Source organism: Providencia sp. PROV141, from assembly GCF_028481645.1.
Lineage (GTDB): Bacteria > Pseudomonadota > Gammaproteobacteria > Enterobacterales > Enterobacteriaceae > Providencia > Providencia rettgeri.
The window spans coordinates 1-57,671 of record NZ_JAMPPR010000015.1 but is presented as its reverse complement, the minus strand read 5'-3'; the positions used below and the strand labels follow the sequence as shown (position 1 = coordinate 57,671).

The 57,671-nt window shown below is 39.6% G+C and carries 45 protein-coding genes and 1 pseudogene (1 of these 46 running past the window's edge); 23 read left to right on the top strand and 23 right to left on the bottom strand.

What is annotated here, in order from left to right; translation table 11 throughout:
* The 3 genes from PSF09_RS10870 to pyrG form a co-directional block, all read right to left on the bottom strand.
* Positions 1 to 1,112: the 5' portion of a DASS family sodium-coupled anion symporter gene (locus PSF09_RS10870; RefSeq protein WP_004913667.1), read on the bottom strand. It extends 274 nt beyond the left edge of the window; the window shows 1,112 of its 1,386 coding nt (coding positions 1–1,112); it begins with the start codon at positions 1,110 to 1,112; its stop codon lies beyond the left edge, outside the window.
* Positions 1,113 to 1,598: 486 nt separating this feature from the next.
* A complete protein-coding gene (eno, locus tag PSF09_RS10865) occupies positions 1,599 to 2,900 on the bottom strand; it encodes a phosphopyruvate hydratase (protein ID WP_004260453.1) in 1,302 nt (433 codons plus the stop codon).
* Positions 2,901 to 2,965: 65 nt separating this feature from the next.
* A complete protein-coding gene (pyrG, locus tag PSF09_RS10860; protein ID WP_210836118.1) occupies positions 2,966 to 4,603 on the bottom strand; it encodes a glutamine hydrolyzing CTP synthase in 1,638 nt (545 codons plus the stop codon).
* Between the two features lie 542 nt (positions 4,604 to 5,145).
* On the opposite strand from pyrG, the pseudogene PSF09_RS10855 reads away from it, so the two are divergent.
* Positions 5,146 to 6,046: pseudogene (locus PSF09_RS10855) on the top strand (Rpn family recombination-promoting nuclease/putative transposase).
* A 118-nt stretch (positions 6,047 to 6,164) separates the two neighbouring features.
* On the opposite strand, the gene mazG reads toward PSF09_RS10855, so the two are convergent.
* The 4 genes from mazG to dgt form a co-directional block, all read right to left on the bottom strand.
* Positions 6,165 to 6,959, bottom strand: a complete 795-nt coding sequence (mazG, locus tag PSF09_RS10850) for a nucleoside triphosphate pyrophosphohydrolase (RefSeq protein ID WP_272683885.1) — start codon at positions 6,957 to 6,959, stop codon at positions 6,165 to 6,167.
* Positions 6,960 to 7,271: 312 nt separating this feature from the next.
* A complete protein-coding gene (relA, locus tag PSF09_RS10845) occupies positions 7,272 to 9,503 on the bottom strand; it encodes a GTP diphosphokinase (protein ID WP_272665700.1) in 2,232 nt (743 codons plus the stop codon).
* 16 nt (positions 9,504 to 9,519) lie between these two features.
* Positions 9,520 to 10,851, bottom strand: a complete 1,332-nt coding sequence (gene rlmD / locus PSF09_RS10840) for a 23S rRNA (uracil(1939)-C(5))-methyltransferase RlmD (protein ID WP_272683884.1) — start codon at positions 10,849 to 10,851, stop codon at positions 9,520 to 9,522.
* 173 nt (positions 10,852 to 11,024) lie between these two features.
* A complete protein-coding gene (dgt, locus tag PSF09_RS10835) occupies positions 11,025 to 12,551 on the bottom strand; it encodes a dGTPase (RefSeq protein ID WP_272665698.1) in 1,527 nt (508 codons plus the stop codon).
* Between the two features lie 246 nt (positions 12,552 to 12,797).
* Here dgt and mtnN point away from each other — a divergent pair, with 246 nt between their 5' ends.
* Together mtnN and btuF are read left to right on the top strand one after the other, a co-directional pair.
* Positions 12,798 to 13,490, top strand: a complete 693-nt coding sequence (gene mtnN, locus PSF09_RS10830; RefSeq protein WP_272665697.1) for a 5'-methylthioadenosine/S-adenosylhomocysteine nucleosidase — start codon at positions 12,798 to 12,800, stop codon at positions 13,488 to 13,490.
* A 64-nt stretch (positions 13,491 to 13,554) separates the two neighbouring features.
* Positions 13,555 to 14,385 (top strand): vitamin B12 ABC transporter substrate-binding protein BtuF, encoded by an 831-nt coding sequence (gene btuF / locus PSF09_RS10825; RefSeq protein ID WP_272665696.1) that lies wholly within the window; start codon positions 13,555 to 13,557, stop codon positions 14,383 to 14,385.
* A 177-nt stretch (positions 14,386 to 14,562) separates the two neighbouring features.
* On the opposite strand, the gene erpA is transcribed toward btuF, so the two are convergent.
* Positions 14,563 to 14,907 (bottom strand): iron-sulfur cluster insertion protein ErpA, encoded by a 345-nt coding sequence (erpA, locus tag PSF09_RS10820; RefSeq protein ID WP_004260480.1) that lies wholly within the window; start codon positions 14,905 to 14,907, stop codon positions 14,563 to 14,565.
* Between the two features lie 214 nt (positions 14,908 to 15,121).
* On the opposite strand from erpA, the gene hemL reads away from it, so the two are divergent.
* Positions 15,122 to 16,411: a glutamate-1-semialdehyde 2,1-aminomutase gene (gene hemL, locus PSF09_RS10815; RefSeq protein ID WP_272575462.1), complete on the top strand. Its 1,290-nt coding sequence runs from the start codon at positions 15,122 to 15,124 to the stop codon at positions 16,409 to 16,411.
* A 269-nt stretch (positions 16,412 to 16,680) separates the two neighbouring features.
* Here hemL and mrcB read toward each other — a convergent pair whose 3' ends face one another.
* Both mrcB and hrpB read right to left on the bottom strand, forming a co-directional pair.
* The gene (mrcB, locus tag PSF09_RS10810; RefSeq protein WP_272665695.1) at positions 16,681 to 19,203 is read right to left on the bottom strand and encodes a bifunctional glycosyl transferase/transpeptidase; all 2,523 of its coding nucleotides are present in this window, start codon (positions 19,201 to 19,203) and stop codon (positions 16,681 to 16,683) included.
* Between the two features lie 181 nt (positions 19,204 to 19,384).
* A complete protein-coding gene (gene hrpB / locus PSF09_RS10805; protein ID WP_272683883.1) occupies positions 19,385 to 21,844 on the bottom strand; it encodes an ATP-dependent helicase HrpB in 2,460 nt (819 codons plus the stop codon).
* Between the two features lie 100 nt (positions 21,845 to 21,944).
* Between hrpB and sfsA the strand changes: the two genes are divergently transcribed.
* The 7 genes from sfsA (at position 21,945) to panD (ending at position 28,228) form a co-directional block, all read left to right on the top strand.
* A complete protein-coding gene (sfsA, locus tag PSF09_RS10800; protein ID WP_272665693.1) occupies positions 21,945 to 22,655 on the top strand; it encodes a DNA/RNA nuclease SfsA in 711 nt (236 codons plus the stop codon).
* 195 nt (positions 22,656 to 22,850) lie between these two features.
* Positions 22,851 to 23,306 carry an RNA polymerase-binding protein DksA gene (gene dksA, locus PSF09_RS10795; RefSeq protein ID WP_004260494.1) on the top strand — a complete coding sequence of 152 codons (456 nt, stop codon included), beginning with the start codon at positions 22,851 to 22,853 and terminating at the stop codon, positions 23,304 to 23,306.
* A gap of 728 nt (positions 23,307 to 24,034) precedes the next feature.
* Positions 24,035 to 25,381 (top strand): polynucleotide adenylyltransferase PcnB, encoded by a 1,347-nt coding sequence (gene pcnB / locus PSF09_RS10790; protein WP_210836166.1) that lies wholly within the window; start codon positions 24,035 to 24,037, stop codon positions 25,379 to 25,381.
* Between the two features lie 17 nt (positions 25,382 to 25,398).
* Positions 25,399 to 25,890, top strand: coding sequence for a 2-amino-4-hydroxy-6-hydroxymethyldihydropteridine diphosphokinase (gene folK / locus PSF09_RS10785; RefSeq protein ID WP_210836140.1), 492 nt, complete (start codon positions 25,399 to 25,401; stop codon positions 25,888 to 25,890).
* 58 nt (positions 25,891 to 25,948) lie between these two features.
* Positions 25,949 to 26,740, top strand: a complete 792-nt coding sequence (gene panB, locus PSF09_RS10780) for a 3-methyl-2-oxobutanoate hydroxymethyltransferase (protein ID WP_272683882.1) — start codon at positions 25,949 to 25,951, stop codon at positions 26,738 to 26,740.
* A 30-nt stretch (positions 26,741 to 26,770) separates the two neighbouring features.
* Entirely contained in the window at positions 26,771 to 27,634 is an 864-nt protein-coding gene (panC, locus tag PSF09_RS10775) for a pantoate--beta-alanine ligase (protein WP_272683881.1), read from the top strand.
* A 213-nt stretch (positions 27,635 to 27,847) separates the two neighbouring features.
* Positions 27,848 to 28,228, top strand: coding sequence for an aspartate 1-decarboxylase (panD, locus tag PSF09_RS10770; protein ID WP_272665843.1), 381 nt, complete (start codon positions 27,848 to 27,850; stop codon positions 28,226 to 28,228).
* Positions 28,229 to 28,354: 126 nt separating this feature from the next.
* Here the strand turns inward: panD and PSF09_RS10765 are convergent, their stop codons facing one another.
* Both PSF09_RS10765 and PSF09_RS10760 read right to left on the bottom strand, forming a co-directional pair.
* On the bottom strand, positions 28,355 to 29,125 hold the full coding sequence (locus PSF09_RS10765) for an ABC transporter permease (protein ID WP_272683880.1): 771 nt from the start codon (positions 29,123 to 29,125) through the stop codon (positions 28,355 to 28,357).
* Entirely contained in the window at positions 29,122 to 30,063 is a 942-nt protein-coding gene (locus PSF09_RS10760; RefSeq protein ID WP_004913716.1) for an ABC transporter ATP-binding protein, read from the bottom strand. Before PSF09_RS10760 ends, PSF09_RS10765 begins: the two co-directional genes overlap by 4 nt.
* Before the next feature lie 257 nt (positions 30,064 to 30,320).
* On the opposite strand from PSF09_RS10760, the gene can reads away from it, so the two are divergent.
* Both can and PSF09_RS10750 read left to right on the top strand, forming a co-directional pair.
* The gene (gene can / locus PSF09_RS10755; protein ID WP_042851647.1) at positions 30,321 to 30,974 is read left to right on the top strand and encodes a carbonate dehydratase; all 654 of its coding nucleotides are present in this window, start codon (positions 30,321 to 30,323) and stop codon (positions 30,972 to 30,974) included.
* 437 nt (positions 30,975 to 31,411) lie between these two features.
* Positions 31,412 to 35,563 carry a two-partner secretion domain-containing protein gene (locus PSF09_RS10750; protein ID WP_272683879.1) on the top strand — a complete coding sequence of 1,384 codons (4,152 nt, stop codon included), beginning with the start codon at positions 31,412 to 31,414 and terminating at the stop codon, positions 35,561 to 35,563.
* 72 nt (positions 35,564 to 35,635) lie between these two features.
* Here PSF09_RS10750 and hpt read toward each other — a convergent pair whose 3' ends face one another.
* On the bottom strand, positions 35,636 to 36,172 hold the full coding sequence (hpt, locus tag PSF09_RS10745; RefSeq protein ID WP_125891608.1) for a hypoxanthine phosphoribosyltransferase: 537 nt from the start codon (positions 36,170 to 36,172) through the stop codon (positions 35,636 to 35,638).
* Positions 36,173 to 36,298: 126 nt separating this feature from the next.
* Positions 36,299 to 37,930 carry a multicopper oxidase CueO gene (cueO, locus tag PSF09_RS10740; RefSeq protein WP_272665688.1) on the bottom strand — a complete coding sequence of 544 codons (1,632 nt, stop codon included), beginning with the start codon at positions 37,928 to 37,930 and terminating at the stop codon, positions 36,299 to 36,301.
* Positions 37,931 to 38,170: 240 nt separating this feature from the next.
* Between cueO and PSF09_RS10735 the strand changes: the two genes are divergently transcribed.
* The gene (locus PSF09_RS10735; protein WP_102139426.1) at positions 38,171 to 38,518 is read left to right on the top strand and encodes a YacC family pilotin-like protein; all 348 of its coding nucleotides are present in this window, start codon (positions 38,171 to 38,173) and stop codon (positions 38,516 to 38,518) included.
* 58 nt (positions 38,519 to 38,576) lie between these two features.
* Here the strand turns inward: PSF09_RS10735 and PSF09_RS10730 are convergent, their stop codons facing one another.
* Both PSF09_RS10730 and PSF09_RS10725 read right to left on the bottom strand, forming a co-directional pair.
* The gene (locus PSF09_RS10730) at positions 38,577 to 39,626 is read right to left on the bottom strand and encodes an AbrB family transcriptional regulator (RefSeq protein WP_272683878.1); all 1,050 of its coding nucleotides are present in this window, start codon (positions 39,624 to 39,626) and stop codon (positions 38,577 to 38,579) included.
* Between the two features lie 196 nt (positions 39,627 to 39,822).
* A complete protein-coding gene (locus tag PSF09_RS10725) occupies positions 39,823 to 40,455 on the bottom strand; it encodes a TetR/AcrR family transcriptional regulator (RefSeq protein ID WP_210836150.1) in 633 nt (210 codons plus the stop codon).
* A gap of 376 nt (positions 40,456 to 40,831) precedes the next feature.
* On the opposite strand from PSF09_RS10725, the gene PSF09_RS10720 reads away from it, so the two are divergent.
* Both PSF09_RS10720 and PSF09_RS10715 read left to right on the top strand, forming a co-directional pair.
* A complete protein-coding gene (locus tag PSF09_RS10720) occupies positions 40,832 to 42,049 on the top strand; it encodes a Tm-1-like ATP-binding domain-containing protein (RefSeq protein ID WP_272665687.1) in 1,218 nt (405 codons plus the stop codon).
* Between the two features lie 12 nt (positions 42,050 to 42,061).
* Positions 42,062 to 42,889: a phosphoenolpyruvate hydrolase family protein gene (locus PSF09_RS10715; RefSeq protein WP_004913739.1), complete on the top strand. Its 828-nt coding sequence runs from the start codon at positions 42,062 to 42,064 to the stop codon at positions 42,887 to 42,889.
* 53 nt (positions 42,890 to 42,942) lie between these two features.
* Here PSF09_RS10715 and PSF09_RS10710 read toward each other — a convergent pair whose 3' ends face one another.
* The 3 genes from PSF09_RS10710 to PSF09_RS10700 form a co-directional block, all read right to left on the bottom strand.
* The gene (locus tag PSF09_RS10710; protein ID WP_272665686.1) at positions 42,943 to 43,641 is read right to left on the bottom strand and encodes a hypothetical protein; all 699 of its coding nucleotides are present in this window, start codon (positions 43,639 to 43,641) and stop codon (positions 42,943 to 42,945) included.
* A gap of 5 nt (positions 43,642 to 43,646) precedes the next feature.
* On the bottom strand, positions 43,647 to 44,387 hold the full coding sequence (locus PSF09_RS10705; protein ID WP_272683877.1) for a hypothetical protein: 741 nt from the start codon (positions 44,385 to 44,387) through the stop codon (positions 43,647 to 43,649).
* A gap of 154 nt (positions 44,388 to 44,541) precedes the next feature.
* Complete coding sequence (locus PSF09_RS10700) at positions 44,542 to 45,438, bottom strand: diaminopimelate dehydrogenase (protein WP_210836155.1); 897 nt, start codon at positions 45,436 to 45,438, stop codon at positions 44,542 to 44,544.
* Between the two features lie 339 nt (positions 45,439 to 45,777).
* Between PSF09_RS10700 and PSF09_RS10695 the strand changes: the two genes are divergently transcribed.
* Positions 45,778 to 47,124 carry an MATE family efflux transporter gene (locus tag PSF09_RS10695; RefSeq protein WP_210836157.1) on the top strand — a complete coding sequence of 449 codons (1,347 nt, stop codon included), beginning with the start codon at positions 45,778 to 45,780 and terminating at the stop codon, positions 47,122 to 47,124.
* Positions 47,125 to 47,332: 208 nt separating this feature from the next.
* A complete protein-coding gene (locus PSF09_RS10690) occupies positions 47,333 to 48,655 on the top strand; it encodes an L-cysteine desulfidase family protein (RefSeq protein WP_272683876.1) in 1,323 nt (440 codons plus the stop codon).
* 124 nt (positions 48,656 to 48,779) lie between these two features.
* On the opposite strand, the gene yjiA is transcribed toward PSF09_RS10690, so the two are convergent.
* The 4 genes from yjiA to PSF09_RS10670 all read right to left on the bottom strand — a co-directional run bounded on the left by yjiA (position 48,780) and on the right by PSF09_RS10670 (position 53,113).
* Positions 48,780 to 49,748, bottom strand: coding sequence for a GTPase (gene yjiA, locus PSF09_RS10685; RefSeq protein ID WP_272683875.1), 969 nt, complete (start codon positions 49,746 to 49,748; stop codon positions 48,780 to 48,782).
* Between the two features lie 22 nt (positions 49,749 to 49,770).
* The gene (locus tag PSF09_RS10680; RefSeq protein ID WP_004260586.1) at positions 49,771 to 49,974 is read right to left on the bottom strand and encodes a YbdD/YjiX family protein; all 204 of its coding nucleotides are present in this window, start codon (positions 49,972 to 49,974) and stop codon (positions 49,771 to 49,773) included.
* Positions 49,975 to 50,075: 101 nt separating this feature from the next.
* Positions 50,076 to 52,229, bottom strand: a complete 2,154-nt coding sequence (locus tag PSF09_RS10675) for a carbon starvation CstA family protein (protein ID WP_004913760.1) — start codon at positions 52,227 to 52,229, stop codon at positions 50,076 to 50,078.
* A 431-nt stretch (positions 52,230 to 52,660) separates the two neighbouring features.
* A complete protein-coding gene (locus PSF09_RS10670; RefSeq protein WP_210836163.1) occupies positions 52,661 to 53,113 on the bottom strand; it encodes a WG repeat-containing protein in 453 nt (150 codons plus the stop codon).
* An 841-nt stretch (positions 53,114 to 53,954) separates the two neighbouring features.
* On the opposite strand from PSF09_RS10670, the gene PSF09_RS10665 reads away from it, so the two are divergent.
* From PSF09_RS10665 to PSF09_RS10645, 5 genes are all read left to right on the top strand, one after another.
* Entirely contained in the window at positions 53,955 to 54,509 is a 555-nt protein-coding gene (locus PSF09_RS10665) for a fimbrial protein (protein WP_272665681.1), read from the top strand.
* Between the two features lie 94 nt (positions 54,510 to 54,603).
* Positions 54,604 to 55,278 carry a fimbrial biogenesis chaperone gene (locus PSF09_RS10660; protein WP_272683874.1) on the top strand — a complete coding sequence of 225 codons (675 nt, stop codon included), beginning with the start codon at positions 54,604 to 54,606 and terminating at the stop codon, positions 55,276 to 55,278.
* Positions 55,279 to 55,619: 341 nt separating this feature from the next.
* Entirely contained in the window at positions 55,620 to 56,165 is a 546-nt protein-coding gene (locus tag PSF09_RS10655; RefSeq protein WP_272665679.1) for a fimbrial protein, read from the top strand.
* 20 nt (positions 56,166 to 56,185) lie between these two features.
* A complete protein-coding gene (locus PSF09_RS10650) occupies positions 56,186 to 56,902 on the top strand; it encodes a fimbrial biogenesis chaperone (RefSeq protein WP_210839631.1) in 717 nt (238 codons plus the stop codon).
* On the top strand, positions 56,899 to 57,648 hold the full coding sequence (locus PSF09_RS10645; protein WP_272665678.1) for a fimbrial biogenesis chaperone: 750 nt from the start codon (positions 56,899 to 56,901) through the stop codon (positions 57,646 to 57,648). Before PSF09_RS10650 ends, PSF09_RS10645 begins: the two co-directional genes overlap by 4 nt.
* Positions 57,649 to 57,671: the final 23 nt, after the last annotated feature.

The window sequence follows — 57,671 nt, the reverse complement described above, 5'->3', positions numbered from 1 at the left end:
AGGATAATAATAAAGGTTGTTACCGCTAAGATAATCACAAACCAATGACTTGTCCCAAATGTCATCTGCATCCAGTCAGCCATAATTTTACTTGCGCCTGAAGAACTTAAAATTGCACTGAGAGTCAATCCCCCACCGAACAGCATCAATACACCCCACTCGGTATTTTTTTGGATTTGTGACCAACTAGCAACCCCTGTTATACCAATCAAAATTGCAGCAATCATAGCAATAATGGTGTCGAGATCCTTCACACCACCAAGTGCTTCACTAATAAACGTACTGGTGATCCAGCAAACTACCGCAAACAGGAAAATCCCCATTGCTGTAATACGTTTGCCATTCCATTTAACGTGCTCTAATTCAATTTCAAAACGGTGCTTCAAATTCGGACGTAACATCATGTACATCAACACAAACATCATAGGCAGTAACACGACCATGATAGGAATACCGTATTTCATCCACGATAAGAAATCTAAACCTAACGCAGCAGCGGCAATCGCGTTTGGTGGGCTACCCACAATAGTTCCTAGACCACCAATACTGGCACTATAAGCAACACCTAATAAAACAAACACAAACGTATTACGTTCATGACGAACATCGAGGTTAGATAAAATACCTAATACAAGGGGTAACATCATTGCAGCAGTTGCTGTGTTACTAATCCACATTGATAGCAGCGCGGTAACACCAAACAACAGTAATACTGCGACTGATAAACGACCACGTGCAGCCATTAATAAGCGGTTAGCAATTAGACGGTCTAAGCCCTGAATATGCAAAGCCGTCGCTAAAGCAAAACCACCGAAGAATAGGAAAATAATTGGGTTTGCGAATGATTTAAGCGCTTCCCCAGTATTCATTAATCCAAGCCCAACCGCTAGGATAGGGATACAAAGTGCAGTAATAGTGACATGGATAGCTTCAGTTAGCCAAAGCACACCGATAAAAACCATCATTGCAAGGCCTGCATTTGCCTTGTCATCAAAAGGTAAATATTTTAAAAGTAAGATCAGAAGAACAATATCAACCGCTAAAATGATCCAACCCCGTTTATTGGATGGGGTCGGGCTGACCGCTGGTTGTAGGGATTCGGAAGCGTCCATGTAAACTCCATTAGCTCGGAAGCAAATTATTTTCGAGTATTATTGTTAATGTTTTTTTGCAAGAGCTGGAATATAAAGTTAATTGTATGAAATTAAAATGTGGAGGAAGTAAAAGTGCGATCTACACCGTATAATTTAATCGTTTTCCATATAAACTCCGAAAAACCTACCTATCCATTCGTAAAAAACGAAGAATTAAATACTAAAATAGTCACTATAAATTAGCATATTATTTCTAAAAATACGCATATCAATCATCTATCTAATAGATTGATTTTAAATTAATTATTAAATATAAGGTGGGGCAATAAAAGGCTAATCAATCATTAAGCTTACTAAAAATCCAACCAAATTTATTGCGATACATTAGAGGTAATCATAAATTACTGGGAATATATAGTAAAAATAGCGTCCTCAGCAAAGATTTCAGTCGAAAAAAAGGAAGCCATCGGCTTCCTTTAGTATAAATTTGTTAACGAACTAAAATTACGCTTGGCCTTTAACTTCTTTTAAGCCATTGAATGGTGCATTTTTACCTAATGCTTCTTCAATACGAATCAGTTGGTTATATTTAGCAACACGGTCAGAACGGCTCATTGAACCCGTTTTGATTTGGCCTGCAGCTGTACCGACTGCTAAATCTGCGATAGTTGCATCTTCAGTTTCGCCTGAACGGTGAGAGATAACAGCTGTATAGCCTGCATCTTTCGCCATTTTAATTGCAGCCAAAGTTTCAGTTAAAGAACCAATTTGGTTGAATTTGATCAGAATAGAGTTAGCAATGCCTTTATCGATACCTTCTTTCAAGATCTTAGTGTTCGTTACAAACAGGTCGTCACCAACCAGTTGGATTTTGTCACCAAGAACTTTAGTTTGGTATGCGAAACCATCCCAGTCAGACTCATTCAGACCATCTTCGATAGACACGATTGGGTACTGTTTAGTCAGTTCTTCTAAATAGTGGGTGAACTCTTGTGAAGTGAAGGTTTTGCCTTCGCCTTTCAGCTCATAATTGCCTGTTTCTGCGTTATAGAACTCAGATGCTGCACAGTCCATTGCCAGTGTTACGTCTTTACCTAACACATAACCTGCTTGCTCAACCGCTTCTTTAATTGCTGCTAATGCCGCTGCGTTTGACTCTAAGTTAGGTGCATAACCACCTTCATCGCCTACAGCTGTATTCATACCTTTAGATTTCAGTACTTTTGCTAAGTGATGGAAAATTTCAGAGCCCATACGAACAGCTTCTTTCAGCGTTGGTGCGCCAACAGGCTGGATCATGAATTCTTGGATATCAACGTTGTTATCTGCGTGCTCACCACCATTGATGATGTTCATCATAGGCAGAGGCATAGAGTATTGGCCGTGAGTACCATTCAGGTCAGAAATGTGCTCATACAGAGGCATACCTTTCGCTGCCGCAGCTGCTTTAGCATTTGCTAAAGATACAGCCAGAATTGCGTTTGCACCAAATTTAGATTTGTTCTCAGTGCCATCGAGATCAATCATGATTTTATCGATATTAGCTTGGTCTTTAGCATCTTTACCGATCAGTGCTTCTGCAATTGGACCATTAACAGCAGCAACTGCTTTCAGAACACCTTTACCCAGGAAACGTGCTTTATCACCGTCACGCAGTTCCAGAGCTTCACGAGAACCTGTTGACGCACCTGATGGTGCTGCAGCTAAACCAACAAAGCCACCTTCTAAATGAACTTCAGCTTCTACAGTTGGGTTACCACGAGAGTCAATGATTTCACGACCGATCACTTTAACAATTTTGGACATTAGGTTTTCCTCAGTACAAGTTAAATTTTGGGAAGTTGGTGCACCTGCGCCGACTTCCCCATATCTTATTTCAACTCACCTTTCTGGTACTTACCAGCGGCTTTAACAAAACCTGCAAACAACGGATGACCATCTCTTGGTGTAGAGGTGAACTCTGGGTGGAACTGACAAGCCACAAACCATGGATGATTTGGGTTTTCAATAATTTCCACCAGCTTGTTATCTACTGAACGGCCTGCAATTTTCAGGCCCGCATCTTCAATGCGTTTAAGCAGTAAGTTGTTCACTTCATAACGGTGACGGTGACGTTCAATAATGGTTTCTGAACCATACATCTCACGTACAAGACTACCATTCACTAGGTGGCATGGTTGGCTACCTACTCGCATTGTTCCACCAAGGTCGCTCTCTTCTGAACGCACTTCAAGGTTTCCTTCTTCGTCACGCCATTCTGTAATTAACGCAACAACAGGGAATTTACAATCCGCTTTAAATTCTGTTGAATTTGCATCTGCCATATTGGCCACATTACGTGCAAATTCAATCAAGGCAACTTGCATACCCAAACAAATCCCTAAGTAAGGAATCTTGTTTTCACGTGCATATTGAGCAGTCAGAATTTTACCTTCAACACCACGCTCACCAAAACCGCCTGGTACTAAAATAGCATCTAAATCTTTAAGTAACTCAACACCACGCGTTTCGATATCTTGTGAATCAATCAATTTGATGTTCACAGTTAAACGGTTTTTCAAGCCACCGTGTTTTAATGCTTCAATTACAGATTTATACGCATCTGGTAACTCAACATATTTACCAACCATTCCGATGGTGACTTCACCTGCAGGATTAGCTTCTTCGTAAATAACTTGTTCCCACTCAGATAAATTAGCTTCTGGCGCATCAATGCGGAAGCGGTTACAGATGTATTCATCCAAACCTTGTGATTTTAACAAGGCTGGAATTTTATAAATTGAATCAACGTCTTTGAGAGAAATAACCGCTTTCTCTGGCACATTACAGAATAATGCGATTTTTGCACGTTCATTTGCAGGGATCACTCTGTCTGAGCGACAGATTAACACGTCTGGCTGGATACCAATTGACAGCAATTCTTTCACAGAATGTTGAGTTGGCTTAGTTTTCACTTCACCAGCAGCTGCAAGGTAAGGCACTAATGTTAAGTGCAAATATAAAGTGCGCTCACGGCCGACTTCTGCAGCCATTTGACGAATCGCTTCAAGGAATGGCAATGATTCAATATCACCCACTGTACCACCAACTTCAACCAAAACAACGTCATGGCCTTCGCCACCACGGATGATACGGTCTTTAATTTCATTAGTGATATGAGGGATAACTTGAATTGTAGCGCCTAAGTAGTCGCCACGGCGCTCTTTACGCAGAACTTCAGAGTAAACACGCCCAGTCGTAAAGTTATTACGACGAGTCATTTTAGTACGGATGAAGCGCTCATAATGACCCAAATCTAAGTCAGTTTCAGCGCCGTCTTCTGTAACGAAAACTTCCCCGTGTTGGGTTGGGCTCATTGTGCCTGGATCTACGTTGATGTAGGGATCCAGTTTCATAATAGTCACGTTGAGTCCACGGGCTTCGAGTATAGCCGCCAAAGAGGCTGCGGCAATGCCTTTACCCAGAGAGGATACGACCCCGCCGGTCACAAAAATATAATTAGTTTTCATGCTGAACCTGAAAGTTTAGGTTTAAAAGATGATGGATATAACAGGACGGGAAAACAGTATACCCGAACCTTAATTTCGCTACAAATGTTCTAAGCATAATAAGGCTAAATTTCATCAATACTCTAATATTATCAGCAAGTTAAAAGCGAAAATTATTTATCGCTTCAAAATTAGTCATCTTTGTCTATTTTCATAGATTAACACAGTTCAAATGCAAAAGCTAAATCCTTTCAGCTCATTGTATAGTATAAAAAATGCGATTCTGCACTAACTTTGATTTTGAATAACTATTTACTCTTCAACCTAGCATTTAACATCCAAAAATGCTAGTTCACTCACTGTTTTTGAAGCTTTAATCTGAGTGTTTCTAAAAACGTATCAGCATAGATATCGCCTTGAAGCACTAATACCTAAGTAAAAAAACATCAGCCACTACAACATGTTACATTAAATACCACTTGTGTTTTTAGGATTAACTTTTTTATATTTACACTAATATTTAGTTAATATTGGGTCATTGGACAAATGGGAAAACTTTCAACATGACGAATGATTACCATAACACCCCACATGATTCAGTATTCAAAGGCTTCATGTCAAAAATTAGTAATGCACGAGATTTTTTTGATGTTCATTTGCCTGTAAATATTAAATAACTGTGTAATTTTGATACATTAGAATTAACTAACTCATCATTCATTGACCTTAAACTGCGCTCTCGCTTATCTGACGTCCTGTACTCTGTCGAGACTACTCATTTATGTTCTCGTCGAACATCAATCAGTGCCTGATAAACTGATGCCTTGGCGTCTTATGCACTATGCATTTCAGGCTATGAGCCAACATTTACAGCAAGGCCACAAAACACTACCTTTTGTCATTCCAATGCTATTTTATAATGGAAAAACCACACCTTACCCTTACTCTCAGTTATGGACAGACTGTTTCCAATATCCAGAACTTGCGAATAATTTTTATTTTAATTCTCTTCCCTTAATTGATGTGACCGTAATTGATGATAACGAACTGCTAAAGCACCGCAAAATTGCCGTGATGGAACTAGCCATGAAACATAAAAATTTGCGGGATGACGTTAACCAGATAATCGCCCATCTAGCCCAAGCAATAAATCAAGACTATAATGATGAAGATGACATAGACAAAATATTCTATTACTGGTTTTATACTATTGATTCGCATGATTTTGTTAGCATTGTAAAAGAGCTAACGAATCAAATTCATAGTCATCAAGGAGTTGTTATGAACATAGCAGAACGCTTGAAAGACCAAGGACGTATAGAAGGTCGAGAGGAAGGTAGGGAAGAAGGTCGTGAAGCAACTCAACTAGCAATTGCCTCTAAATTATTAAAGGCAGGTGTTCCTCTTGAGCTAATTATGGAAAGCACAAACCTAAGTAAAAATGAGATACTCGAATTACTATAACTATATCCTGACTAATTCGAGTTACAGCTTGGTGGCAAGTATGGCTATACTCTGGTAACTAGCTAAAACATAAGTAAGCTAACGTCACTAATAAGCCATGAGGGAAATATAACTACAGTCACTCTTGGCTCTTAATTTGCTGCCAAAGCGCCTCCATCTCCTCAAGTGTAGCACTTTCTGTAGACTTGCCACTTTCAGATAAACTTTTTTCTATTTGCCTAAAACGTCGTTCAAATTTACTGCATGCTTTTTGCAGGGCAATTTCGGGCTTGTGGCCTAAATGGCGAGATAAGTTAACCGTCGCAAACAGTAAATCACCAATTTCCTCTTCAAGACGCGCACCATCAATAACCACCTGAGTGGCTTCTTCCATCACTTCTTCAAGTTCTTCCTGGACTTTCCCAACCACTGGACCAAGGGTATCCCAATCAAAACCCACGGAAGCACAGCGCTTTTGAATTTTATAGGCTTTCATCAAGGCAGGTAATGAATTTGGAATATCATCTAATACCGAAAATTGGGCTTTTACAGCTCGTTCCTTCGACTTGCGCTTTTCCCAACCATCAATCACTTCAGCACTACTCAATGTATTATTGGCATCAAAAATATGAGCGTGGCGATATTCGAGCTTGTCACTCACCGCTTGGCAAATATCATTGAAATCAAACAATGAATTTTCATTCGCCATTTGCGCATAGAAAACGACTTGGAATAACAGGTCTCCCAACTCACCTTTTAAGTCGTCAAAATCTTCACGTTCTATCGCATCAAGCACTTCATAGGTTTCTTCAAGTGTATAAGGCGCAATCGTTTTAAACGTTTGCACTTTGTCCCATGGACAGCCTGTTTGCGGATCTCGAAGCTGCTTCATAATTGATAATAAACGTTCGATTTGAAGATTTGTCTGACTCATTGTATTAACCTTTAATTTTTTTGTTTCTAGTTGTCCTTTATCCCAAACTTATCAGAGTTGATGAGCAATCGACAAATTTTTCCCAAAAAAATAAATTTTTGCTAACTAACTCATGAAGAAACAGAAGTTGTATAGAAAAGAATAATTAAAAACATGAAGAGAGGGATTTTTAGAATATAAATATACCGATTTTCAAAATAGTTTGAATTGTAGGTAGGCGGCAAGCGAAGATATCTCGGGGAGCATACACAAGTATGTGACCCGAGTAACTAAGCGCAGCCAACACCCCTACAACTCAAAATATGAAGAAAATCACTGAGAATGACGTTTTGCTTCTATAACATCCGGCAACTGATTCAGCTTAGCTAACACCCGACTCAGCACCTCAATGTTATACAGCTCAATAGTCATATCTATCGTTGCCAATTGCTGTTTTACATCACTGCGGCTACTGACACCAAGCACATTGACTTTCTCATTTGCTAATATTGTCGTGATATCACGCAGCAAGCCGCTACGGTCATTAGCTATAACTCTAACCACGAGAGAATAACCACTCGAGTAGTTTTCTCCCCAGACTGCATCTATTACGCGTTCTGGTGCATGGCTTTGCAGCTCAGCTAATTGTTCGCAGTCTGCACTGTGAATAGAAATACCTCGTCCTTTCGTGATAAAACCGACAATTTCATCCCCTGGAATTGGCTGGCAGCAGCGTGCAATATGGTGCATTAGGTTACCAACCCCTTCAACCACCACTCGACCGCTACCATGAGATGGTGCTCTTGGGAGTGAAGACTTACTTTCTAATGTCTTCATTGCCGCACGGTCTTCTTCTTCGGCAGTGGCTTTATTAAATTTGCTTTGCAGGAAATTCACTAATTGGTTGATACGAATATCACCGCCGCCAATTCCAGCCAAAACCTCATCCAATGAATGAACATTGTAGCGTGCGATTAGTAGTTTTTCTGCTTCACGAAGGCTGATATCAAGCTGTGATAGTTCGCTATCTAAAATTTGACGCCCTGCAAGGATGTTTTTATCTCTATCTTGTTTGCGGAACCAATTTTGGATTTTAGCTCGCCCACGGCTGGTTGTGACATATCCTAAATTAGGGTTTAACCAGTCGCGGCTTGGATTTGGATGCTTTTGAGTAATAATTTCAATTTGATCGCCCATTTGTAATTGATAGCTAAATGGGACAATACGCCCACCTATTTTTGCACCAATACAACGGTGACCGACATCACTGTGAATATGATAAGCAAAATCAAGTGGTGTCGAGCCTGCTGGTAAATCCACCACATCCCCTTTTGGAGTAAAGACATACACTCTATCATCAAACACTTGGCTACGAACTTCATCTAGCATTTCGCCAGAATCTGCCATTTCTTCTTGCCATGCGATCAGCTTACGTAACCATGCAATGCGGTTTTCGTAACTACTGCCTTTGCCAATGCCAGTCGCGCCCTCTTTGTATTTCCAATGGGCCGCGACCCCCAGCTCTGCATCTTCATGCATTTGGCGGGTGCGAATTTGAATTTCAAGCGTTTTGCCGTTTGGCCCTAACACTACTGTATGAATAGATTGATAACCATTAGGTTTCGGGTTCGCCACATAGTCATCAAATTCATCAGGAAGATGGCGAAAATGGGTATGTACAATCCCTAACGCAGCATAACAATCTTGCAAACGTTCAACGACAATACGCACTGCTCGCACATCAAACAGTTCATCAAATGCCAATGATTTTTTCTGCATTTTACGCCAAATGCTATAAATATGCTTAGGCCGGCCGTAGATATCTGCTTGAATACTCTCTTTTAACATGTATTTACGTAAGGTTGTAACAAAAGTATCTATATACTCTTCACGGTCAATACGACGTTCATGGAGAAGCTTTGCGATTTTCTTATATTCATCGGGATGCAAATAACGGAAACAGAAGTCTTCTAACTCCCATTTCAATTGCCCAATTCCTAAGCGATTTGCTAGGGGGGCATAAATATTTGAGCACTCTTTAGCCGCTAAAACGCGCTCATCTTCAGTTGCATCTTTGACTTCACGTAAATGTGCAATTCGTTCCGCTAATTTAATGACAACGCAGCGGAAATCTTCCACCATCGACAATAGCATACGGCGAATATTATCGACTTGTGTCGAACTTGTTTCACTCGATTGCGTGGCTTTGAGTTGACGAATCGCATCCATTTCCAGCACGCCTTTAACGAGCTCATGAATGGATTGACCAAATTCATCAATAACTTCTTGCTCTTCCAACTTCCCCTCTTCCACTAAGGGAAAAAGTAAAGCTGCTTGTAAGCTGCCGATATCCATACTTAATGTCGATAGGATTTCGGTCATTTCAATACCGCGCCACAGCAACAGAGGGGCGATTTCTTGTCCGGCTAGTTTATCGTGACAATATTGCCAGGTATGGATGAGCTTTTCTTCTGATTGTTTATTGCTCAATCCCAGACCGTTAACCCACTTTTCTGGGGCAAACTCACCTGCTGGGGTAAGATGCGCACTTCTTACTGCAACCATATATTCTCCCTACCTATTAAACCTCTGGGCGACGGATAAATAACGCCATTGATTCTAAATGGCTAGTATGCGGAAACATGTCTAGCATCCGCAACTGTAATAACTGATAGCCCCCATCAAGTAAAACTTTGCTATCTCTTGCCAATGTTGTGGGGTTACATGAAACATAGACAATTTTTTCTGGCATCAGTTTAATTAAATGTTCCATAACACCAGCGGCTCCGGCTCTAGCTGGGTCTAATAATACTTTATTAAAGCCATGAGCCGCCCAAGGTTGTGTGTGTATCTGGGTTTCTAAGTTTTCATTATAGAATGTCGCATTACAAATAGTATTGAGCTGTGCGTTATTTCGTGCCTGTTTGACTAAATTTTCCACACCTTCAACACCCACAACGGATTTCACTAGCCGTGCGATAGGCAACGTAAAGTTACCCATTCCACAAAAAAGGTCTAATACCCTATCTTCACTGTTTAGATCTAACCATGCTAAAGCTTGTTCTACCATCAACTGGTTAACTTGCCCGTTCACTTGAATAAAATTTAATGGGTTAAATTTTAGTATCTCCCCAGCAACTTGATATTCAGGTTGTGGCGAATTTGGTGATAGAGCCTGTAAGTTTTCATCATTACCTGCTAACCAGATAGACACTCCATGCTGATTTTCAAAATCGCTTAACTTTTGAGTATCTGATAACGAAAGAGGCGTTAAATAACGAATCAATACAATTTTGCTATTGTCTGCATGAATAAGTTCTACGTGGCCCAGTTTTGCTTTATTACTGAGCTGGTTAATGCATTCAGAAAGTGGTTTTAATAAGATATCCAGATCAGGGGATAATATAGGGCAATTTTTTATATCAACTAATGTGTTAGATTGAGATTGACGAAACCCCATAACGACATTTTTATTTTTAGGCTGATATTGTAACCCCAACCGAGCTCTGCGACGGTAGCCATATGACTCACCATAAATCACCTCGGTACAGGATATATCTTGCGATGTTTCACGTCGCATCAGATAAGCTAAAGCATGAGCTTTGCTTTCTCTTTGTAGTGCAATGTCAACATGTTGCTGTTGGCACCCTCCACATTGGTTAAAATAACGACACCGTGGCTTGACTCTTTGGGGGCTCGTACTCAGGCGTTTAATCACCTTTCCTTTAGCAAAATGCCGTTTCTCTTCCGTCAATTCAATTTGGGCTTCTTCTCCAGGCAATAAGCCTGTTACAAAAATGGTTTTTCCTTCGATACGGGCAACACCTTGCCCTGCGGCATCAAGGCTATCAGCAACAACCGTGATTTGACGGCGTGGGGTGGTACGGCGATTAGGAGAGTAAAATTGAGCCATAAAGTAGTCACTACAGAGTATTAAGTTATAAAAATCATGATTGCCGAGTTTTCAATTTTAATGCGTTGTTTTTTTCGCTAATTAATCAAGGAAAATGGCTAGGCTATTATACCTGTTTTCCTATCATTTGATTGACTACTTTTCTATTTTTATTCCGCTCTTCAGTTATTGCATCAATTGCTAACCATAAATTTACGATATTCTTCATAGGCATAGTGGTCTGTCATACCGCTAATATAGTCTTGAATCAAACGAGCTCGATAATAAAACTCAAGGATAGATTTATCTGCTTCATTCGTTGCAGAAATTTTCTCAAGTGCTTCCGTGTAAGATAAGCGATGCTTATTAGATAACTTATGGAATAACCTCGTTTCAATGAAAAAATGCTTGTGGTAATTTTTGTCCACAAGGTCAGCAAAATCACCTCTATCCATCATCAATAGCGGACTATAAAAATCTAATAACCCACTGATAATTCGATAGCCTTGTAACTCTAACTCTTCAACTTCATGGTGATTAAATACATGTTTAAAAGCCACTGTTTTCAGTACTTTTAATAGCCTATGCTCTGGGCTCTTATCTTCTAACAAAGCACTGTTAAAAGTGCCGTTATAAATTTCAGGTAGATTCTTAATGAATTGTTGTGCGCTGTAATGAGACAATTTTCCTGTGATATTTACGCGCAAATACATAAAGAATTGATCTTGCTGAATGCGCCTTGTGTGGTTGTCACTGATATTATTGAAAGCTCGCATAATGGTTTGATCGAATAAATCATTTTGTTCAATATTTCCCCATTCTACTTTTAAATACTCAATCAACTGCTCAACAGTAAAAATTCCTTTTTCCGCAGCATCATCCAAATCAGCAATACAATATGAAATATCATCAGCCGCTTCCATAATATAGGACAACGGGAAACGGCAATATTTTGCCATATCGAGCTTTTTAGTTAGCTCACTAACAAAGTCCACTTCTGACCAATAATAGCCTGGTTTTTTCATCAAATAATCAAACTCAGGTGGAATTGGCGCCAAATCATAAGCTCCACGCGTATACTTTAAAATAGAACCCACTTGCGCATAGGTTAAATTTAATTTGAGTAAGCGATGCGCCATACGTAACCCTTGGGCATTACCTTCAAATGAGCATAAATCCTGCTTTAATTGACGACGGAATAAATCTTGCTTTTCATTTCCAGTTAACTGTAATGCAGGTATTTGGCATGGATCAGGGGAATTGGGGGTATATAAGTAACTTGGCGATAGTAATTTAGTAAACCACCGTTGAATTGCAGCCTCACCAAAGTGCCCAAATGGTGGATTGCCGATATCATGCATTAAGCACGCCATTTCGACTAAGCTCTCAAAAGCATCACACCGCTCATCTAGCCCATAAGGTTCAAGTAATTTTTTCTTTTTTAGTTCGCCTAAAACCGTTTTACTGATGTAACGGCCAACCTGCTGTACTTCTAATGAGTGAGTTAAGCGACTGCGCACTGCTGCATTTTGCTCTAAGGGAAAAACTTGTGTTTTTTGTTGTAAGCGGCGGATGGCAGCTGAATTAATAATTCGCCCACGGTCACTTTCAAATAAGCGATTCACCGCATCTTCATCTTTAGGTGAAATTTTTTGGTTTTTCGCACTGCTCATGTAGTTGCGCTGAAAGTTTAACTTCTTAACAAAATTAATCTCACCCACTCTGCCACCTTCCCTATCTCGATTGATGCTTCATTATATAGCCTAAATACAGGAAAAAAACTTCACGACTCACCTTTCAATGTTACACTTCGTGCATCTTTGTAATTTCGTTGTCTAAATCTGAGTTGTTGCAATTAAAATTGCGAACCCACTCGAAGAATACAGCAATAACACAATAAAACATTATCGTCCCTAGTCAAAATATTGACACTAATAGTGCAAATTGAGCAGGGAAAAGGAGACAAAATGAAAGTTGGAATAATTGGTGCCATGGAACAGGAAGTGGCAATTTTGCGCTCGCAAATAGAAAATTGCCAAACTATTAACCGTGCAGGTTGTGAAATTTATACAGGTCAAATTAATGGTGTTGACGTTGCGTTATTAAAATCAGGTATTGGTAAAGTTGCAGCCGCAATCGGTACAACGCTATTACTGGAGCATTGCCAACCAGATGTGGTGATTAATACTGGCTCTGCTGGTGGTTTAGACCCTCGTTTAAACGTCGGCGATATCGTCGTTTCTACTGAGGTTCGTTACCATGATGCAGATGTGACAGCATTCGGTTATGAACCTGGCCAAATGGCACAATGTCCACCCGCTTTCGTCGCAGATACTAAACTGATTGAAGTTGCTGAGCAGTGCATTCAGTTATTGGACATGAACGCTGTTCGTGGTTTAGTTTGTAGCGGTGATGCTTTTATTAATGGTGCTGAACCACTGGCTCGCATCAAGGCTATGTTCCCGCAAGTTGCGGCAGTAGAAATGGAAGCCACTGCGATTGGACAAGTGTGTCACCAATTTGGTATCCCGTTTGTCGTCGTCCGAGCCATTTCCGATGTGGCTGATAAGGAATCCCACACAAGCTTCGATGAATTCTTACCAGTTGCTGCCCGTCAATCGTCATTAATGATCACTGCAATTTTATCCAAACTCGCTTAATAATCCTCATAAAAAGTATAACTAATTGTTAGTTATACTTTTTAATGCCACGATGAATTTTGTTATGAAAAAAATAACACATTATTTCTCCCTTACTATTACTCTATTATGTGCTTTATTGGTGGCTTTTTCTGCTCTAGGAGCGGCAAAGCAACGCGTTATCAGCTTATCACCTGCCAATACTGAGCTTGCTTATGCAGCAGGACTTGGGGATAGCTTAATTGCGGTTAGTGCTTACTCCGATTACCCAGAACAAGCAAAAAACCTAGAGCAAGTATCTGATTGGCAAGGTTTAAATGTAGAGCGTATTATCGCACTTAGGCCTGATTTAATCCTCGCATGGCAAGGAGGCAACCCTCAACGCCCTCTTGATCAGCTTGCGAATCTCGGCATTCCAATTATTTATTTTGACCCTCAAACCATTGATGATGTCATCAATTCAGTCACTGAGTTGGCACAATACAGTCCAAACCCAGAGCTTGCACAACAAAATGTGGAAAGAATGCGCGCTGAGCTAGCTCCTTATCAAAATAAAAAAATTTCTAATAACAAACCAAAGAGAGTGTTTATCCAGCTCGGCACTCAGCCTTTATTTAGCGCGGGTAACCACACGCTGCAAAATGATGTCGTCGAATTTTGTGGGAGTGAAAATATTTTTGCTAATAGCTCAGTTCAATGGCCACAAGTCAGTCGTGAACAGGTACTCACTCGCAAACCAGATGTAATAATCATGACGGGCTCAGCAGAACAGGAAAAAGCAGTGAAAGAATTTTGGCACTCCCAGCTCAACGTCCCAGTTATTCGGTTAAACGAAGATTGGTTTCATCGAGCAGGCCCAAGGATTGTGAACGCGACCGAACAACTGTGCAAACAGTTAAACTCACTATCCAATTGATAATTGATAATTGATAATTAAGAATTAAGAATTAAGAATTAAGAATTACAGAAATTTTCTAAATAGTTCGAGGTGTGGCAAGGCTGCAAATGAAGGTATCTCGGGGAGCATACATAAGTATGTGACCCGAGTAGCTGAATGAAGCCAACACCGCCACAGCTCGAAATATGACGAAAATTAGACGCTGAAGGACGAACCACACCCACAAGTAGACTTAGCATTCGGGTTAGTCACAATAAAACGTGAACCTTCCAAACCTTCGGTATAATCAACACTTCCGCCGACTAAATATTGTAGGCTCATTGGGTCTACGACAAGAGCAACACCTTGCTTTTCAATTGTCATATCGCCTTCGTTGATTTGGTCATCAAATGTGAAACCATATTGGAAACCGCTGCATCCGCCACCAGTGATATAAACACGCAGACGCAGATTTGGGTTGTCCTCATCAGAGACTAGATCTTTAACTTTAATTGCTGCCGCATCAGTAAATTGCAAAGGCAGAGCTGCATCATCACTCATTTTTTTACTCCAAACCGGTGACCGGTAAATTCATGCGTAGGCTAAAACCTACTCAGATCAATTAACCTAATTATCCGCCACTTGACTAAATGGTTCAAGTGTTGTTACGCAATTAGACACATTGTGCATATCTTCGTATCAATATTTGGTTTAATTGGTGTGGTGCTTTAGAATGAGAGCAATTTTTTTCTTAGCCTCTTTCTGGAGCCCTGCGATGTCACAATCTGAAAAACTTTACGCACAAGCAAAAGAACAAATCCCTGGTGGTGTAAACTCCCCTGTTCGTGCTTTTAATGGTGTTGGTGGAACCCCATTATTTATTGAAAAAGCGGATGGCGCTTATATTTATGACGTTGATGGTAAAGCCTATGTGGATTACGTTGGCTCATGGGGACCGATGGTATTAGGCCATAACCACCCTGAGATCCGAGATGCTGTGATTAAAGCGGTCCATAAAGGGTTAAGTTTTGGTGCACCGACTGCCGCCGAAGTTGAAATGGCTGAATTAGTTTGTGAGTTAGTGCCATCTATGGATATGGTACGCATGGTGAATTCAGGTACTGAGGCAACCATGAGTGCAATTCGTCTGGCTCGAGGTTACACTGGCCGCGACAAAATCATCAAATTTGAAGGCTGCTACCATGGCCATGCAGATTGCTTATTAGTCAAAGCAGGTTCTGGGGCGCTTACGATGGGTGAACCAAACTCTCCGGGCGTCCCCGAAGATTTTGTAAAACACACATTAACTTGTACCTATAATGACCTAGCTTCAGTTCGCCAAGCATTTGAAAATTATCCAGAAGACATTGCCTGTGTGATTGTTGAACCTGTTGCTGGAAATATGAATTGCGTACCACCAACGGATGAGTTCTTACCGGGTTTACGTGCATTATGTGATGAATTCAATGCCGTACTCATCATTGATGAAGTTATGACTGGCTTTCGCGTCGCATTAGGTGGTGCACAAGATTACTATGATGTTCAACCTGATTTAACCTGTTTAGGTAAAATCATCGGTGGTGGTATGCCTGTGGGTGCCTTTGGTGGCCGCCTTGAAATTATGGAAAAACTAGCCCCAATTGGGCCAGTTTACCAAGCAGGAACCTTATCTGGTAATCCTGTCGCGATGGCGGCGGGTCTTGCTTGTTTAAAAGAAGTCTCTCAACCGGGAGTTCACTCACGTTTAAATGAATTAACAGAAAAGTTAGCTCGTGGTTTAAAACGTGTTTCCCAAGAACAGGGTATCCCGATGGTTATCAATCACGTCGGTGGTATGTTTGGTATTTTCTTCACCGACGCACCAACAGTGACTTGCTACCAAGACGTGATGCAATGCGACGTTGAGCGCTTTAAGAAATTTTTCCACTACATGTTAGAGCAAGGCATTTACCTCGCACCTTCTGCTTTTGAAGCGGGTTTTATGTCTATCGCCCACAGTGATGAAGATATTGAGAAAACAGTTAAAGCGGCAGAAACAGCGCTGCTGAAAATCAAAAAGAATTAATTCATATTGAAATTACGGAGGTGAAATGTTACCTACTTTCACCTCTATTCTTTTACATCGGTAACGAAAGATTGGATAGCCACCAGTTGCAGCCTTACACCACAATTTTCTAACTCATTAATTCTCTCATTCTCTAGCCCATTAATTCTCTAAATAATTCAGCCTGTAGCTAGGCGGTCAGCGAGCTAGAGCCTAGGAGCATACAATAGTATGTGACTAGGTCTAGTGAGTGCAACCAACAACGCTACAGGTTGAAGTATGACGAGAATTTAGGGATTATTGCCAAACATATCCTTCACCCAATCCGGTGCATCATCTTGCTGCTCGCCATTATTACCATTTAAATCCCAAACTGGGGCTTCGTTTTCAGACGCTTGGCATAACCCTTCTGGGTTATCTGTCCAAATCGGTAACATTCTGCCTCCACCAAAGTTTGAGCAACTTAATTGGCCGTCAGCTGTGACTTGCATCTCAACAATACCCTCTGGCGCGCGGTTGATGAGTGCCAATGGCGCTTGGTTATCTAAGTAACGTTGGTACACTTTTAGTGCCCCTGTTGCCCCTGATAACTGTGTTGGGCCATTATTGTCACGACCAACCCACACAATTGCGACCTCTTTACCATCAATCCCTGCATACCAGCTATCACGCAAGTCATTCGTTGTCCCTGTTTTACCCGCTAAATTATACTTGGCATATTTGGTCAACAACACTCGCCCCGTACCTTGTTTAACCACTTGCTGCATACCATACAATGTGAGGTATGCTGCTTGGGAAGGTACTGCTCGTTCCGCTGACGGGTAACTTTGGTATATTTCATTACCATCTCCATCAATAACAGAACGCAATGCCGATAATTTCGCACGATTACCGTTACCACCAATAGTTTGAAAAACTTGTGCGACTTCTGCCGGTGTTAGGTTAACTGCCCCTAAGAACATAGCGGGCACTTTTTCCATCGCCGCTGCGGGAGCTCCTAAGCGTACAAAAGTGTTAAACACTTGGTCTAAACCGACCTCTAGCCCTAAGTTTACCGTTGGAATATTTTGTGATTTTGCCAATGCATCAACTAACATCATACGACCGTTGAAATTACGGCTGTAGTTTCTTGGGCTCCAGTTTTGATTCCCGACTTTTACTGTTAATGGCTCATCTTTTAACCACGTATTTAAACGAAAACGGTCTGGTTCACTGAGTGCAGCGAGGTATACCGGTGGTTTTGCTAGGGAACCAATACTACGCCGTGCATTTAACGCACGGTTAAACCCTGAAAACTGTGGTTGAGAGCCGCCAACCATCGCGCGCACTTCCCCATTAATGCGATCAACAACTACCATTGCACCTTCAATATCATCTAATTTACGAGATTTACGTAAATCAGCGACACCGTTCTCAACTGCATTTTCAGCCGCAGTTTGAGCCACTGGGTCTAAAGTGGTAAAAATTTTCGCGCCGGAGAGTTCTTTGACTTTATCGCCCAATTTTTCATTGAGTTCTAAACGAACCATTTGCATAAAGGCAGGTTGAGAAGCCACCAGCCCTTCTTTGTTTTTCACACCGAGAGGCCTTGCGCTTAGCACTTGATACATTTCTTGGTCAATCACGCCACGCGTTTCCAAGATTTTCAGCACGATATTTCGGCGTTTAATCGCATTTTGTGGCTTAGTCCAAGGGTTATACGTTGATGCCCCTTGCACCATTCCCACTAATAAAGCCTGTTGGTCAAAGCTTAACTCATTGATTGGTCGACCGAAATAATACAGGCTCGCTAATGGGAAACCACGAATTTCGTCATTACCGTTTTGGCCTAAAAAGACTTCGTTCAAATACAGCTCTAAAATGCGCTCTTTGCTGTAGTTGTAGTCCAGTAAAACGGCCATATAGGCTTCATTGGCTTTACGCTTTAATGTACGTTCATTGGTCAAAAATAGATTTTTGACCAACTGTTGGGTTAAAGTACTTCCCCCTTGAACGGAGCGCCCTGCACTTAAGTTAGCAACAACTGCACGGCCAATAGAGTATAAACTGACGCCATCGTGCTCATAAAAGTTGCGATCTTCGGTTTCTAGTAAGATTTTAACCAGAGACTCAGGGAAATCAGATATCGGTAAGACTAACCGTTGCTCATTGTTCGCCGACTGCATCATCGTGATCAGTTTCGGGTCTAAACGGAAAAAGCCAAATGAGCGACCGTTTTCCATGTTTTCAATCTTGCTCAACGCGTTATTTTCAAACACCATACGCGCAAGGATTTGCCCTTCTTTTTGGTCGGGGAAATTAAACGGTCTACGTAAGATTTCGATGCTATTACCACGCACCACAAATTCGCCCGATGTCGTTATCTTACTCACCTTACGGTATTGCATACCCTCAAGTAGGCGCACCATTTCTGCTTGGCTGTAGTCCATACCCGGTTCAAGGTTAACCATTCTGCCGTATACTGCAGCGGGTAAATCCCACACCTTACCATCGAGGCGTTCTTTAATTTGTTGATTTAAATAAAAACCATATGCCGCAAGTAAAACAGCAAACACGATCATCAGTTTGACTAGCAGCCAAAACCAACGCCATTTACTTTTTACCTTCCGAGGTTTGTTATTTTTTGAGCCTTTTTTAGCCATTTGCTCTTCTTCATCTTCATCATCGAGATATTGTTCGTCAATATCATCATCTTCGAATAAATCTTCATCGTCATAGTCATCGCGGTCTCTACGACGGCGGGATGAAGACTGTTTTTTCCCGGCAGCTTTTTTGTTACGCCTGCCGATTGGTTCAAAATCTTTACCTGACATGGTCACTCCATATCACATTACAAAATAACTTAATAACTCACTAGTAATGTCAGTTTAGTGGTTAATTTTGGCCTAGAACCCCAGAGATTTCACCAAAGAAAGCTCTTAATTACATTTCCTTACTCAGTCGGCTCATTGATAGAGCCAATAAGGAAACCCGCTATTAGAGCATAAAAATAGATTATTTCGCACCCATCATCGCTTTTTTTGTTTGTCTTGTTGGCGCAGTATTTACAGGGTCATCTGGCCATAAATGTTTTGGATAGCGCCCTTTCATCTCTTTTTGTATCTCTTTATAGCTGCCTTGCCAAAATGCACCAAGGTCTTGCGTGATCTGTAACGGCCGCATGGCAGGAGACAACAGAGAAACTGTTACGGTTATTTTTCCTTGTGCAACAGTCGGGTTCGCTTTTTCCCCGTACATTTCTTGCATACGAATCGCTATGACTGGTGGCTTATCTAATGCGTAGTGAATACTTACATCATGTGAAGATGGCGCTCGATAGGTTACCGGAAACATGCGTTCTAACCACTGTTGCTGCTGCCAATCTAATCGATTAATCAATAAAGAGGCTAAATCAATCCGCTGTAATTTTTGCTTATTTGTTATGCCATCAAGATAAGGCTCTAACCATTCACCCAGCGAATCCAATAGTGCCGCTTCATCAAAATCAGGCAAATCAATATCAGGAAAATACTGCTTAGCTAACGTGCAGCGGATACACAGTTGTAGTGCATCTTCCTGCCAGTTTAATTGCTGCAAGCCATTTTGCTTCAACCAATAAACTAACGCATAACGAATTTCAGTGTTATCAGGGTTGCTTAAACGTTCTGATTTCACCACTAATTGACCGCATTGCAAGCGTTTCCAAGCTAATAATGTCCCTTTTTGTTCATCCCATTCGACCGTTTCTTGTTTGTTAAACAGTGATGGGCAATCTGCTTGTAGTCTGTCAATATCTACAGGGTAAGCCAAGGAAATACGGGCATCTGCCATATTTTCGGGTTGCCATAAAGCCACGACGATTAACCATGGAGAACCGGATAATCTATCCGATTCATTCAATATCGCCCCTAAACCATTCGCCAGTTGATAGCGTTGTTGGTTATCTCGAGATTTCGCTATGTAGTCAGGAAACGCTGTGGCCAGCAACGTTGGTAACCACTCGCTAATGAGTGCATCTCGATTACCAATGGTACTCGATACTTTTTGTTCACAAAGCACTGATGCTCTCTTACACCACCCCTCTGTTGGCCTTTCTATGCAATAGCGAAGGTCTGCATCTTGTTGACGAGGAGGCTCCTCGATAATCGCCACCAACAGTGCGGCTAATTGAATAACAGACTGATTTTGGCTTTGCTGTGCTTTACATAACATTGCCGCTGTTCGTACTGAACTGCCTAACTCCGCCATCTGCTGCCCAAAAGGCGTTAACTTGTTTGCTGCATCAATAGCACCTAATTTGCCAAGTAAATTTTTTGCCGCTGATATTGCCGGTTTAGGGGGTAAAGTCAGCCAGTTCAGCTGTGCGGCATCGTGACAACCCCATTGTAATAAAGATAACCATAAGCTGCTCAAGTCACTTTGCGCAATTTCGGCCTCGCTAAATTGTGCCGCACGCTCAGCCTGCTCTTCACTGAATAAATGCCAGCAAACACCTTCTTCCAAACGGCCCGCGCGGCCTGCACGTTGTGCCATCGACGCTTGGCTAATTCGCTGTTTAACTAGTTTTGTTAGTCCTGTTCGTGGATTGAATTGCCCCACACGCTCAAAACCACTGTCTATCACAAGGCGGATCCCTTCAATCGTCAAGCTGGTTTCTGCAATATTGGTGGCTAATACGACCTTTCGCACTCCTTCTGGTGCTAGTTGAATCGCCTGTTGCTGGGCTTGTAGGGATAATGCACCGTATAAAGGACATAAAAGTATGTCCTCACTAACCATCAAAGCGAGCTCTGCTCTTACTTTCTCGATTTCCCCCATACCTGGAAGAAATAATAATAAAGACCCATCTTCTTGCTGCAATAACTGCCAAGCCGCCAATGCGACTTCTTTATGAAAGAGTTTATTTGGGTTAATCGGATGATATTCACGCATTACGGGGTATGTACGCCCTTGTGAAGTGATAACCGGAGCATCAGGAAACAGCTGAGACAGCCCTTGGTTATCCAATGTCGCAGACATCAATAGAATACGCAAATCTTCACGTAAGGCTTGCTGTGAATCAATTAGCAAAGCGAGGCCAAGGTCTGCCTGTAAATTTCGTTCATGGAACTCATCTAAAATGACTAAACCAACCCCTTCAAGCATGGGATCATTTTGCAGTAAGCGAGTGAGTACGCCTTCGGTAACCACTTCAAGACGAGTGTGGCGGCTAACTTTAGTTTCAGAGCGCATGCGTAAACCGATTGTATGACCAACTTCTTCACCAAGTTGCTGTGCAAGGCGAGCAGCCACTGAGCGCGCTGCCAAGCGACGAGGCTCTAACATGATAACCCGCCCGGTAATAACCTCACTCTTTAATATTTCTAACGGTAAAACTGTTGATTTACCAGCACCTGTCGGTGCATGAAGCAAAACTTGAGGTGAAGCTACTAACGCGGTAAGTATGTCCTCACAAACTCCAAATATCGGTAACACTGGGGTTATCACTCCATGTATTTAACTTTTACTGTTAGACATTGTAGCATTAGCCTCTTTTGCCAGTAAGCATATTACCGACAACGATAGCGGAGACCCCATGGAATTTGAACCCGCCTTACAACCAGCTACATTAATTAAGCGTTACAAGCGCTTTTTAGCTGACGTCACTTTGCCGAGCGGTGAAGAAATTACCATTCACTGTGCAAATACAGGCGCTATGACAGGTTGTGCTACCCCTGGTGATACCATTTGGTATTCAACTTCCAATAATACCAAACGTAAATACCCGTACAGTTGGGAATTAACCCAAACCGCACACGGCCATTTTATTTGCATTAATACCCTTCGTGCGAACCAGTTAGTTGCACAAGCCTTAACCGAAAAACACATTCCAGAATTATCCGAATACGGTGTAATAAAACCTGAAGTTAAATATGGCACAGAAAATAGTCGAATCGATTTCTTTTTAACGCAAAATGGATTACCAGATTGCTTTATCGAAGTAAAATCAGTAACTTTACTCGAAAATAATCAAGGGTTCTTTCCTGATGCAGTGACACTTAGAGGCCAAAAGCATTTAAGAGAGCTCATGCATATTGCGAAAGAAGGAAAAAGAGCCATACTATTGTTTGTTGCTTTGCACACGGGTATTCACGTAGCATCAGCAGCGGCTCATATTGATAAGCAATATGCGCAATTATTAGAGGAAGCGAGACAAAGTGGCGTTGAAGTGCTTTGTTATCAAGCTGATATAACTGTTCAACAAATGGCGTTAAGTAAGCAGATTCACTTTAACTCTATTAAATAAAGTTTTTTTAACCGATTTTTATACGAGGCCGCAGAGTTCTGGGCGCTAAAAAGGGAATAAACACGCTCGCCCTCACAGCATTACAAAACTCATTGCAGGAACGATTGCCAAGAGAGCAGTCTTCTGCTATTTATAGCGACCTTAATTTTTCCCCCTTGGGGTTTTTGTAAAATTTGCGTGTGTAGGAGAAGCATTATGCAAGAAGGGCAAAAACGTAAGACATCGTCCTTAAGCATTCTCGCCATTGCTGGGGTTGAACCCTATCATGAAAAAGCTGGCGAAGAGTACATGAACGAGGCCCAGTTGGCGCATTTTAAGCTCATTCTCGAAGCATGGCGCAATCAACTCAGAGATGAAGTGGACCGGACTGTTACTCATATGCAAGATGAGGCAGCTAACTTTCCAGACCCCGTTGATAGAGCCGCTCAGGAAGAAGAATTCAGCCTTGAATTACGTAACCGGGACCGTGAACGTAAACTGATTAAGAAAATCGAAAAAACGCTGAAAAAAGTTGAAGATGACGACTTTGGCTATTGTGAATCATGTGGTGTAGAAATTGGTATCCGTCGTTTGGAAGCCCGTCCTACCGCTGATTTATGTATCGACTGTAAAACATTAGCAGAAATTCGCGAAAAGCAAATGGCAGGCTAGTGTCTATATGGAGTCCTGAACGGCGCATATTACTGCGCCGTTACAAGGGAAACGCTTCATGCTATTATGTTCCACTCCTGACTCTTGATTTACATTAACCATCAAGTAACTCTCATCCTACTCCCTATTTTCTGCCAGTTGATGCCCACAATCGCCTATCACTCGCCTTTAAATAAGATAAATATTTACTTTCACATAATTTTTTACGCAAATAGATTATGTTATTTTTTTGCTCCACAGTTTGAGGTTAAATAATTAACTGACAACAAAAAATCGCTTAAAATAAGGCTTCTAATCGTATCCGCCTATAGCGAGAACGCTTTTTGGGCTATTATTTTACGTAAATTTTATAGGTAACGTTTATAATTAGAGGTGACTTTTATTCGTTTAACCATTCTCAAAGAAACTTCTGTGAGCTATGATTAGCCGCTTATTTTGTTTAATGAATATTGGTAATGACATCGAGGTGTACTATTTTTAACCGAGTAGCAAATTTCTGCCGTAATATTTTATCTCGCAATACAGACGCATCCCCTGAAGATGCAGTACAACATCGTGATCCTTCGCGAGATAGTCAGGCAGCCGGTAAAAGGCCAGTCACTCATTCTGCTCATGCGCAAACCGCATCTAAAGAGCAGAACACAGCTCAACCCCATAAAACAACCCCTATTAAAAAAACGGTTCGTCAATCTCAACGTGCCGATTCAACACCTGAGAAGCGCCCTACAATGACAACCGTAAACGACGAAAACATTACTGTTATCCCGCGTTCCGAACACCCTATTTCGCGCAGTGATATTAGTGACAATGCATTAAAAGTGCTGTATCGCTTAAACAAAAGTGGCTTTGAAGCCTACTTAGTGGGTGGTGGTGTGCGTGATTTGCTTTTAGGTCAAAAACCTAAAGACTTCGATATTACGACGAACGCAACACCTGAACAGATCCGCAAATTGTTCCGTAATTGCCGTTTAGTGGGTCGCCGTTTTCGTCTAGCACATATTATGTTTGGCCCCGAAATCATAGAAGTTGCGACTTTCCGTGGCCACCATGACCAAAATGCATCAGATGACAAAAACTTATCAGCACAAGCACAAAACGGCATGTTATTACGCGATAACATCTTTGGCTCCATTGAAGAAGATGCGATTCGTCGGGACTTCACCGTTAATAGCCTATATTACAATATTGAAGACTTCACATTACGTGACTACGTTAATGGATTGAATGACCTCAAAGCTGGCGTTATACGTCTAATTGGTGACCCTGAAACACGCTATCGTGAAGACCCTGTCAGAATGCTAAGAGCGGTACGTTTTGCCTGCAAATTAAATATGAGCATCGAACCAAAAACCGCTGAGCCAATTTACCAACTTGCTCATTTATTGAGAGAAATTCCATCTGCTCGGTTATTTGAAGAATCCCTCAAATTACTCCAAGCAGGCCAAGGTTACGCTACCTACAAAATGCTCAAAAAGTATGGTTTGTTTGAGCAACTTTTCCCTGTTGTCGCAAGCCGTTTTACGGATAACAGTGATTCGCCAATGGAAAAAATCATTGAGCAAGTTCTTAAAAATACTGACTTCAGACTAAAAAATGATAAGCGTGTTAACCCTGCGTTTTTATTTGCTGTTATGTTATGGTACCCAGTTACAGAGCATGCTGAAAAGTTATCTCAAGAAGGTGGGCTGGCCTATTACGACGCCTTTGCGCTGGCAATGAATGACATTCTAGACGAGCAGTGCCGTTCGATTGCGATCCCAAAACGCATTACAACCACGATGCGTGATATTTGGTTATTGCAGTTACGCTTACCTCGTCGCCAAGGTCGTCGTGCCAATAAATTAATGGAACACCCAAAATTCCGTGCAGCGTTTGATTTATTAGAATTAAGAGCTAATGTCGAGCACCGCAACGAGTTACAAGAACTAGCGTTATGGTGGACTGATTTTCAGCAAGCAAATAATATCAAACAGCGTGAAATGATTTCGGAATTAGGCAATGCCCCCACTCGCCGTCGCCATCGTCCACGTTCATCACAAGGTGGTTCCGGGGCGCGTCGGCCGAATAAGTCATAATAGATAGAGAGAATACAATGGAACAAGTCTATATTGCTGTAGGAAGTAACCTTGGTGAGCCACTATTACAGGCACAGCAAGCTATTGCAGCTTTAGATGCGATTCCCAATAGCCGCGTTGTTTCAACCTCTTCTGTTTATCGAACGAAGCCTCTAGGCCCGCAAAATCAGCCAGATTTTCTTAATCTGGCTGTACTACTTGAAACAAGTCTTGAGCCCGAAGTTCTTCTCAACTATACACAAAAAATCGAACTTGAGCTGGGCCGTGTACGCAAAGAGGAACGTTGGGGTCCACGAACGCTTGACCTCGATATCATGCTTTTTGGTAACCGTATCATCAATACTGAACGGTTGATCGTTCCACATTATGGGCTAAAAGAGCGTGAATTTATGTTGTATCCGCTTAGTGAAATCGCCCCTTCCCTTGTTTTTCCTGATGGCGAAAAGCTTTCAGAAAGACTCACACAAGTCCCTCGAAATGGCCTAACGTTTTGGGATATTCCAGCCTGAAATGTTCAACCTCTTATGAGGTATGGTCGCAGGGAGATCATTTCCGGAGGTTATTATAATGAAACCAATTTCTCTGGCTGATTTATGTCAGTTTAAAAAAGACAAACACAAATTTGCAACTATGACAGCCTATGACTCAAGCTTTGCTCAATTATTTTATGAGCAAGGTATCCAAGTGATGCTCGTTGGAGACTCACTGGGAATGACGATTCAAGGTGAATCCTCCACCTTACCGGTTACTGTCGAGCAAATTGCTTACCATACCCGATGCGTTCGCAAAGGTGCCCCAAATGCCTTCATTATTGCAGATATGCCATTTATGAGTTACGCCACACCAGAACAAGCTTGCACCAATGCGGCTATTTTAATGCAGGCAGGCGCAAACATGGTCAAAATTGAGGGTGGCAGTTGGTTATGTGATACCGTAAGAATGCTAGGAGAACGCTCTGTTCCTGTGTGTGGCCACCTAGGTTTAACACCACAAGCCGTCAATGTTCTTGGTGGTTATAAAGTTCAAGGACGTGATGAAGTCACCGCCAATCAATTACTCAAGGATGCAATTGCACTAGAAAATGCAGGTATCCAATTATTGGTTCTCGAATGTGTTCCAACCACCTTAGCCAATCATGTTACGGAAGAGCTACTATTGCCCGTGATTGGTATTGGTGCGGGAAATGGGACTGATGGGCAAATTCTTGTTATGCATGATGCGCTGGGGATTACCGCACGAGCCCCTAAATTCGCAAAAAACTTTTTAGCTCAAGCTGGCAACCTTCATGATGCTATTCGTATGTATATCCAAGAAGTAGAAGATGGCATTTACCCGAGTGAAGCCCATTCTTTTTCTTAACTGATGCCAGAAATTATAAGGAACACACGTATGCTTATCGTTGAAACGGCACTTATCTTACGCCGTGAAATCCGCCGTTGGAAACAAGAAGGCAAACGTATTGCACTTGTCCCAACAATGGGTAATTTACATGATGGTCACTTAACACTCATTGACCAAGCGAAAAAACAGGCTGATGTTGTGATTGCCAGTATCTTCGTTAACCCGATGCAATTTGATAGGCAATCTGATTTAGCCAATTACCCACGAACCTTGCAAGAAGATTGCGAAAAACTAAAACGTCGTGACATCAATGTGGTTTTTGCGCCTTCCCCTCAAGAATTCTATCCAGAAGGTATGGAAAAACAGACTGTTGTCGAAGTTCCTGAATTATCAACTATGTTAGAAGGTGCTAGCCGCCCTGGGCACTTTAAAGGTGTCGCAACAGTTATTACTAAGTTGTTCAACTTAGTGCAGCCAGATATTGCCTTGTTTGGTGAGAAGGATTACCAGCAATTACAATTAATTCGTAAGTTAGTTGCTGACTTATCATTTGATACACAAATTGTTAGCGTTCCAACGGTTAGAGCTAAGAATGGCCTAGCACTGAGCTCACGCAACAACAACTTGTCAGCAGAAGAGCTAAAAACAGCGCCTAAGCTGTATCAAATTATGCAACAAGCGGGTGAAAAATTAGTGGCTGAACCTGATGCATCTGAAGTTATTATTGAAGAGATGAACAATAGCTTACGAGAAGTCGGTTTTACTCCTGATGAGCTATTTATTCGCGATGCAGATACATTATTACCACTTGGTGAGTCCAGTAAACGTGCGGTTATTTTAATGGCGGCATGGTTAGGTCAAACGCGTCTTATTGACAATTTACAAGTTGACCTACCAAGTAATATTGCATAAAAATAAATCACTTATAAAAATAAAATAACACATTGCAATTACTGTGTTTATAGCGTTAATTAAAATGCTGTGCTCTGAATGACTTTTATTTTTCAAACTCATTTGATTCACAGCTAGGCGGTAAGTAAACGAGACCCTAGGAGCATACATAAGTATGTGACTAGGGCGAGAGAACGCCACCAACAACGCTGTGAGCCAAATGAGGAAGAAAAAATGTTAAGAAGAATGTTGCAAGGCAAACTCCATCGCGTCACAGTCACACAAGCAGACCTACACTATGAAGGCTCATGCGCGATTGATCAGGACTTTATGGATGCCGCTGGGATCCTTGAATACGAGGCCATTGATATTTACAACGTTGATAATGGTGAACGTTTTTCGACTTACGCTATTTCAGGCGAACGGGGCTCAAAAATTATCTCGGTTAATGGTGCTGCTGCACGCCGCGCTGCGGTTGGTGATAAACTGATTATTTGCTCTTATGTTCAGATGGAAGACGACGATGCACACTTACATAAGCCAAAAGTGGCTTACTTTGATGAAAATAATAAAATGAGTCGCATCGCAAAAGCAGTTCCTGTTCAAGTGGCATAATGTTGGATTTTATTTATCCAACAACTTGATTAGTACCACTATTTATATCTGTCTCAATAAAAAGCGGCCTTTGATTACATTAAGTATCAAAAGCCGCTTTTTTTTACACAATTTCAGCCAAAAAATTTAACTTCTTAAGCCTCTACCTTGCTCAATTAAGATCCATGTTAATGCATAAAAAACGACTAAGAAAATCATTAAGACGCCTAACGTAATCGCGATAGAAACATCAGCTATTCCTAAAAAACCATAACGAAAGCCGCTGATCATATACACAATTGGGTTCAGTTTAGAGATAGCTTGCCAAAACGGTGGTAACAGCGATAGTGAATAAAACACACCGCCTAAATACGTTAATGGTGTTAAGACAAAGGTTGGAACAATACTAATATCATCAAATGTCTTAGCGAAGATGGCATTTAGTAAACCAGCAAGTGAAAATACAATTGCGGTTAGCAATAACGTTATGACGACCATTGCCCATGAATGTACTTGCAATGGAATAAAGAATAACGATACCAATGTAACAAGAAAACCCACTAAAATCCCTCTAGCAACACCACCGCCGACAAAACCTGCGATAATAATATGTGTTGGAACGGGAGCAACCAGTAATTCTTCGATATTTTTCTGAAATTTAGAACCAAAGAAAGAAGAACAAACATTTGAATATGAATTAGTGATCACCGCCATCATGATCAACCCAGGGACAATGAATTGCATATAATCCACACCGCCCATATCACCAATTCTTGAACCAATTAAATTACCAAAAATCACAAAATACAGCGACATTGTGATCACCGGTGGTAATAATGTTTGTATCCAAATACGACCAAACCGCGTGACTTCTTTTATCCAAATGGTTTTTAATGCGACCCAATATAATGAGATCATCTTGCAATCTCCTTCTCGGTTGCATTACTTTCTCTTTTAACTAAGTTAACAAATAACTCTTCTAATCGGTTTGCTTTGTTTCGCATACTTAAAATTTGAACACCTTGCTCACTAAATTGGCTAAAGACACTATTTAGACCTTGCTCTCTTTTAACATCAACCTCAAGTGTTGAAGTATCTATCAAACGAGATTCATACCCTAATAATTGAGGGATCGGACTTTTTGGCATTAAATCAAAAATAAAGGTTTCTGATTCTAATTGGCTCAATAATTGCTTCATGCTGGTATTTTCAACTAATTCACCATGTTGAATAATACCAATATTACGGCACAACATTTCAGCCTCTTCCAAATAGTGAGTTGTTAAAATAATTGTCGTTCCCTGAGCGTTAAGATTCTTTAAAAATGTCCACATTGAGCGACGCAGCTCAATATCAACACCCGCTGTGGGTTCATCCAAAATTAATAGTTTTGGTTGGTGCATCAGCGCACGGGCTATCATTAAACGGCGTTTCATACCACCGGACAAATTACGCGCTCGCTCATCACGCTTTTCCCATAAATCAAGCTGGGTTAGGTACTGTTCTGCTCGTTGTACCGCAACAGAGCGCGTAACCCCATAATAACCGGCTTGGTTAAGGACAATTTGTAATACCGTTTCAAATGGATTGAAATTGAACTCTTGAGGCACTAGGCCAAGTTGCTGCTTTGCTTGCACAACTTGCTTTTCTAAATCATAACCAAATACTTTTACAGACCCGCTCGTTTTGTTTACCAGCGAGCTAATAATCCCTATCGTTGTTGATTTACCCGCGCCATTTGGTCCCAACAATGCGTAAAAGTCACCGTCTTCAACGCTCAGATCAATCCCTTTCAGGGCTTTCACACCACCTGGATAGGTTTTGGTTAACTGCGATAACTCAAGTGCATATGTCATATGTAAAAAAAACCTTTATTCTTAGGACAGTTTGAAGGCAATATATCACCATGATGCCACTTTTTTCTGCTCTATGTTATGCAGAAAAGAGATAATTAGTTTATACAATATAATTCAATATGTTATAAATTTAAGGTTGTCTTGTCGAAAAGACAGGTTCATCATAAGGGCATTAAAATTAGTATAACTAATTATTAATTAATCAATAAATGTTGTATAAGATTTTATCGCAAAGTAACACAACTAGGCTATAAGTCATGATGAGAAAAATCGAAGAGCTGTTTGCTAACAATGAAGCATGGTCAGCATCAGTCAATGAACAAGACCCCGAATTCTTCAAAGAATTATCAAAAGCGCAAAAGCCGAGATTCTTATGGATAGGCTGCTCTGACAGCCGAGTACCTGCAGAAAAACTCATTAACGCGGCACCTGGCGACCTTTTTGTCCACCGTAATGTTGCCAACTTAGTTATTCATACTGACCTAAACTGTTTATCTGTCATTCAATATGCCGTTGATGTCTTGCAAGTTGAGCACATCATTATTTGTGGCCACTATGGCTGTGGTGGTATTGAAGCAGCGGTTGATAACACCGAACTTGGCTTAATTAATAACTGGCTCTTACACATAAGAGATATTTGGTACAGACATAGCTCTATGTTGGGTGAATTAAAGCCTTGTGAGCGTCTGAACCGTTTATGTGAATTAAATGTCGTTGAGCAAGTTTATAACTTAGGGCATTCAACTATCATGCAATCTGCATGGAAACGTGGCCAAAAAGTGATGATCCACGGTTGGGTATATGGGATTAATAATGGTCGGTTACAAGACTTACATATTACTGCCGATAGTCGAGAAAAACTTGAATTGTGTTACCGTGAAGCCATTTCTACTTTAACTCAAAAAAAGTAATTTAAAATATAAATTGGAAGCTCTTATAACTAAGAGCTTCTTTCTTATTAAATCCTAAATCAGCGTAATTAGAATATAAAAAACTTTCCTTTCAATCGACTAAAAAAAAGAAAATAAAAATAAAATTCAATTAAAGCAAATTTATCATTAACAACAAATATGAGTAAGCAATTAAATATATAACACTAGGTATTATCACATAATTATTCTAATACAGAGTAAATCTTACCCTTTGATTACAAAAGAATTATATATCTCCGTCACATATTCATCTATAATAACATCATTAATAATATTTAATATTAAGGTAGAAAAATTACTTTCAAATAAGTATTTTTAAATATACTTATTTTTATTTTGGCTCATAATTCACTAGCTATAATGGAATATTATTAGTTTATAAATATTAATCTCAAATCATATTTAGGGATATTTCTATGAGTCAACCTATCAAAATTGGGTCCTATACCTCTACGTTAAAACTAAAGCCAATCGTTTTATGTGTTTCTGCAATTTTAGGTGTCACTTCTATTGCTCATGCCGAAATAATTAATACTAATGGTGCAGGAGTTATGACCAACAGTAATGGTCCAACTATTGTCCATATTAATAAAGCCAGTGATAAAGGTGTTTCTCACAATATATACAATAAATTTGATGTCGATAATAAGGGCGTTATCCTAAATAATAGTAAAGACAATATTAACACTCAATTAGGTGGGATGATTAATGGAAACCTTAATTTATCAGGTGGCGAAGCCTCCGTTATTATTAATGAGGTTAACTCGAATAACGCAACAACCTTAAATGGTATGGTCGAAGTTGCGGGTAAAAAAGCACAAGTGATTGTTGCTAACCCGTCTGGGATTACCTGTAATAGCTGTGGCTTTATTAATACCGAAAGCACAACGCTCACAACGGGAAAACCAATTGTGGGTAATGGGGAATTACTTGGTTATAACGTAGCTAAGGGACAAATTATCATTAATAAAGATTTAAACTCTGATTCCCCCACAGAACTTATTGCTCGTTCAGCAATGATCAATGGTCAATTAAAAGCACAAGAAATCAACGTTGTCACTGGGAATAACTTTGTCGACGCAAATGGTAATGTCGTTTCTACTGTCACACCTGTGGGTACCCGCCCTTCTGTCGGTATTGATGTTTCGGCATTAGGTGGCATGTATGCAGATAAGATTACTTTAGTTTCTACTGAAAGTGGCGTCGGTGTTAGGAATAAAGGGGTTATATCAGCAGGAAATAGTGGATTAGGCATAAAGTCTGCATGGTACCTTGCTAATGACAGTAATAAAATAGAATCAACTGGTGATATTGACCTAAATGTAAATACTTTTCATAACAAAGCATTGGTCAGTGCCAAAAATAACCTAAATATCGTCACAAATGAAACTAGTTCAGGTTATGTCGTTTTCGATAACGATAAAGGAAAACTCGTTTCAACCGCTGGCGATATTAATTTACGCACCAATAACACTGTTTCAAATAATAATGGGGTTATTCAAGCTAAAAATAATGTCGATATTAAATCCATGAGTATTCAAAACAGTAACGGGTTAATTAAATCTGATACTGCAGATGTAAATCTTGATGTAAGAAATTCAATTTACCATGGAAATAATACATCTAATACTGGAAATGGAATTTTTGCAGCTAGGGATATTAATGTCATAGCTAAAAACATGACAAATGAAAGATCAAAAATTGAAGCTGGCAGAGATATTAATTTAGAATTAATCGATTCCCTTCAAAATACTAGCTCGAGTATAACGGCTAAGCGGAGAGTAAAAGTTGATGCTAATACAATTGTAAATAAGTCATCCTCAATAATTACAACTAATGCAAAATCAGATTTAAATGCCAAAAACTATATCACCAATGATGCGTATTCCGTTATCAGCAGTGGCCGTGGTTTAAACATTACTTCGGCAAAGCTTGTGAACGCGGGAAAAATTATTTCCCCAACTAATGTACCGAATACCGTTCCAGTTCCTACTTACGAATCAAATATCAAAGTTAACGACCTTGATAATAGAAACGGATTTATTGCGGGTGATCAGCTAAGCATCACATCTAATACTATTAACAATGATCAAGGTTTCATTGATGCTAAAAAACTGGATATTGATGCTAAATCATTAAGTAATAATGCAGGATATATTCGTTCATATAACGATATGATATTAAATATTACTCAATTAAACAATTACTATTCAAGTAACTTTAGCCGAGTTGCCAATAAATTCGAGTTAACAAATAAAATTGGTGGCATTGAAGTTTTAGATGGTGGAATTACCGTTACTGGTGCTAACGTATTTAATAATTATGGGTTATTTAAAAGTACTGCTCAAGAAAGAGCTGCATCACCTGGTGGAATGGAGTTTAATTTAACGGGTGATTTTAATAATACTTATGGTGAACTAGCAAGCGACAGTAATATTGCTATCAACACTAAATCACTCAATAACTACTCTGGAAAAATCAACTCTGGTAGTAAATTAATCATTAAATCGACAAATAACATTAATAATACTTATGGCAAATTGTCATCAATAGGTATCACTGAACTTTATGCCCCTTCCATTTCAACTAATGATATAAATGATACTTATAGCCTTGATGGGACAGGAATTATCTATAGACCAGATGGCCTAAATATTATTCATATCAAAAAACCGACTGATAAAGGGATTTCCCATAATACTTATCAAAGCTTCAATGTAAGAGATAAAGGAACCATCTTTAATAATAGTAGTACAATGACTTCAACACAGTTAGGTGGCAATATTTCTGGTAATAATAATATCACCGCAGGAAGTGAAGCTCGCGTTATTCTAAATGAAGTCGTTGGTAATAACGTCAGTACCATTAATGGAATGATGGAAGTTGCTGGTAGTGCCGCTCAAGTCATTGTGGCTAATGCATCCGGTATTACTTGTAACAGCTGTGGCTTTATTAATGCAGAACGTGGAGCATTCGTTACTGGTACACCATTAGTCGTTGCCGGTAATTTAATTGGTTATAACGTTAATAAAGGTCAAGTGACAATAAATAAAACCATGACATCGACTGATGCCATGGATTTTATTGCTCGCTCAGTACTCATTAATGGTGATGTTAAAGCAAAAGAGTTAAATATCGCTACAGGTAATAGTCTGTTTGATACAAATGGTAATGAATTATCGCCACTGACTAACACGAATAGTTCAACCAATGGGTTAACAATCGCGGCTACTGGTAAATTAAATGCTGACAAAATAAACATTAACTTAGTCGGTTCTGGTGGTTCTCTAGTCAATAAAGGCTTAATTAATGCAGGAAATTCTGGCTTAAACATAAATGCCTACAATGTCAATAATGCCACAGTGATCCAATCTGTTGGCGATATTTATATAGCTTCTAATGGTGGTTATCAATTTTCTAATGGTATTAATGCCTCTATTATTTCTAGTGCCGGTGATATTAATTTGACATCTAATGGTCAATTCGTCAGCCAGCATGGCGCACTTATCAGCGCTAATAAAAATGTGAATATGAATATCTTTAATGATTACTACGCTAGTGGAGGTTTAGTTAAAGCTGAAACTGGAGATATTAATATCAATGTTGAACGAAATCTTATTACCCAAAGTGGTTACTATAGCAAATGGGGAGATGATAGATTTATCGCTGCAAATGATATTAATTTAACTGCCGCATTAGCTTCCTTTATGAGTGCAAAAGTTACCGCTGGCCGAGATTTTAATTTTACCGGAAGCTCTTTAAGTAACAGAGATAATAGTACGATCAGTGCTAACCGCCGAGTCAATATTGATGCTGATTCAGTTATTAATAATGCTTCTGCCATTAAAACTGAAACTGGTCGCATGGATATCACTGCAAATAAAGAGATTCAGAATGATTACAGGTCAACGATTAGTAGTGCAAAACTATTAAATATCACAAGTCCTAAATTAACCAATGCTGGGGTTATTGCCTCTGGGAATGGTAAATCAACATTCCGTGTTGATAATTTAATTAACAACGCAGGTTATATTAAAGGATTTAACCTTAACTTTATCTCTGAATATTTAAATAATGCTAATGGATTGATTAAAGCTGACAATAACATTGTCATGAATGCCAATTATATTAGTAACATAAATGCAACTAACTTTAGTAAAAACGCACCTTACCTTGGCTTAGTGAGGCAAAATGGTGGAATTATTGCGGAAAATGGTAGTATCAAAATGAAAGGTACCCAATTGAATAATACTTCTGGCATTATTCAAACCAATGCTATTTTCCCTGCGTCTGGGGAGGCTGATATTGATATTACAATGGGTAATGAAATCATTAATAACTATGCTCAAATTAAAAGTGCAGGAAATCTGAAAGCAACCGCAGATACAATTTCCAATTATAGTGGTTTAATGAATGCAGACCTTGATTTAACAGCTAAAGCAGCACGTTCTATTAATAACTATAATGGAAAAATTAACTCAAGAAACATAACTACAGTGACAACGCCTAGCCTATCAAACAACTACGGGCAAATCACGGGTAGTAATGTGATCATTAATACCCATTAACACATTGTTGGAATGTGATAAAACAAAAAGGACAGCTTTGCTGTCCTTTTTCATCGAGTTCACCTGAAAATATTAATCTTCAAGTAACGTTACATGGCCAATATAAGGCAAATGGCGATATTGTTGAGCATAGTCAATACCGTAACCCACCACAAATTTGTCTTCGATAGAATAACCAATCCACTCAACAGGAACCTGTACTTCTCGACGTGAAGGTTTATCCAGCAATGTACAAATAGCGACAGATTTAGGGCCGCGTAATTCGAAAATCTCACGTACTTTATTTAAGGTATTACCTGAATCAATAATATCTTCAACAATTAAGACGTGTTTATCGCGAATATCTTCATCCAAGTCTTTGACAATTTTAACATCACGGCTTGATGTCATCGCATTACCGTAACTTGAAACTGTCATAAAATCGACTTCATGGGGAACATCAATCTTACGGCATAAGTCGGCCATAAAAATAAATGAACCTTTTAGTAAGCCAACAAGGACTAATTCACCATCAAGCTTTTGATAATGAGCACTAATTTTATCGGCTAATTCACTGATTCGTTGAGCAATCTCTTCTTCAGAGATCATCACTTCAAGGGTATGTTTCATCTTCTATTACGCATCTATGGGAATGGAAAGCGCGTAATTTTAACATAGGCAGCACGCATATACTAATAAAGGAAAATGCAGTGCTAAAATTTCACACTGCATTTTCTCTGAAAGTAAATGTGGCTGTTAACTCACAGTGAAGCCTAACATCATCCCCGTATCTTCATGCTCTAAGAGATGGCAATGAGCCATATAAGGGTGCTGTTGTGTTGCAGGGTGTTTAAATTCAACTAAAATTTCACTCACCTGCCCTTCTACTTTGACAATATCTTTCCAACCTTGACGATGAGGCTCTACGGCTTGGCCGTTTTCTTTTAGGATACGAAAACGCGTGCCATGAACGTGGAATGGATGCAACATCATATCACCACGCCCTGAAACGACCCAAATTTCTTGTTGATTCATAGGAGCGTTGAATGCAGGATGCGTCATTGAGAAAACTTGCCCATTTATAGTATTCGCATTATGAATATCCAAGCCATCAGAACCTGTGCCACAATGGCCGCCACTTCCCATTTTGCCATTCATATTTCCATGATTCATATTTCCATGATCCATATTACCTGCATTCATGTTGCCGTGGTTCATATTCCCCATCATTGCACCATGACCGCCCATATTCCCCATCGCCTGATCGCCATATTTTTCACGTAACATCATCATGCCTTGCATATCTAAGCGCATATCCATCATTAAATGGAAACGACGGCGATTTAAGCCAGCAAGAGAAGGAATCGCGGGTATGGCTGCAAGTGTTGATGGTAAGTCACCTTTCCCTTTTGTCAACGTTGTTTCGATACGCAGTACTGGCAAAGGCTGGTCAAATGGTGCAATCGTCATTCCCATTTGCCCGACAGGTAGCGTTACCAAATCAAATGCGCGGCCATCGGAGGCGTCAATTAATACCTCAAAACGCTCTCCCATCAAGATAGGTAATTCGGTTAGCGCAATCGGCTCAGCCAATAAACCACCATCACTCGCAACGACATACATTTTACGTCCATCACTGGTGGAAATATTTAAGCTTCTAGCATTACAGCCATTTAATAACCTTAATCGTATCCAACCTTTCGGGGCAACATGTTTAGGATAAACAGCACCATTCGTTAGCATGATATTGCCAAACCAACCCACTGCGGCACTCATCACATCAAGTTGATAATCAATTTGCCCATCATCTTTTAGGCGTTTATCTTGCAAAATGACTGGAATATCATTAACACCCCAATCATTTGGTAAGCCATGCTTTATGCTGTCATCATCTTTAATTAATACAAGGCCTGCTAATCCCATTGCCACTTGATAGCCGGTTTTTCCATGAGTATGAGGATGGAACCAACATGTCGCTTCACTTTGGTTTACCGTAAAATTCACTTTTCGGCTTGCGTTAGGTTGGATTATTGCTTGGGGGCCGCCATCTTGTTCACCTGAAATTTCTAAACCATGCCAATGAACTGTCGTGTCTTCTGCCAGTTGGTTAACAATATTGATATTAACATTCTGTCCATTTTTCAAACTAATTGCAGGGCCTAATAAATTGCCGTTATAACCCCATGTCGTCGTTTGCTTTCCAGGAACAAATTGTGAAACACCCTGCTGGATAACCAACTGAATGTTACCTTGTGCATCGGGCTCCAATAAGGGGGGGATCGCTAATGTAGGGTAATTTCCCGCTGCGACCGCGATGCGGCTCCAAATAGGCAGCGCACTTGCAGCATACGTGATAGCACTTAATTTAAGAAAATCGCGACGTAGCATTGATAACCTTCCTTTTATTTATCAAATCAATAATCATTAATGGTGTAATTTATGGCAAATTACACTTTCGAAGCAAAACATGGTTTAATGAAGGTATGATAAAGCCTCCCCTTACAGGAAGGTCAATAAAACCACTCTGTAAATGTGGGTTTATTACATGGATTTAAGAAAAATATAGTTGACTAACAATTCTATTCTTATGCTAACGTAACTTGACATAGAAAACAGATAGAATAACGAATGCGCAAATTTATATTGATGTCATGCTTAATGACTCTGTTAGGGATAACCAATTCTGCCAGAGCTCTTTCTACCAACGAAGCTGAAGATCTTGCTGATCTCACGGCTGTTTTTATTTATCTAAAATATGATTGCGGGTATTCACAAATCCCAGATAGAGAAATTGAACGTGCTATTGTTTACTTTGCGAAAAGTAACAAATGGGATCTTAGTAACTATAATGCGGAAAAAATGACCGCTCTTAACAAAGAAAGTTATAGTGACCTAAAAGGGATACCACTCACCACCGAGTTTAAATGCCAGTCTCTTGCTCGCGATTCGCTAGGCCTCTTTGCTTACGTCAAATAAGCTGATGAAAAAACCTATCAAGAAAACATGCCAAATATCGCCTGCATGTTTTCTTTCTTTATTCTAAATGGCTATTTCTTTTTTGTCTTCTTTCTTGCCAAAACAACGCTATCGATGGAATACTTTGAATAATTACCATCCTGATAATATGGTTTGACATCACAAAGCCCGCGTCTAAATTCATGGTGATTGCTGCGAATGTCATCGCTTCCATACTCCCTGGAGCCCACGCTAACAATAGTACCGAAATATCATAGCCTGTAATCCAAGAGGCAAATACCGTGATAAGAAAAGTCAGCACGATATTAACCACCACAACTTGGGCCGAAGAGTATATATTTTTAATCAACGATGAAAGTGGAAACACAATGAAATGGTTACCAATGTTCATCCCAATCAATACCATACTGAGTTCAGTCAACATCAACGGGAAATTTAATGGGATATCCGCCCAACCTTGAATAAGGGTTGCCGCCGCTAATGACGTTAACATAAAAGGTGCGGGGACTTTTAAACGCTGTAATATTGCCCCTGAAATTACCCCAACTGCAATAATGAGCACTAGCCATCCCGTTGCAACTAATGTCAATTCTGGAAATTCTATTATCGGTTGAGGATCCCCGTCGCTCCCCACAACAATTCCTGCTAATAAAATAAGAATAATTAAGCGAATTGTATGGGAAATAACAATTTTCTGAGGTGGTGTATGAGTATGGTCAGTTAATGCCAAAATAGCTGCCATAGCACCGGGAACAGAGCCAAGCATCGCTTCTTGTTTTGTCCAACCAACTTTGCGGTAAAACCAAAAAAAGCTAAATGAAAATTGTACAGCCAAACAGACAACTAGCATCAATAGTAAAAGAAATAAATTGTCTGCTTCATTAAGAGACACTTGATTAAACATCAAGCCCACAGAGGTCCCGAGCGTGACTTGAACAAAGGTAATAGTATGTTTAGGGATGACAAACGAAATACCAAAACGATGAAAAATGATAATGGCAATGATTGGGCCAAACATCAATGCAAGGGGAACTCCGAGGTAAGTCAGCCCGCCACCAATTAAGGCACAGATGGAAATCCCACCTAACATTTTTAATAATTTCATCATATGGTATTAACCATTAAGTCTTTTTATAGTCCTAATTTATATCACATTATTTAAGTCATATGGCTTTAGTTTTTATTTATTTATCACCCTAGTAGTATCCACCAGAATTTATCTATTTATTAGATTTTGATCTTATTATTTTAGCTTGGTCAGAAAAATCTCTCTTAACAAAAATTAACATGGCGTAGTAATACAACTATTTTCTTCGCTTTATATTATCAGCACGAGCTTGATTCATTATTGCTTTGGACATCCATTGAGCTAACGCAGTGACTTGAGCATCATCCATTTTCCAAATATCTTTTAGTACTAAAAATATTTCAGAGCCATAAATAACAGAAAATGCTCGAATCACTCTATCTATAATTTCTTGCGGATATTCTGATTTCATTGGCGATGTCACCATCGCAAGAATTTCTTTACGATTGCCACGTTCTAGACGCTTATCATTAACACTTTGTGGATCAGCTCGACCCTGTGCCCACTGCTGTAATGATGCTTGCAGTGCGGCTCGTAAAACACCTTCATGTTCAAACATACGCGGAAAGGCATAGGTTAATAATTCGTCAATACGATCTTCGGTTTGTTCACTTTGCGGGCGCCAGGTTAAAATTGGCCCTAAACTCTCATTAACCGTTGCAGTAATTAAATCAGCCTGCGTCGGAAAATAACGATAAGCTGTCGCACGAGAAACTCCCGCTTCAAGCGCTAATTCAGAAACAGAAGGCATTGCCCCTTTTTCAAATAAATCTAAAGCCGTCGTAACCAATAATACATAGGTCCGTTTTCGTGTCCCTTTGTATTCTGAGTATGAATTAGTTTTAGACATTAATTTATCCTTAAAATACTGTCACTTACTATAAATCGAGTTAACTCTCATGAAAACATATAAGTGCGAATAGGTAAACATACTTGATTGATAATTTGTAAAAATTTATCCATGAAGATGATTTTAAAAGTAATAACAAAAGACAGAATAATCACATTTAAATATTATAAGTTTCCACATCTATTCAAAATAATTCAAGACTCTTAGCAAATATTTATTACATTTTATCAATAGGATATAACGCCTAGTCATCAATTCCCTTCACCACAAAATAAAAAATGAGACTGCAATCTCATTTTACAACCAAACAAAATGATACCATAGTCTCATTGTGATGAAAAATTCAACGCTAGTTTTACTCTGAAAGGGTTTTTCTATGAAAAAATATCCGGGTTTTATTTATATTGTAACAACGCTTGACACGAAAAGTGCTGAACTATTTTATGTCAGTGAATTAATCAAAAACGCCGGATTGGCGGTACGTACCGTTGACCTGACAACACAACCAACGCAATTAGATAAAAACGCAGATATCAGCGCGCATGCCGTTGCAAGTTTTCATCCACTTGGCGCTGAAGCCGTTTTCTGTGGTGACCGCGGTAAAGCCATTGAAGCCATGGCACACGCTTTTAGCCTTTACCTTGCCGCACAAACAGATGTTGCCGCTATCCTTGGTTTAGGGGGTTCAGGCGGAACCGCACTCATTACACCCGCCATGCAAGTGTTGCCAGTAGGTATTCCAAAATTAATGGTTTCCACGATGGCATCAGGGGATATTTCCGGTTATATCGGTGCGAGTGATATTTCGATGATGTACTCCGTAACAGACGTATCTGGCTTAAATATCATTTCCCGCAAAGTATTAAAAAATGCAGCCAACCAAATTGCGGGAGCGGTTTGGTTTGATAGCGAAGAACAACAGCACGACTTAAAGCCTGCAATTGCCCTAACTATGTTCGGGGTAACGACCCCATGCGTCCAACAACTTACAACACAGTTAGAGGCGCAATATGACTGTCTAGTCTTCCATGCAACAGGCAGTGGCGGTAAAGCCATGGAAAAACTGATTGATAGCCAGTTATTGCATTCTGTTTTAGACATTACAACCACTGAAGTGTGTGATCACTTATTTGGTGGCGTACTAGCGTGTGATGAAGACCGCTTTGGTGCCATTGAGCGTACTCAAACCCCTTGCGTGATATCTTGTGGAGCCTTGGATATGGTGAATTTTGGTCGCCCTTCCACTGTACCTGAACACTATCAAGATCGCTTATTTTATCATCACAATGCTCAAGTCACTTTAATGAGAACGACCAAAGAAGAAAATCAGCAAATGGGTCGTTGGATTGCCAAAAAATTAAATCGTTGTGATGGTGAAGTGCGCTTTATCATTCCAACAGCAGGTTTCTCAGCTTTAGATGTTGAAGGTGCTCCATTTTGGGATCCTATCGCGGACCAAGCCTTCATTGATGCTTTAACCGCAAATTTAATCATAACAGAGAAAAGACAGCTTATTTTGAGTCCTTATCATATTAACTCCTCAGAGTTTTGTGATCAGGTTATTCAGCTTCACCAGGAAATTTTGAACAAATAATAGAGGTTAATTATGAAACATAACCGCACAGATTTATTAAAAAAATTTAGAGACATGATTGCTCGGGGAGAACCAATCATCGGTGGTGGCGCAGGAACAGGGCTATCGGCTAAATGCGAAGAAGCGGGCGGTATTGATTTAATTGTTATCTATAACTCAGGCCGTTACCGCATGGCGGGTAGAGGCTCCCTTGCTGGTTTATTAGCTTATGGTAATGCGAATGAAATCGTTATGGATATGGCAAAAGAAGTTTTACCTGTAGTAAAACAGACGCCAGTTCTTGCGGGTGTGAATGGAACAGACCCATTCTGCCAATTCGATAAGTTCCTTGATGATATCAAAGCAACAGGTTTTGCAGGGGTGCAAAATTTTCCTACCGTCGGCTTAATTGATGGCAATTTCCGCGCTAACTTAGAAGAAACCGGAATGGGCTATGGGTTAGAAGTTGAAATGATCCGCCTAGCCCACGAAAAAGATTTACTTACAACGCCTTACGTTTTTAGTGCTGAAGATGCCATTGCGATGACTCAAGCTGGTGCTGACATTATTGTGCCGCACATGGGGCTAACGACTGGTGGGAATATTGGCGCAGAAACGGCATTGACGCTCAAAGATTGTGTGCCATTAATCAATGAATGGGCAAAAGCGGCAAAAGCAGTACGCGAAGATGTGATTGTTCTGTGCCACGGTGGCCCAATAGCCACTCCAGAAGATGCTGAATACATTTTAGCCAACTGCCCTGACTGTCATGGTTTCTACGGTGCCAGCTCAATGGAACGTTTGCCAACAGAAGTGGCATTAACCGCCACCACACAAAAATTTAAATCAATTACACGTTAGTTTTTTACTTTATATTTTGCCAACGCCAGGCGCCTACTTTGGTAGGCGTTTTTTTATTTTTTAGCGGGGTTTAAATAGCGCCATAACACCCAAAGTAATGATGTAGAATAATATAAGACCCCAAATTGGATAACCATTAATGGGTTTTCTGTCGCCCCAGTCATCTTGAGCATGACATAATAGTTATTTTCTACCAAATACGGTTCCGTTAACCCACCTTGTGGTAAATAATGGCCAAGTAGCATGATAATAATAAAACACGCAACATAATGACGTAATTTAGCAATACCTTTATCAAATGCACTAAAGTGGCTATTCATGTCATTAGCTTGCTTCCGTCCAATAATAATTCGATTAATTAATGTTGCGGCATAAATATAAAGGATCGCAGAAGAGTTAATTTGTGTGGTATGAAAAATATACGCAACACCACCTAACATCGCAGCAATCACAATAAAGAAAAAACCTTTCGCCAAAACGGCCATCATCGTGCTCATATGAATCAAAATAAATTCAAATAATAAAATCAGTACCATGTTGTAAATAACAGCCACTCCAGACCATTGAGGTGCAAACCAGAGTGACAATAAAAACACAATATAAAAAACAGTGAGCCCGTGCTCAACTAATGTTGGTAACGTCGCCATTATTCCTTGTGGTTCTTCTGATTCAAGAAAATATTGTTTTCTATTCGTCCCTAAAGCAGAGGTATTTTTACGAGATATTTTCCTTTTTTTTATTTTTCTAGCCACGAAAATTATTTCCTTTTTTCCTGGTAAATAGAATGTCCTTTACATAAAAAATGCGTTAAGCAAGCCATAAATACAGGCATACCAAAGTAGAGTACACCAAAGGCAAAAGCCACATGGGGTTTATCCGGAAATTCGCCACCACTAGAAATACTCGAATAATAATCAATTGACCTTAAATATTCAGGCGTTAATCCGCCATAAGGTACGAGGAAAGATAAAATTAACACCGAGAAAATACAGAACATAAAATTGAGTGCCATTAACGCTGAATAACCCATATTTTCAGCTCGTTCTTGTTCTGTTCGACTGGTTAAACCAAAAAGCATTCGATTTGCAACAGTGGCACTATACAAATATAAAATTAATGGGGAATCACCTAAGACTGACATATTAATGGCTAATGCAAAAAGACCATAGAAAACAGCAAATAACGTTAATACGCGCCAATCACGAAATACTGCCATAAAAACGCCAGAGTGAACTAAAATAAATTCAAAAATCAGGATCAGTGTCAGGTTATAAATAATTTCTACCGTATAGTATTCAGGGAAAAACCATACCGATAAAATGAAACCAACATAAAATAATGAGAAGCCGTAATTTATTATTTTAGAAAAAGCACGAATAATACTGAAAGAATGCGGGTTTTCCTTCACGCTTTTTACTGAAGATTGCTTTGGGAAAAAACCTTGGTTTTTATCTTTCCCATTCCTTGGTGGCTTTACCATTGCCTCACTCCATGTCATCAATATCACTTTACTAATAAGCTACTTGATAACACAAAAAAATAAACAGTGGCTAAAGTCCGAATGACGGATTCAGGATAAGATAAAGTGTAAAAAATATCGACAAGATGGCATGAGCATACACATGCCATGCCACAGATAGATTAAATTGAACTTAAACCAGTTTGGCGATCAGCGTATCTAAATCACCTTGCAAGAAATTCACGGGTGGAATTTCAATCACGGTATATGCGCCTGCAGCTTGTTTCATGGTCGCACGTGCGGCAGAAACCATAAATTGAGAAGTGAGTGCAGGGTTATTAATACGCATTGAGTATTCAAATAATTGATTATGCGTTGCCCCTGAAACTCCTTTATGGGTCATGTGCACGCCGTGCCCAACATCTTTTAATGCATCAATGCTATCAACTTGACGAATATGTGTTTCATCAGAAGAAAAGTAGCTATCTGCTTTAATTGCTTGAGTCACCGCATCAAACTTCGCGCCACTGTCTAATTCAACATAAACCATACGACGATGAACCCCAGTTCCTAATGGAATTGTGACAGAAAGTGCATCTTTTACGCCATCAATTGCTTTAGCAGCCACACTATGGCCCATGCTCATCCCTGGACCAAAGTTTGTATAAGTCACACCTTTAGGCGCCATGGCTAACATTAAGGTCCGCATAATGGAGTCTGAACCTGGATCCCAGCCCGCAGACACAACCGCCACGCTATTGTGCTGTTTCGCAACGTCATCTAAGCTGTGTTTTAGCGCCACAATATCTGAGTGGACGTCAAAACTATCAACCGTATTAATACCAAGACTTAAAATCTTAGCGGCCAATGGGCCAATTGCACGGGTTGGTGAACACAAGAGTGCAACATCAACTTCCCCAAGTTTTTCAATATCATCAACCACTTTACATCCAGAAAGCTCAGCGGGAATATCTTGTGTATTGCGACGAACTATTCCAACAAGCTCAAAATCATCAGCGGCCTGAACAGCTTCTAGTGCATAGCGACCAATATTGCCGTAGCCCACTATTGCTGCTTTAATTTTTGTCATTTTTACTCCTATACAGTTCTGATGTTGCTTATTAAATTATTTATACCTGTAATCCTTCAAGCTGCAGCGCTTTTCGTTGAGGTATAAGTGACTACGCTCCACTAGCCGAGTCACATAGTTTATCTATGTTCCCCGTCTATCTTCCCTTGTCTCCTACCTGCAACTCGAATTATTTAGGGGATATAGCGAAATTAAATCTAACAGAATAATTAAAAGTAAACAAAACATTAGCCTGATTAAATCAGACGCATTTTAACCCTATTTTCATTGTTGAAATCCATGTAGAATTAGCCACTCAACAAGCTTTCCCTAACATTCATGAATATATAAAGGTTCTCAATGCATCAATCTGATGTGACTGAGCGGTCACTCTTTTCGCTCAGCTGGCCAATTTTTATCGATATTTTTCTTCATTTGGCCACATTATTAATTAATACCTATATGGTTAGCCACGTTTCTACTGCCTACCTTGCTGCTATGGGGGTGGGAAACCAGGTGTTTGACCTGTTTATTACTATTTTTAACTTTATAAGTGTGGGATGTAGCGTTGTTATTGCCCAATACTTAGGAGCAGGCCGCAGAGAAAAAGCCAGCCAAGCGATTCATATTTCAATTGCGTTTAACTTTATTCTTGGTTTTTCTAGCGCGCTAGTCGCATTATTTTTTGGCTATAGCATTCTAACTATCATGAATATGCCATCACATTTAATGGCTGATGGTTATACTTATTTACGTATTTTAGGGATTTGTTTAATTCCTGAAGCGATTTCAATTATTTTAGCCGCATGCTTGCGAGTTTATGGTAAAGCACAGCCTGCAATGTGGGTCACATTAATCGCTAATGTGATTACAGTGTTTGGTAACATCATTGTTCTCTATGGTTTCTTTGGGTTACCACAATATGGCCTTGAGGGCGTTGCTTGGTCAACTGTCGTTGGGCGTATTGTTGCCGTTATTTTACTCTTCTGCCTACTGTTTTATGGGTTGAGGATTAAATTTGTCCCAATGATGCTAATACACTGGTCGCGAAAAATGTTGGGTAAAATTTTACATATTGGCTTACCCTCCGCTGGGGAAAACCTCGTTTGGATCCTCCATTTTATGACTGCATCTGCGTTTATCGGTCTCATGGGAGAAACATCTCTTGCGGCACAAACACTCTATTTCCAATTGTCATTGTTTATCATGCTGTTCGGTATCTCTATCAGTATTGGTAATGAAATTATGGTTGGCCATCTTGTTGGAGCAAAACGCTTTGAAGATGCCTTTAGGCGCGGAGTAAAAAGCCTCAAAATGGGTTTTTACGTAACAATTGGTGTCGTTATTGCCTTTTGGTTATTCCGTGATCCTATCCTAAATAATATTACGGATGACCACGGTATTGTTGAATTATTGCTACCATTGTTCTTACTTTCGGTATTCTTAGAGCCCGGCAGAACAATTAATATCGTGATGGTGAATGCCTTGCGTGCCTCTGGTGACGCACGCTTTCCTCTATGTACCGCCATTATTTTTATGTGGGGCGTCGCTATCCCATTAGGCTACTTCTTAGGTATAAAAATGGAGATGGGCCTCTTAGGTATTTGGCTAGGTTTCTTTGCTGATGAATGGTTACGCGGCTTAACGAATGCATGGCGCTGGCGTTCACGTAAATGGCAAAGTAAACGTCTTGATGTAGAAAGCTAACTGGTTCCGTTATCACTCAGTCCTGCCGAATTTTATAGGCAGGACTTTTGTGACCAGGCTCAAAATTAGAAATTTTTCATTTTTATAATTCAAATTAGAGATAATATTTCTCTTCACTCTCTTTAAATCCCCTAACTTAGTGAAGTTTTTCTCCAGACTGTTGTTTAAAATAATAAAATCGAAAAAGATTTTATTAAGGGGACTTGCTATGCATGCTCAATCACAACCACTACTTTGGCAATATTTTATCAAAGCAGTAAAACAAGAAGTAAAACCTGCTTTAGGTTGTACTGAGCCAATTTCATTGGCATATGCTGCCGCTAAAGCCGCTTCATTTCTTGATGGAAAAGTGATCCGCGTCTGTGCTTTTGTCTCCCCTAACCTCATGAAAAATGGCATGGGCGTAACCGTCCCCGGAACAGGTATGGTTGGTCTACCCATCGCAGCTGCACTTGGCGCGATTGGTGGCGATGCCGATGCCGGTTTAGAAGTTTTAAAATCAGCATCTGCGGATGCCATTGCTTTGAGTAAAACCATGTTAGCGCAAGGAGCTATTACTGTAGATATCAAGCACCCTTGTGATGATGTTATCTACTCTGAAGCCACGGTATACACACAAACTGAATCCGCAACCGTCATCATTGCAGGGTCGCATACCAATATTGTTAAAATTGTTCATAACAATCATACCGTATTTGATGCCACAACAGCTCAACCCCACCATGAATCACCAGTTGACTGTGCTGCTGACGTCCCTCTGCCACCTATCACCGCGAAGTCTGTTTATCAATTTGCTACCGAAGCACCTTTAGAAGATATTCGTTTTATTCTTGAAGCCGCGCACTTAAACGAAGCTTTATCTCAAGAAGGTTTACGCAACGTTTATGGCTTACATATCGGTAAAACATTGCAAACCCAGCGAGACCGTGGCTTGCTTTCAAAAGACTTAATGTCAGAAATTATGATCCGCACTTCCGCCGCCTCAGATGCGCGCATGGGTGGTGCCGTATTACCAGCCATGAGTAATTCAGGGTCGGGTAACCAAGGTATCGCGGCAACCATGCCAGTAGTTGTCACGGCTGATTATTTGCAATCGTCTGAAGAGCAATTGGCTCGTGCCTTAATGTTGTCGCACCTAATGGCGATTTATATTCATAACCAGCTTCCTGCATTATCGGCATTGTGCGCTGCAACAACAGCGGCGATGGGAGCTGCCGCAGGCATTGCTTGGTTATTAGAATCCCGCTATGAAGTCGTTGCTATGGCAATTTCCAGTATGATTGGTGATGTTAGCGGTATGATTTGTGATGGTGCATCAAACAGTTGTGCAATGAAAGTGTCAACCAGTGCGAGTGCCGCTTATAAAGCCGTGCTAATGGCATTAGATAATAGCTGTGTTAGAGGGTCGGATGGTATTGTGTCTGATGATGTCGACCAGTCTATTGCCAATTTATGTTCTTTAGCTGCAGGTTCAATGAAGCATACTGACGTGCAGATTATTGAAATTGTGGCCGCTAAAGCACGCCCTTAACACCGTAGCGTTGTTGGCTACATTCGCCAACCCTAGTCACATACTTGTGTATGCTCCTAGGGATTGGCTATTTTATCGCCTTGCTACGCCGCTAATGACTTTGAATTTCTTTTTTTGAATTGTTCTATTTTGAATTAACTTCTAGGGCTGCGAATTTTTCACGAATTATATCTTCTGGTAGGTCAATACCAATAAACACTAATACACTGCGGCGTTGTTCATCAACTTCCCAGTCTCTATCCCAATCCGCACTATAGAGGCGTTGAACACCTTGGAATAATAAGCGTTTTGGTTCATTCATAATGGAAAGAATTCCTTTATAGCGCAGTAAGTTATCTGCAAAACCAAGTAATAGGTCTTCCATTACTTGAGAAACTGCCATCAGCTCAACAGGGTAATTAAATTCAAGGACAATTGAGCCGACTTCATTTTGTTGTTTAGGCACGAAACGGAATGTCGGTTGTTTGACATTCAACTGTGAATCCAATAAAAATCCTTCGATATCCAATAATAAACTCAGGTCGATATCACCGTGAATAACGGGGTAAATCGGTGCTCTCGCATTAATACGTTGTAAACGTTCAATTAAAGCTTCGTTATTCGGCTCAATATCTGTTTTGGTCAATAAAATACGGTCTGCATAGCCAATTTGCGCTTGAGCAATGGCAAAATCATTCAATTGTTTATCAGCGTGAACAGCATCCACTAATGTAATAATGCCATCTAACACATAACGTTCGTATAGGACTTCATGGGAAAAAAAAGTTTGAGTGATCGGGCCTGGGTCTGCCATTCCAGTGCATTCAATGACGAGACGCTCAAAGTCTAATTTTCCATTATCAAGGCCATCTAATAGGTCTAATAAGGCATTTTCTAATTCATTCGAACGACTACAACAAATACAGCCATTACTTAATGTGGTAATTTGTGTCGCACGATCACCAATTATTGCGTTATCAATGGGGACTTCACCAAACTCATTTTCAATCACTGCAATTTTATGACCGTGCTCAGCATGAAGAATATGGCTAAGGAGAGTCGTCTTACCAGCCCCGAGAAAACCGGTTAAAATTGTTACGCTAATAGGTTTCATTATTGCCCTCACACTTCATTGATTAACAGCAGCGAAATCCGCCTTTACCGCTACCACCATACCGTGCATCTTGTCTTTCGCGAAAAAACTCTTTATATGTCATCACAGGTTTATCTGGGTGATTATCACTCATATGCTGCACATAGGTATCATAATCAGGAATACCAATTAACATTCGTGCTGCTTGCCCGAGGTATTTTCCTGTTTTGCCGAGATTTCCAAACATCAGCCTCTCCAATACAAATGCCCTACATCATGAACTCACAATGTAGGGCGACCTTTCATTTACCGAACACCTTCCGATGTTCAATTCCGCTGAAGGGTGACTTAATGTGAAGATGAAACTTTCACGCCCTCTTTAGGTACAGGAACATAAGGTGTTTCTTTGTCTGTACGCTCTGGGTTTTTGTGCGCTTTCATCCCAACACGAATACCATAGAAAATGATACCGTAGACAACTACTAAGAATAGAATACTCAGCCCAGCGTTGGTGTAGTTATTAATAATAATGTGATTCATATTAGTAATTTCTTGTGCAGTTAACTCTGCACCACCTGCCGCAATCTTATCTTTATAAGATTTCGCTAAGTATAGGAATCCTTCCAGTTGTGGGTTATCACTGAATAATTTCAGTCCCAATGCCCAAGTTGTACAGATTAATAGCCATACTGCAGGTAATACAGTCACCATAATGTATTTACTGCGTTTCATCTTAATCAGCACTACTGTACTTAAGACTAAAGCAACTGCTGCTAACATTTGGTTCGAGATACCGAACAGAGGCCATAGGCTCTTAACACCGCCCAGTGGGTCAACAACGCCTTGATACAATAAGTAACCCCACAGCCCAACACAACCTGCTGTACCTATAATACCAGCAACCAGTGAATCTGTTTTCTTCAAGAATGGAACAAAGTTACCCAATAAATCTTGCAACATAAAGCGGCCTGAACGAGTCCCTGCATCCAATGCAGTTAAGATAAACAGAGCCTCAAACAGAATACCAAAGTGATACCAGAAGCCCATATTTGCCGCAGGCATGATTTCGTGGAAAACAAACGCAATACCCACCGCTAATGTTGGCGCACCACCTGCACGGTTTAATACCGACGGCTCACCAATATCTTTCGCTGTTTGCATGATTTGTTCAGGTGAAATCACAAAACCCCATGAACTCACTGTAGCAGCTGCATGAACAGACACATCTTTCAGCTGAGCCATGATAGCCGCACCATCTGGACCACCCAGCTCATGCAGGTTAGGCATGGTAATACCTAATGCGGCTGGCGGCGTATTCATTGCAAAATACAGGCCGGGTTCGATAATAGAAGCCGCGACCAAAGCCATAATCGCAACAAATGACTCCATTAACATCGCACCATAACCGATGTAACGCGCATCTTTTTCATTTGCTAATAACTTCGGAGTTGTCCCTGAAGAAATGAGCGCATGGAAACCGGATACCGCACCACAAGCGATGGTAATAAATAAGAATGGGAATAGAGTACCTTTCCAAACAGGACCTGAACCATCAACAAATTGCGTCACTGCTGGCATTTTTAATTCAGGGTTTAGAATAACGATACCAATCGCTAAACCAACGATAACCCCAATTTTCAAGAATGTCGCTAAATAGTCACGAGGCGCTAAAATTAGCCATACAGGTAATAATGCAGAGACAAACGCATAACCCACTAACGCATAAGTAATCGTCGTGTCTTTGAATGTCAGTGCTGGGCCCCAGTATGGGTCGTGAGCAATCACGCCACCAAACCAGATAGAGGCAACTAACAAGACGATACCAATGACTGAAACCTCACCAACACGCCCTGGCCGGATATATCGCATATATATCCCCATAAATAAGGCGATTGGTACCGTTGACACAACAGTAAAGACACCCCATGGGCTTTCTGCCAAGGCTTTCACCACAATCAATGCTAATACAGCAAGGATAATGATCATGATTAGGAAGCACCCAAAGAGCGCCAGCGTTCCCGGAATTGGGCCTAGCTCTTCTTTAACGATTTCCCCTAATGATGCACCATTACGACGTGATGAAATAAATAACACCATGAAATCTTGCACTGCACCGGCTAACACAACCCCTGCAAGCAACCATAAGGTGCCGGGTAAATAGCCGACTTGAGCAGCAAGAACGGGTCCGACTAATGGCCCCGCCCCTGCAATCGCTGCAAAGTGGTGACCAAATAGAACGTTTTTATTTGTCGGAACATAGTTTAACCCGTCATTATTGATGACGGCTGGAGTCGCACGTGTTTCGTCCAGCTTCATCACTTTTTTAGCGATATATAAGCTGTAATAACGATATGCTATGAGATACACCGCCACAGAAGCGACGACAATCCAAAGAGCACTGATGTGCTCACCACGCCTGAGTGCAACTACCCCCAGACAGACCGCACCGATTATCCCAAGGATCATCCACGGAATGTGCTTTAAAATACCATTTTTGTTCATAGAACACCCTTCTGAGGTAAAACGAACATGCCATTGATTTTGTATTAGCCATCATAAAAAACGATATCGCTGTGTTTTCGTTGCTATCATTTATCGTTGATGGGTTTTTAATTGGCAGTGGTTGAACTGTATTGAATCAAAAAATTGAGCTCTGCCATGGTGTATATGGTATGAAATTACATTCAGCAAATGACTAAAGTTATGCTAAGTGGTGCCATATGGAATTAAGCGGTTTGTTTTTTACTTTGAATGGTTTTTAGGGAGGTCAAATAAGCTTAAAAACGTGATCTGCATTACAATTTCAATTTGTTTTCAATAAGTTAAAAAATGAAGTATACATAGTTAAAATGACGTTTATTGTGAATAAATTTCACTAATAACGTAAAAACCTAAAACTGAGTTATTTGAAGCTTTATGATATCTATATACTATTAGCGTGTAATTGTTGCCCAATTACCGCCAACCCACCAACTGTGCTCACCATCAGTTTGTGTTTCACATCCGATACCGACTTTCGCTTTCCCTGCTTCAAAGGGATATGCGCAATCATAAATTGCATCAATCACGACTTCCCCTGATATCGCATCTGCAAAACCAATTTTATTTTCTTTACGAATTCGATATACCCCGTCCTGTGCTTCATCTGGCCAGTTATCAAAATAATAAAGCTGGTAAACTTCTTGCCCTTTCTGGTCAAAAACAGCCAAACCGCTATTTGGTCGTTCACCTAAGCAATACTTAAATGATGATTGCGGTTCAAAACACTCGATTTTATCTTTTTCATTTTCCACCCATAAACTAAATTGTTGCTCAAGATTTTGTGCTGTTGATAAAAAAGACATTAATCCTAATGACATTAAGCCAGCGACATAACGAATCATCATCACTTTCCTTATTCTACTTTTACACTTGTTAGGAGATAAAAAAACCAAACTTATCAATTCTACTCTGTTTACTGCCCACTTAATAAATATAGTGCATATCGCTTCCTATGAAACTAGGAATAAAGATAAATAAAGTCTTGTATAAGAATAATCTCAAGATTAAAATTAAAAATAAGCCAATAACCAAGAAATGATGAAGCGACATACCATAGCTATTTCTCGAATCTTTTCATCTGTACAGCAAAACATGATCAAAATTAATTTAAGTGTTAACAAACTCTAATCAATTCGCATTTTTATCACACACCGTAGTTGTTCGTAACATTTTCCATCCTCATGCCAAAAAAGTGTTAATTTCAGCGACAAATTATGTGAAAATATTAACTTCGGTATTTAAAACTTAATAAACTCATCATTGACACATAAGTCGATATATAAAACTAAAAAATCACACCCCATATCACCTGAATCATTCAAAAAAAACATAACACATTGAAATAAATAAAAAATAATACTTTGAAATCTATTCAAAAAACATAAAAATGTATTTTCCACCTGTTTGACAACTTATGTGAGTATTATTAATATTATTCACGCACTCAGGTGAACAGTATTCACCTAATAAATACCAAGACATTTTAAAATTAAGTTTTTACACAGAAATTATTTATTTAATAGCCAGTATTAATAACTCATTTATTAATAGGCATTTAAATAATGATGTTTGGATTTTTTAATCTGTATTAATAGAATAAAAACTTAATCTGAAATATGAAACTTTAAATATCTATTAATTTAAAAATTAAATTAAGCTTTTCTTATATACTTAGGAATGATGATTATGAAATTCAATAAACTTGCTCTGATTGGCGCATTCACTGTTGCAACTCTTTCTTCTCAAGCTTTTGCTGCTCAAGATGCGACAGTTAACTTTAATGCTCGTTTAGTTGCTGCAACTTGTGATATCAGTGCTTCTAAAGACTTAATCAGCTTAGGAACTCACTCAAACGAAAAAATTGATACGACTAAAGCATTATCAGAAGCAAACTTTAACTTAGTTTTAAATAACTGTACTAAAGTTTATAACGGTGATGCGGGTAGCAATAACGAAGCTGCAAGTGCAACTTCTGTTTCTATCTTAGCAACAGGTGAAACATTAACTGGTCACTCAGATATGTTTGCTGATGCTCAAGCATCACAAATCGGTGTTAAGTTAGCGGCTGGTAAAGCAAAAACGGCTATCACCCCTAACACTGCAACTGAAATTGCAGACCTGAAAGTTACAGGTCAAAATGACTACATCATCCCAATGGTTGCAGGTCTTTATGCAACAACGACTGATGCAGTCGCTCAAAACTTAAATGTTCCAGTAACTTTTAGCGTCGCTTACGATTAATAACTTAACTAATAATAGTCTACACTGAGTTTAGCTGCTAAAGCGGGCAGTAACAATTTACTGCCCGCAATATAAATATATAAGAGAAAAGAAAATGCAAAAATTAAAATCTCTACTTTTTATCTTATTAACATTTTCATTTATTGCTCAAGCGGGTGTCGGTTTAAGTCAAACTCGTATCGTTATTGAAGAAGCGACTAATTCAGCCTCTATTACCGCACGTAATGAAGATAACAAATCGTATTTAGTGGCAAGTTTTATTACACAACAGCTAGATAGCAAAACACCGTCCGATGGTTTATTTGTTATTACACCTTCAATTTTTAAATTAGAACCCAAACAACGTAACGTAATCAAAATAAAAGCAATTTCGCATAAATTTCCCAAAGACCGCGAAAGTATGTATTACTTCCATTCACGAAATGTCCCTGAATCCAGTAAAGCGGATGGTGTAAAAGTAGGATTAGAAAGCGTGATTAAGATTTTTTATCGCCCAGCAGGCCTGTCAATGCCCCAAGAAGATGCGTTTAAAAATATTAAAATCACTCAAACCTCTAATGGGGTTAAGTTAGCCAATAACTCACCTTACTATATCAATCTGGCTGGGTTAGTGGTTAATAATAAATCCGTCAAACTGAATAAACAAAATAATGTCATTTCTCCCTTCGCTGAAATGACCGTTACAAGCAAAAACAAAACTGGGCCAGTAAAGTGGGCTATCATCAACGACCTCGGTGGGTATAATGAATATTATGGGGCTATAGAATAAAGTCATTTCGAACTCGGCTGGCGATTTTCCCCAGCCAAGTTATCTCAAAATAGGCACATACTATTTAAAATCAAGTTAAAATCGGTGGTATCTGCACAATTAAATTGTGATGTTCTTTTTGAAATAGAAGATACAACTAAAGCGAGTTTTTCACTTGAATACTGAGATAAAAACAACCAGAATTAGCAGGTAGTGAGTAATAAGGAAATTTCCTTCTTTCCTTCAATAGCTAAAGACTCAGTTATTAATTACAGAGTTATCCGAGTGTAACGCTAAAATAATGTTAAACCAGGTAATGCAACTATCGCTATTATGTTTGAATATTATCAGGATTAAATTTAATGGAAAAAATAAAACAGGTATTACTGACATTTTTAATAATGCTCATGTATTACCCTGCAATGGCAGCAGATGACTATAAAATTCAATACGAATTTTCCGTTTTATTTTTAGCAAAAACCTGTGAAATTGATGTTCCTAATGAAATTATATTAGGTAATGCATCAGGCGTAACGACCGTCAATGAAATTAAGAATGATACTATCTCGAAAAATTTTTCTATTGGTTTAAGAAATTGCACCAGCACGGACCAAACAACAGCCGTGGTTTATCTAGCATCTGGAAACACTTTAACGGGCAGTAATAATTTCTTTAATAACGACCCTAACGGAGTTATTGGCATTCAATTATTAGATGGAAATCGTGTTATTAGTGCCAACCAAACCGCATTAGCTAAACCAGATGCTGCCTCAATTATTTGGGATAACATAAAAAGCAGTAGTGAAACAAAAATGATTAGCGCTAAATTACGTTGTGCCAAAACAGATTGTGACCCAAGTGAAGGTGATTTTTCAGCAACCTTAACCATTGGTTATTACGCAGATTAATAATTTACGCGGAAAATGACATGAAAAAAATAATTCAAGCCATTATAGGTACAATTTTTGTATCTCAAAGTGCATTTGCAGCGGTATCACTCGACCATTCTCGAGTAATATTTACTCAAAATGATAAAAGCCAAAGCATTACAGCACATAACAGTGGTATGAAAAAATACTTAGTGCAAAGTTTAATTTTCTCAACGTTAGAAAATGAAAATGCACCAAGCGAAAATTTTACGGTGATACCCCCGATAGTAAAACTTAAAGAAAACTCAAATACCGCACTAAAAATTATTCCTAAATCACTAGCTTCCCTCCCTAATGATCAGGAATCTTTATTTTATTTGATGGTCAATTTTATTCCTGAATCGAAACAAAGAAATAACGATGAGAGTGATAAAGTAAATACAAAATTTAACTTATCAACCAAAATCGTGATAAAAATGTTTTATCGCCCAAATGGAATTAAAGGGCATGTTAATGACTACATTCGAACGTTAACAGCGACTCAATCAGGGAATAGCATTATTATCAAAAATCCATCACCTTATTATTTTACTTTAGTAAACATCAAAATGGATAAAGTATCTTTCGAGAGTGACAGAGCGCCGATGGTCGCACCATTTTCTTCCGTTGAATTACCTGCAAATCATAAAGTCTCTCAAATAGAATGGGACATTATTAATGATTATGGTGGGGAAACAAAAGTTGAACCTATTGCATTAAAAGGTATACAAAAATGATAAAAAATAGCTTTCGAATATTTTGGTTTTTTATTTTCATGTTTCCATTTATTGCAGTAGCAAACAATCCAACTGGATTTGATTTTGTATTAAAGCGTTATGTTTATAACGAAAGTGATACTGGTGGTATTAGTATCGATATGATTAATGGAAATACGGAAAGTTACTTAATGGAGGCATGGGTTGCTAATGCTGATGAGAAAACTTTACTCCCTAAAATTGACAATACAAATGAACAAGTACCATTTATTATTTTGCCTCCATTAAAAAAAATGGAAGCAAATACGCAGAACTCTTGGAATATTCGTCGGATTGGTCATCAAATAAATGGTATCGACCTTCCTAAAGATCGAGAAAGTTTATTTTGGATTGGTATAAGAGCAATTCCTAGCGAAGATAAAAATAAAAAAGAAAATAGCGTTCATTTGAATATTGTCCCTAATTTCCACTTTAAATTATTGTATCGCCCTAAAGAAATAGAAGAATTGAAAACAAGCCAATTAGCGAAGAAAGTCAAACTTACTCGCAAAGGTAATATTTTGAGAATAGAGAATCCTACGCCATTTTATTTAACATTCGATTATTTAAAAGTCGCTGGAAATAACATTAAAAATGATGAAAGAGAAATAACGCTTACTCCTTTTTCTACTCAGGATATTACTTTGAAAAGCCCTGATACCGGCAAAATTGAGTGGCGGTTTACTGATGAGTATTTACTGGAATTACAGAGCGAATCTATTGAGTAATTTTTAGTCAAAATATTTTTCAG

Coding starts and splice junctions, on each gene's coding strand:
- eno (WP_004260453.1), bottom strand. CDS start 2,900: ATGTCCAAAATTGTTAAAGTGATCGGTCGTGAAATCATTGACTCTCGT.
- pyrG (WP_210836118.1), bottom strand. CDS start 4,603: ATGAAAACTAATTATATTTTTGTGACCGGCGGGGTCGTATCCTCTCTG.
- mazG (WP_272683885.1), bottom strand. CDS start 6,959: ATGAGTCAGACAAATCTTCAAATCGAACGTTTATTATCAATTATGAAG.
- relA (WP_272665700.1), bottom strand. CDS start 9,503: ATGGTTGCAGTAAGAAGTGCGCATCTTACCCCAGCAGGTGAGTTTGCC.
- rlmD (WP_272683884.1), bottom strand. CDS start 10,851: ATGGCTCAATTTTACTCTCCTAATCGCCGTACCACCCCACGCCGTCAA.
- mtnN (WP_272665697.1), top strand. CDS start 12,798: ATGAAAGTTGGAATAATTGGTGCCATGGAACAGGAAGTGGCAATTTTG.
- btuF (WP_272665696.1), top strand. CDS start 13,555: ATGAAAAAAATAACACATTATTTCTCCCTTACTATTACTCTATTATGT.
- erpA (WP_004260480.1), bottom strand. CDS start 14,907: ATGAGTGATGATGCAGCTCTGCCTTTGCAATTTACTGATGCGGCAGCA.
- hemL (WP_272575462.1), top strand. CDS start 15,122: ATGTCACAATCTGAAAAACTTTACGCACAAGCAAAAGAACAAATCCCT.
- mrcB (WP_272665695.1), bottom strand. CDS start 19,203: ATGTCAGGTAAAGATTTTGAACCAATCGGCAGGCGTAACAAAAAAGCT.
- sfsA (WP_272665693.1), top strand. CDS start 21,945: ATGGAATTTGAACCCGCCTTACAACCAGCTACATTAATTAAGCGTTAC.
- dksA (WP_004260494.1), top strand. CDS start 22,851: ATGCAAGAAGGGCAAAAACGTAAGACATCGTCCTTAAGCATTCTCGCC.
- pcnB (WP_210836166.1), top strand. CDS start 24,035: ATGACAACCGTAAACGACGAAAACATTACTGTTATCCCGCGTTCCGAA.
- folK (WP_210836140.1), top strand. CDS start 25,399: ATGGAACAAGTCTATATTGCTGTAGGAAGTAACCTTGGTGAGCCACTA.
- panB (WP_272683882.1), top strand. CDS start 25,949: ATGAAACCAATTTCTCTGGCTGATTTATGTCAGTTTAAAAAAGACAAA.
- panC (WP_272683881.1), top strand. CDS start 26,771: ATGCTTATCGTTGAAACGGCACTTATCTTACGCCGTGAAATCCGCCGT.
- panD (WP_272665843.1), top strand. CDS start 27,848: ATGTTAAGAAGAATGTTGCAAGGCAAACTCCATCGCGTCACAGTCACA.
- PSF09_RS10765 (WP_272683880.1), bottom strand. CDS start 29,125: ATGATCTCATTATATTGGGTCGCATTAAAAACCATTTGGATAAAAGAA.
- PSF09_RS10760 (WP_004913716.1), bottom strand. CDS start 30,063: ATGACATATGCACTTGAGTTATCGCAGTTAACCAAAACCTATCCAGGT.
- can (WP_042851647.1), top strand. CDS start 30,321: ATGATGAGAAAAATCGAAGAGCTGTTTGCTAACAATGAAGCATGGTCA.
- PSF09_RS10750 (WP_272683879.1), top strand. CDS start 31,412: ATGAGTCAACCTATCAAAATTGGGTCCTATACCTCTACGTTAAAACTA.
- hpt (WP_125891608.1), bottom strand. CDS start 36,172: ATGAAACATACCCTTGAAGTGATGATCTCTGAAGAAGAGATTGCTCAA.
- cueO (WP_272665688.1), bottom strand. CDS start 37,930: ATGCTACGTCGCGATTTTCTTAAATTAAGTGCTATCACGTATGCTGCA.
- PSF09_RS10735 (WP_102139426.1), top strand. CDS start 38,171: ATGCGCAAATTTATATTGATGTCATGCTTAATGACTCTGTTAGGGATA.
- PSF09_RS10730 (WP_272683878.1), bottom strand. CDS start 39,626: ATGATGAAATTATTAAAAATGTTAGGTGGGATTTCCATCTGTGCCTTA.
- PSF09_RS10725 (WP_210836150.1), bottom strand. CDS start 40,455: ATGTCTAAAACTAATTCATACTCAGAATACAAAGGGACACGAAAACGG.
- PSF09_RS10720 (WP_272665687.1), top strand. CDS start 40,832: ATGAAAAAATATCCGGGTTTTATTTATATTGTAACAACGCTTGACACG.
- PSF09_RS10715 (WP_004913739.1), top strand. CDS start 42,062: ATGAAACATAACCGCACAGATTTATTAAAAAAATTTAGAGACATGATT.
- PSF09_RS10705 (WP_272683877.1), bottom strand. CDS start 44,387: ATGACATGGAGTGAGGCAATGGTAAAGCCACCAAGGAATGGGAAAGAT.
- PSF09_RS10700 (WP_210836155.1), bottom strand. CDS start 45,438: ATGACAAAAATTAAAGCAGCAATAGTGGGCTACGGCAATATTGGTCGC.
- PSF09_RS10695 (WP_210836157.1), top strand. CDS start 45,778: ATGCATCAATCTGATGTGACTGAGCGGTCACTCTTTTCGCTCAGCTGG.
- PSF09_RS10690 (WP_272683876.1), top strand. CDS start 47,333: ATGCATGCTCAATCACAACCACTACTTTGGCAATATTTTATCAAAGCA.
- yjiA (WP_272683875.1), bottom strand. CDS start 49,748: ATGAAACCTATTAGCGTAACAATTTTAACCGGTTTTCTCGGGGCTGGT.
- PSF09_RS10680 (WP_004260586.1), bottom strand. CDS start 49,974: ATGTTTGGAAATCTCGGCAAAACAGGAAAATACCTCGGGCAAGCAGCA.
- PSF09_RS10675 (WP_004913760.1), bottom strand. CDS start 52,229: ATGAACAAAAATGGTATTTTAAAGCACATTCCGTGGATGATCCTTGGG.
- PSF09_RS10670 (WP_210836163.1), bottom strand. CDS start 53,113: ATGATGATTCGTTATGTCGCTGGCTTAATGTCATTAGGATTAATGTCT.
- PSF09_RS10665 (WP_272665681.1), top strand. CDS start 53,955: ATGAAATTCAATAAACTTGCTCTGATTGGCGCATTCACTGTTGCAACT.
- PSF09_RS10660 (WP_272683874.1), top strand. CDS start 54,604: ATGCAAAAATTAAAATCTCTACTTTTTATCTTATTAACATTTTCATTT.
- PSF09_RS10655 (WP_272665679.1), top strand. CDS start 55,620: ATGGAAAAAATAAAACAGGTATTACTGACATTTTTAATAATGCTCATG.
- PSF09_RS10650 (WP_210839631.1), top strand. CDS start 56,186: ATGAAAAAAATAATTCAAGCCATTATAGGTACAATTTTTGTATCTCAA.
- PSF09_RS10645 (WP_272665678.1), top strand. CDS start 56,899: ATGATAAAAAATAGCTTTCGAATATTTTGGTTTTTTATTTTCATGTTT.